Genomic DNA, 57,269 nt, shown 5'->3' on the forward strand with positions numbered 1-57,269 from the left:
GCCCGTCGCGCCGGACCACCCGCCGCCCGGCGTCATGCCGGGCCTGCCGGAGGTGCCCGCGGCCGGACAGCCGCACACCTGGTTGCTGCCGGTCCGGCCGGGTGGCGGTCGCGTCGACCTGCTCGACCCGGCCGAGCGCCTCCGGGCCGAGGCCCTGCTCGGCTCGCCGGCACGGGACGTCTTCGTGACCTCCCGCACGGCTCAGCGCCGGTTGGGTTCCCGCTATCTCGGCGTACCGCCGGCGCAGGTGCGCATCGACCGCGACTGCCAGTACTGCGCGGGGGCGCACGGCCGGCCGAGGTTCGCCGACCCCCGGGTCGACTACTCCGTCTCGCACACCCAGGACTGGGTGCTGCTGGCGGTGGCCGGAGCCGGCCTGATCGGGGTGGACGTCGAGCGGTCGAGCCCCGACCGGGACACCGACGGTCTCGCCGCGGTCGCGCTGACCGCCAACGAACGGGCGATGTTTGCCCGGGTGCCCCGCGCCGATCGGCCCGGCTGGTTCCTCACCGCCTGGACGCGCAAGGAAGCGGCGATGAAGCTGACCGGATTCGGGCTGCGCGCGCCGCCCGGCGAGCTGGACGTGAGCGGGCCGACGGTCACCGTGGGCTCGGTTCCCGGGTGGCCGCGCATCCCGATTCACCTGCACGATCTGCCCGCCCCGGCCGGTCACGCGGCGGCGCTCGCCAGCACCGTTCCGGTCCGTGAGGTGCGTTCCTTCTCCGTGCCCCGCTGACCGCTGTCGACGCCGCCTGTCCCAATTGCCCGTTCTTGTCGGCACCGACTGCTGTGTCAGGCCCGGGAGAGTCGGGCGGCCACTGATCGAGTAGGCGCGGCGCATTCCCCAGGAGGGTAGGTCGACGGTGGACGATGAGGCGGAAGCGAGCATCCGGCGCGGTGGGGGACGAGCGCGACGATAGGCGCTACCTTGTCTTCAGCACGTCGCATGACGGGAGGCGATCTTGCAGGGCGAAGTGAATGAAAACAGCGTTGATGATCTTTAGCGCCCCAGGTCAGGAAGTCTGCTCCCCGCGCACGCGGGGGTGATCCCGCCCGCACCTGCCCGGGGCCGATGTCACCCAGCTGCTCCCCGCGCACGCGGGGGTGATCCCGACGCCAACATGCAGGTCGATGCGATCGTGTCCTGCTCCCCGCGCACGCGGGGGTGATCCGATCTTCGGACGTGAGCCGGCGCTGTGGCTGGCCTGCTCCCCGCGCACGCGGGGGTGATCCGATCGTCATGGTGGCCACCCGCGCGGCGACGCTCTGCTCCCCGCGCACGCGGGGGTGATCCGGCCGCCCACCTGACCGACCGGCAGATCAGGGACTGCTCCCCGCGCACGCGGGGGTGATCCGGTGTCGTCCATGCGGATCCACCCGCAGTCCCGCTGCTCCCCGCGCACGCGGGGGTGATCCCCAGGTATCCGCCCGCCACCGGTTGCCGGTCACCTGCTCCCCGCGCACGCGGGGGTGATCCCGCGCTCGGCACCGACCGGCTTTACGTCCACACCTGCTCCCCGCGCACGCGGGGGTGATCCCGCCACGAGATCCCCTCACCTGCCATAGACGTCCTGCTCCCCGCGCACGCGGGGGTGATCCCTGGTGCGGCGTGAGGTAGACGGCCCGGTGCTCCTGCTCCCCGCGCACGCGGGGGTGATCCCGAAGGCGGACCGGCGGATCTACCGCACGACCGCTGCTCCCCGCGCACGCGGGGGTGATCCCGCACCGGTCCGCAAGCTCGTCACCAGCTCGGAACTGCTCCCCGCGCACGCGGGGGTGATCCGGCGGTCATTCGGCGGGCTCTACCCGCCCGCCCCTGCTCCCCGCGCACGCGGGGGCGATCCCATCGGGATGACGGTGAGAATCAGCTTTCTCTACTCCTCGATGTGGATGTCCTGGGTGTGCAGGGTGTCGGGGGCGTTGAGGGCGTGACCCATGGCGGGCGGCGGAGGCAGTCCAGACAGGGACAAGCCCCGCCTGCGCCCTAGCGGCGGCCGGGGGGCCTCAGGGTGAGGGTGAGGTCGCGGCGGATCCATGCCCACGGCCCGGTCATGGAACGTTGCACGGGGTGTCTCCTCCAACTGCTACGGGTCGGGGCCCCGTGGATGTTCCTCAGGGTGGCGTGAGCCAGGCGAGGGGCTGTCCGGTCAGTGCGGCGTCGGCGAGGCGGTGTGCGGAGGTAGTGGTGAGTGCTGCGCGGGAGCTATCGATCCAGCGCTGGACGTTGTCGATGCCCTGGTGCCGGTACTCGACGGCTTGGACGAGGCATTCGAGTTTGTCGGCGTCGCGGGCGACGATGGCTTCGAGGGTTTCGCCGGCTTCGTACTCCGCAACGGCGGTGGTGATGGTATCGGCGACGGCGGGTGGGCAGTCGGCGACTTGGTCTGCGGTGATGGTGGCGTTGGGGGCGACGGTGAGGTAGCGCTTGGCGATGTGGGGGATGTCGGTGATTCGGGTTTCTTGGGTGTCATGCAGGACGCAGAGCATCGTGACCCGGGCGGGGTCGGCTCCTTCCATGGCGGCGAGGATCATCCCGATCAGGGCGGTGCGGTGTGAGTGCTCGGCGATGGATTCGGGGTGCTTGACCCCGGCGAACCACCAGCCGGTGCGGGCCGCGCGTTTGAGGACACCGGCCTCGAAGATGAACCTCATCGCGGCGGCGTCGTGGTCGTCGCTCATCTGCCCGTCCCTGTGCTGGTGATTCCGTCTGTCCGCAGGCTGTAGACGATAGACGTAAGTTCCTGCCGGGACTGTGTGGAGATTTGGTCGCTGTCGAGAATGGCGGTGGCGCGGTCGGCGAGGTTCTGTCCGGTGGTGGGGTTGTCGTGGACGAGTCCGCGTCGGGCAGTGAGTAGTGCCCAGAGGTTGTGGATGTTGAGGTCTATGAACGGGTGGTCGGCGTCCAGGCGTTCGACCAGGTGATGGAGGAGTCGGCTGCCGCGCCAGTTGGTGATGGCCGTGGGCATGAAGGAGTCGTCGGGTTGGCGGTAGGGGATCTCCCCGACCCAGTAGGCCGAGTAGTTGAGGGCCGCTCGTTGGCAGGCGTCGTCGGGGTGCGCGCGGGCGATGAAGTCCCGTAGCGGTTCGGGGTCTCCCTGGTTGGCCAGGGAGGTGACGACGGAGCGGGCGTCGGGCCACAGCGGTGACCAGGTATGGAAGGTGGTCACCCGAGGTGTCTTACGGGCGTTGCTTTGGGCGAGCCAGGCAGCGGAGGCGCCGGTGGGATCCATGCCGGCGAGAAAGCACGCCTGCCGGTGGAGCAACACGTTCGGGCGGCGCTGGTCTGCGGCGCGTTCGGCGAGGACGTGCAGGTTGGTGAAGAAGGCACCTTGCTCCTCGGCACAGATGGCCGGACCGGCGGCTACGGGACCGCGTCGACGGTGGGGAGTCGGGAGACTCCTGATGAAGGTCGGTGTCTGGCCGAGGATCGCCCAGAGGATCAAGTCGGACAGTCGATGGGTGAGCACCACGCATCCGATGGGCTGCCCGGTGATGTCTACCCGTTCGGTCTTCGGGCCGAGTAGTGCGGCGAGGATGGCATCCGCCTCGGCAGCGTCTGCGACGGCATCGAGTAGTACCGGATTCGCCCCCAGGCTGCCGAGCCTCTGACGGATCCTGACGGCTTGCCCGAACGGGACAGCGAGGAACGGCCGCCGTCCTGACTCCCAGCTCTGGACGGTCGCGCGGTCGACGCCGAGTTCCACGCCGAGCTGTTCCTGGGTCAGGGGGATGGATTCCCGAATCAGCTTCAGCAGGTAGCCGGTCACGTCGCCGCGGGTCGGGAAGGACTGCTCGAACTGTGCCATCGACATCCCTACGTTGACCGGCAGTCGAGCTTTCCCGTCGCGGGACAGCGGCGTGAGGTGACCCCTGGCCAGTTCATTCGTACTGCGGGTGAGTTCAACACGTGCCGATGTGATCGTAGCGTCACGGTTACCGAGTGTCAGGCCCGGTGGCGGTTCTTCCAAGAGCTTGCCGCCGCGCCCCTACCAGCGGAGGTGGCCATGAGCGACGCTGTTCCGGCCGAGGACCGGGGTGAGCAGATTCAGGCGGTGGAGCGGGAGGCCGCGCGGCAGCGGATCCTCGCGCAGGCTGAGGCGGGTCGGGTGCCGGTGGAGGAGACGACGCGGGCGGTGCCGGATCGGCGGTGGCGGCGTGGACAGCCGTGATCTGTTGCCGGTTGGCCGGCGGGTGGCGTACTGGCGGAGGCGGCGGAGGATGTCGCAGCAGGTGTTCGCTGATCGGCTGGGTAAGTCGAAGTCCTGGGTCGACAAAATTGAGCGGGGTGTCCGGTCCCTGGACAAGGTCTCCACCCTGCGAGACATCGCCGCTGTCCTGCGAATCGATACCGCCGTGCTGCTCGGCCGGGACGCGCAACCCGCCGCAGTGGTGGAGCGGGTGCAGGGGGTGGAGCGGATTCGGGCGGCCCTGTCGACGTACGAGATCGCTTTGGGCCGGCCTGCGGCCCACCGGCTTGTGTTGCCGGCCGGCCGGTTGGTCCAGGATGTCGCGCACGCGTGGGTGATGTTTCAGCACGCCCAGTACCCGCAGGTCGCAGCCGTGGTCCCGGGCCTGCTGACCGGCGTGCAGCGGGTCGCGGCCGACGACCTCGGGTGGGGTCGTCCGCTGCTGGTGGAGGCGTATCGGCTGGCCGTGTCGTTGCTGGTGAAACTCGGCGAGGCCGATCTGGGTTGGTTGGCCGCGGATCGGGCGATGGCCGTGGCGACCGGTGATCCGGTGTTGGTGGCCGCCGCGACTGTGCAATTGGGTCAGGTGTTACGGGCTTCGGGGCGGGCGCGTGCGGCGTTGTCGGTGACGTTGGCCGCCGCGTACCGGATCGCCCCGCCCGACCCCGGCGCCGGCACCCCCGGCGGGTTGTCGTTGTGCGGGACGTTGCTTGTGCAGGCAGCGTTGGCGGCGGCCCGCCGGGGCGACGACCACGCCACCGCGCAACTCCTCGACGAGGCCACCGCCATGGCTGCCCGGGTGGGAGACGGCCACGATCATCACCACACCGCGTTCGGACCGACAGCAGTCGACCTGGCCCGGGTTGCCGCAGCCCTCGACCTGGGCGACACGACGGAGGCGGTCGCCTGGCACGAGAAGACCACCAAACGAGACGCCTGGCGGTGGCTACCCGTCGAACACCGCGCCGCACACCTCCTCGACGCCGCCCGCGCCTACCTCCAAGCCGGTGACCCGATCAGCGCGGGCAGGGTGTTGGTCGACGCCGACCGGATGGCACCGGCCGAGGTACGCCACCGGCCGGCCGCCCGGGAGGTGCTCGCCCAGGTGGCCCGCGACCCACACGCCCCGGCGTTGGTCATTCGACTCGCCGCCGCCCTCGGGGTGACCTGAACATGACCGGGCCGTTCCTGTCACTGGCCCAGATCCGCAACCGGCTGATCCTCACCGCCCGCACGATCCTCCGCGACCACCGAACCGGCCCGGACGACCGCTGCCGGGTATGCCGAATCCAGCACTGCCGGGTGGCGACCGCCGCTCGCAACGTCATCGATGCTGCTGAGCTCGCATCGAGGACTGGAGACGATGACGGTGGGCGGTCAGGATGAGAACAGCGTGGTGGGGGACGAGCGCGGCGATAGGCGTTACCTTGTCTGCAGTACGTTGCATGACGGGAGGCGATCTTGCAGAACGAAGTGAATGAAAACAGCGTTGATGATCTTTAGCGCCCCAGGTCAGGAAGTCTGCTCCCCGCGCACGCGGGGGTGATCCCTGCGTCAACGCGCTGGCGGCGGTCTCGGCGGCCTGCTCCCCGCGCACGCGGGGGTGATCCCGCGTCGACCACGTCGTCGGCGTGCTCCTCTGCCTGCTCCCCGCGCACGCGGGGGTGATCCTGCCAAGAGACCGGGTACGGCACCTCGGGGTGCCTGCTCCCCGCGCACGCGGGGGTGATCCGCCCGTCCGGCGTACCGCCGTCCGACGTGGTGGCTGCTCCCCGCGCACGCGGGGGTGATCCTGGGATCGGCGTGGCCGGCTGTGGGAAATGGCGCTGCTCCCCGCGCACGCGGGGGTGATCCGGGGTGCCCCGGCCGCACCATGATCGACCTGTCCTGCTCCCCGCGCACGCGGGGGTGATCCCGCGTCCTTACCGGAACCACCCGGGTCGTCGCCCTGCTCCCCGCGCACGCGGGGGTGATCCCCCGCCGCCGCAGGCCCCGCCGGGGGTCGTCGACTGCTCCCCGCGCACGCGGGGGTGATCCCAGGCGGTGCCGGTGGTGGCAGGCACCCACCTTCTGCTCCCCGCGCACGCGGGGGTGATCCGGCGAGTTCGTGGCGGCGGACGGCGGGTTCGTACTGCTCCCCGCGCACGCGGGGGTGATCCCCGGGCGATCGTCCTGGCCTCGCTGGCCTTCCCCTGCTCCCCGCGCACGCGGGGGTGATCCCCAGATGACGGCCACCGCCTGCAGGACGTGATTCTGCTCCCCGCGCACGCGGGGGTGATCCCGTGACGCGTTCCTCAATCCAGCCAATGGCGGTCTGCTCCCCGCGCACGCGGGGGTGATCCGGAGCGCTACTTCACCGACGACCAGCTCGCCGCCTGCTCCCCGCGCACGCGGGGGTGATCCCCTGCCCGGGCGTGATCGGGGTCCCCCAGAACGCTGCTCCCCGCGCACGCGGGGGTGATCCGCTGACCGAGGAACTGGCAACCGCGAAGGCCGACTGCTCCCCGCGCACGCGGGGGTGATCCCGTGGCTGGGGTGGCCACGGTTTGGCCGGTGAACTGCTCCCCGCGCACGCGGGGGTGATCCGGCGCGGAAGGTCTCGTGCACGGCGGAGTCGACCTGCTCCCCGCGCACGCGGGGGCCAGGACGTCGGGAAACGCATCGACCGGATGCCTGCTGCACGCGCACGCGGGGGTGATCCGGGGCTGCGCGACGGCGACCACACGGCGTACAACTGCTCCCCGCGCACGCGGGGGTGATCCCTCCAGGATCGAGAAGGAGCCCACGGTGCCGGTCTGCTCCCCGCGCACGCGGGGGTGATCCCACGGCCCCCACGCCGACCGGCCCCGTCGGCCCCTGCTCCCCGCGCACGCGGGGGTGATCCATCCGGCGGAAATTTTGCCGGTGCCGTCCGCGCACTGCTCCTTGGGGCGGGACTGGCCATGATCGTGGTGGTGGCCCGCCGGCGGAAGGGCGAAATCCGGGTGCCGCCATCGCCAGCGGCACCCGGACCCACGGGTCAGCTCCCGCAGATGCCGTACCCGTTGAGGCTCCAGGTGCCGGCGAAGCCGTCGGCGTCCTCGGTCGCCCGCACCCGCACGGTGGTGCCCGAGGTGATGTTGATTGCGTTGAGCAGGACCTGCCCGTTGCCGGCGTTGATGTCCGCCCCCGCGCTGTAGAGCGCCTTGCCGGCCGGGCAGGTCTTGAGGTGGGTGCTCTGCGAGTTGCTCGAACTCGCCCCCGTCACCACGATCCGCTCCAGCCCGGCGGGCGCGGTGGCGCAGACCGCGAACGACGTGGCGCTCCAGCCGGTCGGCGCGGTGCCCTGCACCGAGACCGCCCGGACGGTCACCGACGTCAGGTCGAACGACGGCACCACCTGGTCGATCACGACGTCACCCAGGCCGCTGTTGATCCGCCCGCCCATTCCGATGACCTTCTTCGTTCCGCAGCTCGCCGTGACGAACTCCGTACCGACTGCCCCGGTCGTCGCCACGACCTGGTAACCGGCCGGCGCGGTGACGCACTGGGCGAGGCTCTGGAGCCCCCAGTCACCGGTGAAGTTCGTCGGGCCCACCTCCCGCATCGTCGTGAAGAAGCCGGTGCCGTTCGCCAACGGCTCCAGCCGGTCCAGCCCGACCCGGCCGTCGGCCGTCGACCCGGCGGTGAGGAAGCCCCCGCCCCCGGTGACCACCTTGCCGGCCGGGCACGACGCGAGCGCCGACTTGTCCAGGCTGCTCTCGGCCGCCGACTGGGTGACCGTCTCCAGCCCGGCGGGGTCCGCCGAGGCCGGCGCGGCCAAGCCCATCGTGGCCAGCACCGTCGCTGTCGACACGATCGCCGTCAGTGCACCGCGTCCCGTGGTTACTCGCATGTTCGTTCTCCCTGTCCGCCGCACGGCCGGCGCTGGTGCCGGCCAGTCCCCCCGCCGACCAGTGACGCCGGCGAATGGGAAAAGCCTGGGCGGCCCCGCTTGCCGTCCGCTATCCGACGGCTTGCCGCCGGTGGATCTCGTACCTCCCGTCCATAGACTGGGGTGGTCCGATCAGGTCTGGTGAGGAACGTCATGCGGTGGTCCGTCCTCGGTCCCGTGCAGGTGGCCGCCCAGGGCCGGGTCCTCGCCGTCGACCGCCCCCAGCAACGCGCGGTGCTTGCGCTGCTGCTGCTCAACGCCGATCGGCTGGTCCCCGCCGGGCACCTCGTGGCGGCGCTCTGGGCGGACGACCCACCGGCCAGCGCGCGTACCCAGGTGCAGGTCTGTGTCTCTCGGATCCGTGCGGCCCTGCGCGTCGAGGGCGCGGCCGGTCTGCTGGTCACCCAGGGCGGCGGCTACCGGCTCACGGTGCGCGGGACAGAGTTGGATCTCACCGAGTTCACCGCGGCGCTCGAGCGGGCCCGCGCCGAGGAGACTGCCGGCCGGCCGGCGGAGGCGGCGCGGCTGCTCCGTGACGGCCTGGCGTTGTGGCGCGGGCCGGCCCTGGCCGGCGCGGCGGGCGCGTTCGTCCAGGCCGCCGCCGCCGGCCTGGACGAGCAGCGGTTGGTCGCCCACGAACGGCTCGCCGCCGTGGAACTCGGCCTCGGCCGGTTCGCCGCGACCGCACACACCCTGCGCCCGCTGGTCACCGCCCACCCGCTGCGGGAACCCCTGGTGGCCGGGTACCTGCTGGCGCTGGCCGGCTGCGGCCAGCAGGCCGCCGCGCTGCGGCTCTACGCCGAGACCCGGGGCCGCCTCGTTGACGAGTTGGGCGTGGAGCCGGGGGCCGAGTTGGCCGAGGCGCACCTGCGGGTGCTGCGGGGCCAGGTGGTGGCGCAAGCCGTACCGTCGGGCTCCGTACTGTCGGCCGGGCCCGAGCGGCCCGCCGCCGCGCCGACGACGCCTCCCGCCACGCAGCTCCCCGCCGAACCTGCCGCCACGCAGCCTCCCGATGGCCCGCCGCCGGCGCAGCTCCCCGGCCCTCCGGCCTGGTTCACCGGGCGGACGGCGGCGCTGCGCGAGCTGGACCGCCTGCTACCCGCCGACGAGGCCGAAGTGGACGGCACTCCCGGGGACGGCTGCACCGGTGGGGAGGTCGGTGCCGGCCGGGCAGGTAGCTCCCCCGATCGGCGTCCACCACCGGAAAGCAGGGCCGTGGTCATCTCCGCGATCGCCGGCACCGCCGGGGTGGGCAAGACCACCCTGGCGGTGCACTGGGCGCACCGGATCGCGCATCGCTACCCGGACGGGCAGCTCTACGTCAACCTGCGTGGGTTCGACCTCGACGGCCGGGCTGTTCCGCCGGCTGAGGCGCTGCGCGGCTTCCTGGCGGCGCTGCACGTGCCGCCCCAGCGGGTGCCCACCGACCTCTCCGGGCAGTCGGGGCTGTTCCGGAGCCTGCTCGCCGGCCGGCGGGTGCTGGTGCTGCTCGACAACGCCCGCGACGACGAGCAGGTGCGGCCCCTGCTGCCGGGATCATCGGGCAGCCTGGTCGTGGTGACCAGCCGCAACCGGCTCACCGGGCTGGTGGTCAGCGACGGGGCCCGCCCGGTGACCCTGGACCTGCTCGCGCCCGCGGAGTCGCGGGAACTGCTGGGCCGCCGGCTCGGCCGGGGCCGCGCCGGCACCGAGCCGGCGGCGCTCAACGAGATCGTGCGGCGCTGCGCCGGCCTGCCGCTGGCGTTGGCCATCGTGGCCGCCCGGGCCGTCGGAGAGCCTGACGTGCCGCTGGCCGCCCTCGCCACGGAACTGCGCGATACCAACGCGGACCGGCTCGCCGCGCTGGAGACCGGTGATCCCGCGACCGACGCCCGGGTGGTCTTCTCCTGGTCGTACCGGGCCCTGGACGCCGAGTCCGCCCGGCTGTTCCGGTTGCTCGGTCTGCACCCCGGCCCTGACGTCGCACAGCCGGCGGTGGCCAGCCTGGCCGGCCTGCCCCCGGCCCGGGTCGGCCCGTTGTTGGTCGGGCTGGCCCGGGCGAACCTGCTCACCGAACGCGTCCCCGGCCGGTACGCCATGCACGACCTGCTCCGTGCCTATGCCTCCGAGCTGTGTCACGAGGCCGACCCGGAGGCCGAGCGGGCAGCCGCCCGGAGCCGCCTGTTCGACCACTACCTGCACGCCACCCACGCGGCGGACCACCTGCTCGACCCGTACCGGCTGGCCCGGCCGGCGACGTTGCCCGCGCCGGAGCCGGGGGTGACGGTGGGCGACCGGCCGGACCACGCCTGGGCTACCGGCTGGTTGGCCGCCGAGCGGCACGTCCTGCTGGCCGCCGTGGAGCAGGCGGCGGGCACCGGCCTGGACCGGCACGCGTGGATGCTGGCCGCCGCCCTCACCACGTACCTTGACCGGAGCGGGCACTGGCCCGAGCTGGCTGCCGCGCACCGGACCGCCCTGGCGGCGGCGCGGCGACGGGGTGACCTGCCCGGCCAGGCCCTGGCGCACCGGGGCCTGGCCATCGCCTGCACCTGGCTGGGCGACCACGAGGCGGCGCACCGGCACTACCGTCGTGACCTGGAGCTCTACCGGGAGTTGGGCGACGACACCGGCCGGGCGCACACGCACCTCGGGGTGAGCTGGGTGCTGGCCCGGCAGGGCCGACTCCGAGCGGCCCTCGACGAGACGCGGCGGGCCCTCGACCTCTACCGGGCCGCCGGCTACCGGGTCGGGCAGGCCAAGGCGCTCAACAACCTGGGCTGGATGCACGCCCGGGTCGGGGAGGGAGGGCCGGCGCTCAGTTGCTGCCGGGAGGCCCTGCGACTGCACGAGGAAACCGGTGATCGGCACGGTGCGGCCCTGACCTGGGACAGCCTCGGCTACGTCCACCACGGGCTCGGAGACCACCGACGGGCCGCCGACTGCTACCTGCGGGCGCTGGCACTGCACCGGGAACTCGGCGACCGGTACGACGAGGCGGAGGTGCTGGACAACCTGGGCGACACCGAGCGCGCGGCGGGCGACCTCGCCGCCGCCCGGCGGGCCTGGCTGGCGGCGTCGGCCATCTTCGACGAACTTCGCCATCCCGATGCCGACCGTCCCCGGGCCAAGCTGGCCGCCACGGCCGAGCTGTCCCGGCCACGGTCGCGTAGGACCGCCCCACTCGTGGTTGGCCGGGCCGCGCCGGGCCATGTGGCGCCTGTCGAGCGGCGGGTGTGAGGGGCGGTACGACCTCAGGCCGGGCCGCTCGACCCTCAGCCCTTCAGCGACCGGGTCATGTCGCGGTCGCCCGACCAGTAGAAGCACCGGATTCCACGGTCGCCACGTTCCCATGCCTTCGGCGACGGCAGTCGGTACGTCGTGCCGGTACCCTGAGCCGACTTCGCGCTCGGCGTTCCCTTCGTGTAGGCGGTGACCACCGAGCGGCAGTGCATGTGGACCACGTCCGCGTCACGGTCGGCCGTCTTGTACGCGCCGTCCGGCGCGGTCCAGACCCCGACGTACTCGAAGCGGTGCCGCTTGGTGCAGGGGGCCGGCAACAGGTTTTCGTACTTGTCATCGGTGAAGCAGCCGTGGGCCAGTGGCGACGGCCGGCTCAACCCTCCGCGAAGCGTCCCGGCGCGTTCCACGGCATGATCCGCCGCGGTGTCGCTGTCGATCGGGGCCAGGGTGAAGAGATCGCAGCGGTACCAGCGGCTCCCGCCGGTCCAATCCTTCGGCTCGGGAACGACCACCTGGACGGACATCAGCCCGCCGCGCCAGTCGGCACCGACGAACGCGGTCGCCTGGGTGTCGCACACGTGGAAAGCGGCACGCGCCTCGCGAGTGCCGGGCGGGGGAGAGTTGAACCGGTCGGCGTCGGCGCCGGTGAAGACGCCGACGTGCACGGTCTCAGTGAAGTGGGTTTTCGCGCAGTCCACCGTCGTGTACGAGCTTCGGTAACCGACCGTCTCCACCGCCGGGTGGCAGACGCCGGCCTCCGGAACGAACGGCCCCGCCGTAGGGGCAGGGCTCTTGCCCTCGGCCGGGGCGCTGTCGGTGCTGCCCGCCGTGTCGCAGCCCGCCAGAACGGTGGCCAGCAGCAGCCCGAGCGCCGCGCTGCCGAGTCGATATCGCATCCGATTCCCATCCCCGTGTCGCTATGACCGGCACAGCCTAGGACAGTCACCCGGCCGCCCGCCGCCCGTGGATGATCACGTTTGGGGCATCGGCGTCCCGGCGGGCAGACACTTCCGTCCTTCGGGTGTCCGGCACACCGACACAGTGGAGGCCGCCCCCGAACGGGGGGCGGCCTCCACAATGTTCACTGCTCGCCCAGTCGTTGACCCGGCCAACCGCATAGGGGGGGGCGGGCCTACGGCTTCCAGGAGCCGACGGTCTCGAACTTGTGCCGGTACTCCAGCGCCCCGTTCTGGTCGGCCACATCGACGGTGACGCTGCCGGTGCGCTTGCTGCCCTCCTCGAGGTGGACCCCGGAGTTGAGCAGGTCGCCGCAGCCGGCGAACGCGCCGGCGATCCCGCTCGTGGTGGAGCCGTCGTCGGCCACCCACTGGAAGTAGAACGGGTTGATCGACATGGTGCCCTTCGTCACCGTCGCGGTGATGTCCGCGATCACGTAGAGGCCCTTCTTGGGCTCGGGCGAGTAGGACTTGCAGCCCTTGATCGAGGTGCGGAACCGCTGCACCGTGATCTCCATGGTGCCCAACGCGTCGGTGACGGTGAGGGTCTCGCCGGGCTTGAGGTTGAAGTTCTCGCCGGTCGGGCTCGACGACGAGGACGTCGGCTGCGCCGTCGGCCGGCTGCCCGGGGCGGTGGTCGCCACGGGACCGGGCAGCTGGCGTTCCGCCTCCTTCGCCACCTCGTTGCTGCCCATCACCAGCGCCACGATGCCGCCGACGCAGCAGAGCAGCGCGAGCACCACCACGACGACCGCGATGATGATGATCGGCTTCTTGTTGCTCTTCGGCGGCTGCACCGGGCCGAACGGGTAACCCGGGGCGCCCGGCGCGGCACCCGGCACGTATGGCGCACCGGGGGCACCGGGCTGGTACTGCTGCTGGTACCCCGGGTTCGGGTACTGCTGCTGGTATCCCGGGTCCGGGGCGGGCGGCGCCGAGAACGAGCCCGGCTGGTATCCCTGGTCCGGGCCGGGCGGCGGCGGGTAGGCGCCCGGCTGCTGCGGCTGGTAGGGGGAGCCCGACGTGGGCTGGTAGGGCGCGCCGGAGACCGGCGGCGGCGGGTACTGGGCGCCGGAGATCGGCGGCGGCGGCATCATCGGCGGGGGTGGCGGCGCTGTCGGGTCGGCCGGCCACGGTGGCGTCGGTGGCGTCGGCTCCTGGTAGGGCTGGTATGGGTCCTGCGGCCCGTAAGGGTCCTGGGGGTAGCTCACCGTACTCCTTGGCACCTGGTGACGAACGCGAGAGCCTGACCGTAGCGCCCCGGGGGAAATTCCGGGCCACGCAGCGTCTCAGCGTGGTAACAGGACAGCGGCGGTGCGTACCAGGTCGGCGTCGACCGCGAAGCGCCCGGTGACCGTCGCGGGTGGGTCGGGCACCGGGGCCCCGGCCAGCCGGGTGGGGTTGATCCGGGCCGTGAACAGGCCCGAGTCCGGGTCCAGCTCGACCCGGGCGTCGTGGAAGTCGAGCCAGGTGCCGACGACCGGGTGCCAGACCTTGTAGATGGTTTCCTTGGCGCTGAACAGCACTGCCGCCCAGGAGACGCCGCCCGGCAGCCGGGCGCAGTCGTCCCACTCCTCGGGCAGGCCGATCAGCCGGCGTACCCCGGCGTTGAGCTCCCGGTGCCCCTCGGCATCCATTCCGACCGAGCGGACCTGGTCGGTGCGGGCCGCTGCGGCGGCGCAGTATCCGCGGGTGTGGGTGATGGTGCCGACAACCCCGGCCGGCCAGACCGGGGACCGGTCCGGCGCGGATGGCACGGCGACGGCCGGCACGCCGAGCCGGGTGAGCGCCCGCCGGGCGCAGATCCGCCCGGCGGTGAAGTCGCGCCGGCGGCTCTCCACCGCCTTTTCGCCGAGGCAGGCCTGCTCTGCGGGCAGCAGCTCCCCGGCCCAGTCGTCGGGCCCGGCGACGGCCACCGTGACCTCGGTCGGCAGCAGGTCACGCATCCGCGCACCCCGCGTTCCCGGCCCCATCCCGGTCCGCGCCCCCGGCCAGCGGGGCCAGGCGGGCCGGCGAGTCCACGGCGGCCGGCGGCCGGCCGCCGGTGCGGCGGGCCGGCCCCTGCGCGGTGCTCAGCTCCCGGGTGCTCATCGGTGCCGAACGTACCGCAAGCGGAGGACTCTGAAGGGTCCCCCCGCGCCCCGCCGGTGGCCGCCCCCGGGAACGGGACGGCCACCGGCACGGCGGCCCCGGCACAGCGGGCCGAAAGCGGTGCTCAGGGGCGGCGCGGGCGGCGGGTCAGGGCGAAGCCGACCACGCCGGCCACCGCGGCCAGCACGCCGCCGATCGTGGTCCAGATCCAGCGCGAGGAGAGGTCGGGCAGCCACCCGGCGAGGAGACCCTCGTCGTCGTCCTCGGCCGGCGCCGCCGACGGTTCCCCGGTCAGCACCGTCCCGGCCTTCGTGTTCGGCACCAGCGGTGCCTTCAGCTCGCCGTCGTCGGCCGGGGCGTCGCCGTCGCCCAGCTCGGAGACCAACAGGTCCACGTCGATCGGTAGGCCGAGGTCCGGCTCCGGCAGATCTACCACGGAGAGCCGGACGTAGTACGTGCCGGGCAGCGGGTCGGCCGACCAGGGCTCGGCCCACGACCGGACCTGGCGCAGCGCACAGCCGAGCGCGACGCTGGTCGCCGAGGCCGTGGCGGTCGGGGTCTGCGCCCCCGCCGTGCAGGCCTGCCGGCGGCGCAGACCGTCGAAGACCTCGACGGTCCAGGTGGACGCGCCGGTGCGGCCCTTGGGGAAGGAGACCGTCGCGGTGATCTCGTGGAGCTGCCCGGCACGGGCCGGGAAGGACCAGTACAGGTGGTCGCCGGTCGACGCACCGACCCGGACCGGCTGCCCGGCGGCGATTCCGGTGGCGGTCAGGAACGAGGTGCCGGCCTTGGTGACCGTGGCGGCACCGGGGGAGGGGGTGGGCGCGGCCAGCGCGGGGGCGGCCGGGAGAGTGAGCGCGGTGGCGGCGACCAGCACCGCCCCGGACCGGATCAGCGGGGTACGCATCGTCAGTTCTCCCTCCAGGTGGCGACCCACCAGCGGGTGAGCAGCCCGGCGACCAGGCCGGTGATCAGGCCGGCGAGGGTCAGCAGCACCAGCAGCACCCAGCCCCGGCCCAGGTCCGGCCCGGCCGGTGCCGGCGACGAGGCCACCACGTCGACGGTCAGTTCGATCGGCATGCCGGGGTCGGCCCGGGTGCCGGGGCGGGGCGCGAACGCGTTGCTGACCACCAGGCAGACCGTGGTCGGCGCGGCGGTCGCGTCGCCCGGCGTCGGGGTCGGCGTCTCCCCGCCGCCGGCGCTGTCCTCGTCCTCCGAGTCGGCGACGGCCGACCAGCGCAGGCCGGCGGAGACCACGTCGGTGCGGCCGCTGCCGGCGTCCACGCCACGGACCAGCTCCCGGCCGTCCGGGGCGGTGGCCCGCAGCAGCACCCCGTGATCCGGGTTGACGGGGCGGTCCAGCGCGATGCTCACCGAGGCGCGCAGCTCCTGTCCGGCCCGCACCGGGACCCGGTACCAGCGGTGCTCGGAGAACTGCTCCCGGTCGGTGTAGACGCCGGGGGCGAGTAGCGGCGCGTCCGGGCAGCGGGCGGAGCCGCCCACCACGGCCGGGGCGGCGGTGTACGTGTCCCGGGCCCGGTCCACCAGCTGCTTGATCCGGCCGGTCAGCTCGTCGGCGCTCTGCGCTGACGCGTATGTTCCGCCGGTCGCGTTGGCGATGCAGAGCAACTGCCGACGCACCTTCTCGTCGGGGGCGAGGCCGAGGGTGTCCACCACCAGCTTCGTGCCCTGCGCGGCCAGCTCCCGGGCCACCTCGCACGGGTCCGGCGGGGCGCAGGTGTCCTCTCCGTCGGTGATCAGCACGATCCGGCGGGCGGTGGTGCCGGTGCCCAGGTCTCGGGCGGCCGAGCGCAGCGCCAGCCCGACCGGGGTGAAGCCGGTGGGCCGGAGGGTGGCCACCGCGGCCTTGGCCTGGGTGCGGTCCACCTGGCCGACCGGCACGATCTGCTGGGTGTCCTGGCAGCCGACCTTCTTGTCCTTGCCCTTGTAGGTGGCGCCGAGGACCCGGATGCCGAGCTGGGTCTCCTCGGGCAGCGCGTCCACCACCTCGTTGAACGCCTGCTGCGCCACCGCGATCCGGCTGCGCCCGTCGATGTCCCGGGCCCGCATCGAGCCGCTGACGTCGAGGACCAGCTCGACCCGGGGCGGCTCGGCGGGGGTCTCCTCGTCCGCCCGCGCGGGCGCGGGCCCACCCAGCGCGACCACGGGGCCGACTAGGACGGTCGCCGCCAGCAGCCCACGGAGGACCGTTGTCGATCGTCTTATGTTGATCACCGGGGGGAGTGTAGTGAGATCCACTCTGGAGGGCCGGTCACCCCCCGATTCGCGAGCTCCTTGCCGGATTACTGACGGTCAATTGCCGGAGGTGAACCAGGAGGTGAGAGCGATTCTGCGTCGTAAATCTGACCCGAGTCCAGCCGTTGTGCCAGTGGTGGTCGGTGGTTAAGCTCTCCATGCGCGCCCCAATCGCCCGCTTCCCCCGTGGCAGGCGATCGGGGCGCGCGCCTTTGCATCCGGAGCGCGCTCGCCGGGGTGCCCGAGCCCAGCCGTTTCGCCGCTGATGGCCCCGCTGTCTGATATCCGACGCCGCCTCCGCCGGCCCTTCACCGCGTGACACGCGGTTACTCTCCGGTAGTCGCAGGCCCGCGACGGTGTCGTCGGATGACCGCCCCGACCAGGTCGGGCCCGACCCGTCGGGCGCTGTCGCAGGGGCCGCCATCAGATCCAGCGGCCATCCAGCCACATTCGGGCCGACCACTGCGCGTACGTCATCAGCTTTCCCACGAAGATCGGATAGAAGTACGCGAAGCAGAGCGCCACCAGTAACACGTACACGCCGAGCACGACCCCGCCGACCAGCCGGCGCTCGGCGGAGTCCTCGTCCGCTCCGGCGGGCGGCCGCCCGGCCGGGGCCCCGGCCTCGGCCGGGGCCGGCGAGGCGATCGCGCCCAGCACGTAGACCACCGCCAGCACCAGGAACGGCAGGGCCGGCGCGGCGTAGAACGAGAACATCGTCCGCCCGTCCAGGGCGAACCAGAACCAGGGCAGCAGGCCGGACGCCACGCAGGCCAGGATCGCCCCGGCCCGCCAGTCCCGCCGGGCCAGGCCGATCCAGGCCGCCCCGAACAGGGCGGGCAGGAACGACCACCACAGCAGCGGCGTGCCGAGCAGCAGGATCGCCCGGGCGCAGGTCGGCGCGCCGCAGCCCCCGCCCCCGGGCCAGTAGAAGGACACCGGCCGACCGAGCAGCAGCCACTGCCACGGCCAGGACTGGTACTTGTGCGGGTCGTCGAGTTGCTTGTGAAAGCCGTACGCGGCCTTGTGGTATTCCCACAGGTTGTTCAGCGGCCCGATGATCGGGGTGTCGCTCAGGCTGGGCACATCCGGGTACCGGGCGGCGAGCCGGTAGTGGCCGTCGTCGGTCAGCAGCCAGCCCGACCAGGTGGCCACGTAGGTGACGACCATGACCACCCCGGCCAGGACCAGCCAGGGCAGTTCGTCGAGGAGGGCGTCGCGCCACGGCCGGCGCACCCCGGCGGAGCGGCGGACGCCGACCTCCCACAGCAGGGCGAGCAGCGCGAAGGCCGGCAGGAAGTAGATCGCGCTCCACTTCACCGAGCAGGCGCAGCCGAGCAGCACCCCGACGGCCAGCCGCCACCAGGGCCAGTTCCGCCAACCGCCGGCCGGCCGGCCGGCCCGCCCGGGCGCGGTGGGGTCGAGGCCGGCCTCCAGCGCCCGGCGCCACCGCCGCTGCCGGGCGTCCCGGTCACAGACCAGGGCGCCGAACGCGGCCAGCACGAACAGCAGCAGGAAGATGTCGAGCAGGGCGGTGCGGGAGAGCACCAGGTGGAAGCCGTCCAGGGCGAGCAGCAGGCCGGCGGCGCAGCCGAGCGTGGTGGAGCGGAACAGCCGGCGGCCGATGCGGACCAGCAGCAGCACCGACAGGATGCCGGCGACGGCGGCCGAGAAGCGCCAGCCGAACTCCGGGGCGGTGGTCATCAGGTGCCCCGGCGCGGAGATGTTCTGCTCGGCGTCGGAATATCCGAACGCCCACTCGCCGAGCCCGATCAGCCACTTTCCCAGCGGCGGGTGCACCACATACGACGCGCTGTTGTCCGTGTAGTTCCACTCGACGCCCTTGTCGATCAACGCCCAGCCGTCGCGGGCGTAGTAGATCTCGTCGAAGATCTTGCCCTGCGGGCTGCTGAGGCCGACCAGGCGCAGGATCGCCGCGATCGTCACCACGACGGCGGTGGCCAGCCACGAGTTGACGTCCAGCCGGGCGTCGACGGTGGCGAGCCGGCGCCGCACGATCGCGGGGACGCCCGTACCGGCGGTCGGTGGAGCCCCGGGCCCCTTGGCCGCGTCGCCGTCAGCTCCGGCGTGCTCTGCCCCGGCCCGGTTCGCGCTCGCGCTATGCGCTGTCGACGCACTTGTCACGAAGCGATCGTAGGCTGCGAAGGTGCCCGGCGGCGCCCGTCGTCTCCGATACCGGCACAACTGTCGATGAAGGAGCACGTACCGTGGGTGAAAAGTCCGAAATTGGCCGCCTGGTTCTCCTCGGCGCGCCGCTCGGCAACCCCGCCGACGCCTCCGCCCGGTTCCGCGAGGTGCTCGCCGCCGCCGACGTGGTCGCCGCCGAGGACACCCGGCGGCTCACCCGGCTGACCCGGGACCTCGGCGTCGACGTGCCCGGCCGGATCGTCTCCTACTTCGAGGGCAACGAGGAGCGCCGCACCCCCGAGCTGGTCGACGTCCTGCGCGAGGGGTACGTCGTCGCCCTGGTCACCGACGGCGGCATGCCCAGCGTCTCCGACCCCGGGTACCGGCTGGTCCGGGGTGCCCTGGACGCGGGCGTGCCGGTGACCGCCGCCCCCGGCCCCAGCGCTGTCACCACCGCCCTCGCCCTGTCCGGCCTGCCCAGCGACCGGTTCTGCTTCGAGGGCTTCCTGCCCCGCACGCCCGGCGCGCGGCGCTCCCGGCTGCGCGCCCTGGCCGCCGAGGAGCGGACCCTGGTCCTCTTCGAGGCCCCGCACCGGATCACCGGGGCGCTGGCCGACCTGGCCGCCGTGTTCGGCGCCGACCGGCCCGCCGCGCTCTGCCGGGAGCTGACCAAGACGTACGAGGAGGTGGTCCGCCGGCCGCTCGGCGAGCTGGCCGCCTGGGCCGTCGACAACGAGCCGCGCGGCGAGATCACCCTGGTGGTGGCCGGCGCGTCCCGGGAGGCCGCCGAGCGTCCCGATGACGAGACGCTGCGTGCGGCCGTCGCCGAGCGGGAGACCGCCGGGCTGTCCCGGCGCGACGCGATCACCGAGATCGCCACCGAGTACGGCCTGCGCCGCCGCGACGTCTACACCATCGTCCACGCCTGAGGTCACGCCTCAGGGCGCCGGTCGACGTTTCCTGGTTCACCAGGCGTAGGCGAGGAAGCCCGCGGTGATCACGAGCGGGCCGGCCATCGCGACCGTCACCGCCCAGCGGCGGGCCCGCCGGTCGGCGAACCGGGTCGCGCCGGTGTACCGGGCGATCGCCGCACCGCAGCTCAGCACCAGCAGCAGCCCGAGCGGCCAGCGCAACTGCCGGGCCGCGCCCGTGTCGGTGTACGCGGTGTCGCTCGACGGCCCGGTCATCCGGGCCGGCAGGGCGGATCCGGCGGCGTCCCGCCCGGCGGGCACCCCGGTGATGCGGACGCCGAAGGCGGCGAACCGTTCGCCGTCGGCGGTGAAGATCCCCCGGCAGCGCTGGCTCAGCCCGCTGCCGGTGCACGCGCCGACCACCGCCGTCCCGGTGCTGCCGTGGCCCACGGCGAGCCAGAACGGGCCGGCGCTCACCCAGGCGAAGAAGGCGGCGAGCAGGCTCAGTGCCAGCAGCGCGGAGAGGCCCCGCCACGGCTCCGGCGGGTGGGCGGCGCGACCGGCCCGCCGAGGGCGGCCCCGCCCGCCGGGGCCCGGGCCGGCGCGGCGGCGGCGTCGTCGGCGGTGCTCCTCGCGCAGTGGGGTGCCGTCCCAGTGCACCTCCTCGATCGGTGCCCAGAACAGCCCGTTGTCGTCGCCCCTGGTGCCCACGTAGGCGCCGGGGGTGGGGCTGGGCCGGCGGCCGGGCTGCCGGACCGGGACCCGGCTCGGCACGGCGTCGACCGGTGCCCCGGTGGTCGGCTCCACCGCCACCGGCCGGTCGGAGCCGCCGGTCGCCTGCCCCGGCAGGGCGGGCGGCGAATCCGGTTCGGCGGCCGGCCCGGGGCGCGGCTGTGGTGCGACGGCACCGGCCCGGGGCGGCGGGGCCGAGCGCCGTGGTACCTCGTCGTCGGTGGTGCCGGACGGGCCGTCGTCGACCGCTGACCCGGCTGGCTGTTCCTCGTGCCCCGGGGTGGCTCGTCTGCCAGTCACGGGTTCATTGGACACTGGTGGAGGAATGCCGCAGGCAGCTCAGACCGCGTGTCGGCGACAAATCGGGCCAACATCTCCGCTCTACCAGGGCGCGCTCGCGCCGGGCCGGCCAGTTGGTTGGCCCGGCACCCACCACGGTCACTAGGCTTGCTGGTCATGAGTCACGTTCTCGCGGCGGTAGCCTGGCCGTACGCCAACGGCCCACGCCACATCGGCCACGTCTCCGGTTTCGGCGTTCCCTCCGACGTCTTCGCCCGGTACATGCGGATGGCCGGCCACGACGTGCTCATGGTCTCCGGCACCGACGAGCACGGCACCCCGATCCAGGTGCAGGCCGACGCCGAGGGGGTCACCCCGCGTGAGCTGGCCGACCGGTACAACCGGGTGATCGCCGAGGACCTACGCGCGCTCGGGCTGTCGTACGACCTGTTCACGCGCACCACCACCCGTAACCACTACGCCGTGGTGCAGGAGCTCTTCTCCGGGCTGCACCGCAACGGCTACATCGTCCCCAAGATCACCATCGGCGCGATCTCCCCGTCGACCGGCCGGACCCTGCCCGACCGGTACATCGAGGGCACCTGCCCCATCTGCGGGTACGACAGCGCCCGCGGCGACCAGTGCGACAACTGCGGCAACCAGCTCGACCCGGCCGACCTGATCAACCCGAAGTCCAAGATCAACGGCGAGACGCCGGAGTTCGTCGAGACCGAGCACTTCTTCCTCGACCTGCCCGCCCTGGCCGACGCGCTGCGACAGTGGCTGGACGCCCGGGAGGGCTGGCGGCCCAACGTGCTGCGGTTCTCCCGGAACCTCCTCGACGACCTCCGGCCCCGGGCCATCACCCGGGACCTGGAATGGGGCGTGCCGATCCCCCTCGACGGCTGGCAGGACCGCACCGACAAGCGGATCTACGTCTGGTTCGACGCGGTGATCGGCTACCTCTCCGCCTCCATCGAGTGGGCCCGCCGCACCGGCGACCCCGAGGCCTGGCGGAGGTTCTGGAACCCGCAGGGCACCGAGGACGGAACCGGTGACGCGCTGAGCTACTACTTCATGGGCAAGGACAACATCGTCTTCCACTCGGTGATCTGGCCGGCGCTGCTCGGCGGATACTCCGGCGTGGGCGACCACGACGGCGAGCCCGGCGCGCTGGGCCGGCTCAACCTGCCCACCGAGGTGGTCTCCAGCGAGTACCTGACGATGGAGGGGCGTAAGTTCTCCTCCTCCCGCAAGGTGGTCATCTACGTCCGGGACTTCCTGGAGCGGTACGACGCCGACGCGCTGCGGTACTTCATCGCCGTCGCCGGCCCGGAGAGCAACGACACCGACTTCACCTGGGCCGAGTTCCTCCGCCGTAACAACGACGAACTGGTCGCCGGCTGGGGCAACCTGGTCAACCGGTCCGTCTCGATGGCGGCGAAGAACTTCGGCGCGATTCCGCCGGTCGACCCGGCCGGGCTCACCGAGGCCGACGAGGCGCTGCTCGCCGCCGCCCGGACCGGTTTCGGCACGGTCGGCGACCTGATCGGCCGACACCGGCAGAAGCAGGCCATCGGCGAGGCGATGCGGGTCGTGGCGGAGGCCAACAAGTACCTCTCCGAACAGGCCCCCTGGAAGCTCAAGGACGCCGCGGACAAGCCCCGGATGGGCACCATCCTGCACGTCGCCCTTCAGGTGATCAGCGACGCGAACACCCTGCTCACCCCATTCCTGCCCCACTCCGCGCAGAAGATCCACGAGCTGCTCGGCGGCACCGGCGTGCACGCACCGATGCCGGTGATCGAGGAGGTCGACGACCTCGACGGCGGGCCGACGTACCCGGTGCTGACCGGGGATTACACCGTCGGGGCGCGCTGGGAGTCCGTACCGCTGCAGGCGGGCCGGCCCCTGGCCACGCCGACACCGGTCTTCCGCAAGCTCGACCCGTCGATCGTCGACGAGGAGCTGGAGCGGCTCGCCGGCTGACCGGCGGCTCGGCGCCGTGGCGGCATCCCGGTGACCCCGGGTGCCGCCACGTCGTCGCCGCCGCAGCAGTAGGTCGGCTTCAGCGCCGGGCCATCGCCGGGGCGACGACGAACTCCAGGATCGCGCGGTTCACCTCGTTCGCGTGGGTCCACGGGATGCCGTGCGGCGCCCCCTTCAGCGTCACCAGCCGGCCGTCGGGCAGCAACGGCTGCAACCGCTGCCCGGTCACCCCGTACGGCAGGACCCGGTCCTGGTCGCCCTGCACGATCAGCACCGGCACGTCGATGCGGGACAGGTCGGGCCGGAAGTCGGTCAGCCAGGCGTCCACGGACTGGTACGTGCCGATCGCCGAGGCCCGCGCGCCGATGTCCCAGTGCGCCCGATACGCCTCCTCGCTGACCACCTTGCCCGCGTTGTCGGCGTAGTTGAAGAAGTTGTCGCAGAAACTGGTGAGGTACGCGAAGCGGTCGGCGAGGATGGCCTGCTGGAACCCGTCGAAGAGGCTGCGGTCCAGCCCCTCGGGGTTGTCCGGGGTCTTCAGCAGGAACGGCGCGAGCGGGGAGAGCAGCACCGCCCGGTCCACCCGGTTCGACCCGTACGTGCCGAGGTAGCGGGTGACCTCCCCGGTGCCCATCGAGTGCCCCACCAGGATGGCGTTACGCAGGTCCAGCTCCGTCATGAGCACGTCCAGGTCCGCCGTGAACGTGTCGTAGTCGTATCCGGTGGCCGGCTGGCCGGAATTGCCGAAACCGCGCCGGTCGTACGTGATCGTCCGGTACCCGGCGGCGAGCAGCGCGCTGGTCTGCTTCTCCCAGGTCGCCCCGTTGAAGGGGAACCCGTGGATCAGCACCACGGGCTGGCCGGAGCCGTGGTCCTCGTAGTACAGGTCGAGGGGCGCGGAGTTCTCCGCACCGACGGTGATGAAGGGCATGTCGTCTCCCGGGACGGGTCGGGTCGTCGGACCCGCCGCGCTTTCCCGGGCCGGTCCCCGATATTCGTGTCGCGGCAGGTGCCGGGTGGCGGACCGGGGCCGATCGGCGGTGTGTGATGCTGGCGGCGATGACCGAGTCGACTGAGTCCCGCCGGCAGCGGGCCAACCGCCGGGCAGGGGAGTTCCCGCCCGCGCCCGAGCCGCTGCCCCGCCCCGTGCCGGACAGCCACACCCACCTGGACATCACCGTCAGCGAGGCCGGCGCTCCCGCCGGTGGGGCGGGCGGGAACGCCACCGCAGCCGACCCGGTCGCCGCAGCCGTCGCGGTGGCCGCCGAGGCCGGCGTGGACCGGCTCGTCCAGGTCGGGGTGGACGTGGCCTCCTCGGTGTGGGGTGCCGACGCGGCCGACCGCTACCCGGCGGTGCTGGCCACCGTCGCGCTGCACCCCAACGAGGCGCCCCGGCTGGCCGACCTCGACGAGGCGCTGCGGCGGATCGAGGCGCTCGCCGGCCGGGACCGGGTACGCGGGATCGGCGAGACCGGGATGGACTTCTTCCGCACCGGCGACGAGGGTCGGGCCGCCCAGGAGGAGAGCTTCCGGGCGCACATCGCCATCGCCAAGCGGCACGGCAAGGCCCTGGTCGTCCACGACCGGGACGCCCACGCCGACGTGCTGCGCATCCTCGACGACGAGGGCGCCCCGGAGACCGTCGTGCTGCACTGCTTCTCCGGCGACGCCGGGTTCGCCGCCGAGTGCGTCCGCCGGGGGTACCTGCTCAGCTTCGCCGGCACCGTCACCTTCGGCAGCGCCGCCGCGCTGCGGGAGGCCGCCGCGCTCACCCCGCTGGACCAGTTGCTGGTGGAGACCGACGCCCCGTACCTCACCCCGGCCCCGCACCGGGGGCGGCCCAACGCGTCGTACCTGATCCCGCTCACCGTCCGGGCGCTGGCCGCGACCACCGGCGCGGACCTCGACGAGCTGTGCGGGGCGCTGTCGGCCAACGGCGAGCGCGCGTTCGGCCCGTGGTGACCCGGTGACCGGCCTGCTCGGCCCGGCGGAGATCCGGGACCTCGCCGCCCGCCTCGGCGTGCACCCGACGAAGAAGCTCGGCCAGAACTTCGTACACGATCCGAACACCGTCCGCCGGATCGTCACCGTTGCCGGCCTGACCCCGGACGACGTCGTCCTGGAGGTGGGCCCCGGCCTCGGCTCGCTCACCCTGGGCCTGCTGCCGGCCGCCGCGCACACCCACGCCGTCGAGATCGATCCGACGCTGGCCGCCGCGCTGCCGGAGACCGCCGCGCGCTTCGCCGGCCCGGACGCCGCCCGCCTCACCGTGCACCGCGCCGACGCGCTGCGCATCGGCGCCGCCGAGCTGGCCGATCCGCCGCCGACCGCGCTGGTGGCGAACCTGCCGTACAACGTGGCCGTGCCGGTGGTGCTGCACCTGCTGGCCGAGCTGCCCACCCTGCGACACGGCCTGGTGATGGTGCAGAAGGAGGTCGCCGACCGCCTCGTCGCCGGCCCCGGCTCGAAGGTCTACGGCATCCCGTCGGTCAAGCTCGCCTGGCACGCCCGGGCCCGCGCCGCCGGCAAGGTGCCGCCCAACGTGTTCTGGCCGGTGCCCAACGTCGACTCCGGGCTGGTCGCCTTCACCCGCCGCGAGCCGCCCCGGCCCGAGGTGCCCCGGAAACGGGTCTTCGCCGTCGTCGACGCCGCGTTCGCGCAGCGTCGCAAGACCCTGCGGGCCGCCCTGGCCGGCTGGGCCGGCGGCGCGGACAGGGCCGCCGAGGCGCTCGTCGCCGCCGGCGTCGACCCCGGCGCGCGGGGCGAGTCACTCACCGTCGAGCAGTTCGTCGCCATCGCCGCGTCGGCCCCGACCACCGCGCCGAGCGCCCAGTAGGCTGACGCGGTGCCCGCCGAGGAGCTGATCGTGCCCAAGCCGTTCGACATCCGTCCGCGCCTGCGGGAGATCACCCCGTGACCGAGGCCTGGGGACCGGACGACGATGACGAGCAGCAGCGGCGCGGGGTCATCGGCCCGGTCCGGGTGCGGGTGCCCGCCAAGGTCAACCTGCACCTCGGGGTGGGCCCGCTGCGCCGGGACGGCTACCACGAGCTGAACACCGTCTACCACGCCATCTCCATCTATGACGAGCTCACCGCCCGCCGCGGCGACACCCTGGCCCTGACCATGGAGGGGGAGGGCACCGGCGAGCTGGCCCTGGACGACACCAACCTGGCGATCCGGGCCGCCCACGCCCTCGCCGGATACGCGGGCGTCCCCGCGCACGCCCGGCTGCACCTGCGCAAGCAGATCCCGCTCGCCGGCGGGCTGGCCGGTGGCAGCGCCGACGCCGCCGCCGCGCTGGTCGCCTGCGACGCGCTCTGGGGCACCGGGCTGTCCCGCGACGAGCTCGCCGGGATCGCTGCCGATCTCGGCTCGGACGTGCCGTTCCTGGTCCACGGCGGCACCGCGCTGGGCACCGGCCGGGGCGAGGCGGTCAGTCCCGTGCTGGCCCGCCCCACCTCCTGGCACTGGGTGGTTGCCATCGCCGACGGCGGGCTCTCCACCCCCGCCGCATACGCCGAACTCGACCGGCTCCGCGCCGCCGGGTCCGCCGGCCCACCGCTGGGCAGCACCGACGGGCTGTTCGCCGCGCTGCGCCAGCGGGACCCCCGGGTGCTCGCCGCCGCCCTCGGCAACGACCTCCAGGACGCCGCGCTGGCCATGCGCCCGTCCCTGGCCGCCACCCTCAAGGCCGGCGAGGCCGCCGGGGCGCTCGCCGGCATCGTCTCCGGCTCCGGGCCCACCTGCGCGTTCCTCGCCGCGGACGCCGGCGACGCCGAGCGGATCGCCGCCGAGATGGGGGCCGCCGGGGTGTGCCGCGAGGCACGCACCGCACACGGGCCGGTAGCCGGCGCGCGGATCAGCTGAGGCGTACACCCGCCGGGACGACCCGCAGCACCCGCGTACCCTTGGAGGCCAGGCGTCCCCAGGTGCCCACCGGCACCGGGACGCCTTGATCATGAGAGGTGGCTTCGTGGCCAACATCGTCAACCTGGACCGGGTGTCCAAGGGGTACGGCGCCGCCGGGCCGCTGCTCACCGACGTCTCGCTCGGTCTCGACGACGCCGACCGGATCGGTGTGGTCGGCCTCAACGGCGCCGGCAAGTCCACCCTGCTGCGGCTGCTCACCAAGCAGGAGGACCCGGACGACGGACGGGTCACCCACCGCCGCGACCTGCGCGTGCTCTGGCTGCCGCAGTCCCTGACGCTCACTCCCGCCGCCACCGTCCGGGACGTGGTGCTCGGCACCGCCTGGCTCGGCGAGAGCATGGGCGAGGAGCACGAGTGGGCCGGTGACTCCGGGGTCCGCGCCATCCTCGACGGCCTCGGCATGCCCCACCTGGGCCTCGACCAGCCGGTCGGCCCGATGTCCGGCGGCGAGCGTCGGCGAGTGGCGCTGGCCGCCCTGCTGGTGCGCGAGTCGGACCTGCTCATCCTCGACGAGCCCACCAACCACCTCGACGTCGGCGGCGTCGACTGGCTGGCGAAGTACCTCGTCACCCGCAGGGGCGCGCTCGTGGTGGTCACCCACGACCGGTGGTTCCTCGACGCGGTCTGTACCGCCACCTGGGAGGTCGCCGACCAGACCGTCCGGGCGTACGAGGGTGGCTTCGCCGCCTGGACCCTGGCCCGCGTCGAGCGGGACCGGGTCGCCGCCGCCACCGAGGCGCGCCGGCAGAACCTCCTGCGCAAGGAGATCGCCTGGCTGCGTCGCGGCCCGCCGGCCCGGACCTCCAAGCCGCAGTTCCGCATCGACGCCGCCAACGCGCTCATCGCCGACGTCCCACCGGCGCGCGACACCATGTCGCTGCAACGGATGGCCACCGCCCGGCTCGGCAAGCAGGTGTACGACCTGGAGGGCGTCCGGCTGTACGCCGGCCCGAAGGAGATCCTGCACGACACCACCTGGCATGTCGGCCCCGGCGACCGGATCGCCATCCTCGGCCGCAACGGCGCCGGCAAGACCACCCTGCTACGGATGCTCGCCGGCATCACCCGCCCCGAGGGCGGCCGGTTCGCCACCGGCTCCACCGTCCGGCCCGCGTTCCTCTCCCAGGAGCTTGCCGAGCTCCCCGGCCACCTGCGCGTCCTCGAAGCCGTCGAGGAGGTCGCCCGTCGGGTCCAGCTCGGCGACCGGGAGGTCTCCGCCGCCCAACTCGCCGAGGTCTTCGGTTTCGACGACCGCCGGCTCTGGACCCCGGTCAGCGACCTCTCCGGTGGGGAGCGCCGCCGGCTACAGATGCTCCGGCTGCTCGCCGGCGAGCCCAACGTGCTCCTCTTCGACGAGCCGACCAACGACCTGGACACCGACACCCTCGCCGCGCTGGAGGACCTGCTCGACTCCTGGCCCGGCACCATCATCGTGGCCAGCCACGACCGGTACCTGATCGAACGGGTCACCGAGACCGCGTACGGGATGTTCGACGACGGCCGGCTCGTGCACCTGCCCGGCGGGGTCGACGAGTACCTGGCCCGGGCCACGAACTGGCAGCCGACGGCGGTGTCCGGCACCTTCACCGCCACGGCGGGCGCCACCCCGACGGCCGGCGGCATGTCCGCCGCCGATGCCCGGCAGGCGAAGAAGGATCTCAGCCGGCTTGAACGCCAGATCGGCAAGCTGGACCAGAAGGAGGCCGCGCTGCTCGACCAGCTCGCCGCCAGCGCCACCGACTACGCCAGGGTCGCCGAGCTGGACGCACAGCTCAAGGACGTCCGCGCGGAACGGGAACAGATCGAGGAGACCTGGCTGGGGCTTGCCGAGCAGGTTCCCGGGAGCTGAGCCGGCCTCGGGTGGGGGGTGTGCGGCGTCACAGCCCGCCGTGCGGGACAATCGCAGGTGACCCCTCACCCGCACGCCTTGGAGACTCAGACATGGCCCACACCCCCGTCAACCACCCCGCGCGGCCGATCTACCGGGCGATCGGCGGGCTCGTTGGTCTGTATTTCCTGGTTTTCGGAGCGCTCGGCGTCATCGCCGGCCTCGGCGACGAGTTCTTCGTCCAGGATGACACCAAGGTGCTCGGTCAGGGGACCAATCTCGGATTTTCGCTGCTCAGCGTTCTGATCGGCGTCGTGATCCTGGCCGGCACCGCGATCGGCCGCAACCTCGACGTCGCGATCAACCAGTGGCTGGCGTACGCGCTGATGGTGCTCGGCCTGGCCGAGCTGGCCTTCCTGCAGACCGACGCCAACGTCTTCAACTTCACCATCGTCACCGACATCGTGGTGCTGACCCTCTCGCTGGTGCTCCTGATGGTGGGCATGTACGGCAAGATCGGCAGCGACGGCGAGCAGGAGGCCTGGGAGAAGGCCCGGCTCGTCCTCTGAGCCCGGCGGCGAGCCGCCAGCTCGAAAGCCGACCGGTTCCGTGCCGGTCGGCTTTTCGTCGTCCGGTGCCGCCGACCTTTCCTGTGCCCCCGAGCGTCGTGCCGGCGGTTCGCCGGACATCGGCCGGCCTTCCGGGGGACAATCCCCCCGAATGGTGACACTCGGACGGGAGGTCAGGTCATGGTGCACTTTCCGGTCAACCACCCCGCACGGCCGCTCTACCGCGCCCTCGCGGGGCTCATCGGGCTCTATATCCTGGTCTTCGGTGTCTGGGGAGTGACCCAGACCTGGGGCGAAGGGCTGTTCGCGCGGAACAGCACCTGGGCCCTCGGGCTCCGCACCAACCTCGGGTTCTCCCTGGTCTCGATCGCCTTCGGGCTCGTGCTCATGATCGGCGCGTCCCGACGTAGCAACCTCGGCCACTACATGAACCTCACCGCCGGGGTGATCTTCCTGGTCACCGGCGTCCTGATGATGTCGGTCCTGCAGACCTCGGCGAACTTCCTCAACTTCTCGATGTCCACCGTCATCGTGTCGCTGCTGTTCGGGCTGGTGCTGCTCGCCACCGGTCTCTACGACAAGGTCGGCTCGTCCGAGCACGCCGAGGCCGAGGCGCGGCACCGCCGTGCCGCCGTCCCCGGCGGTCGCTGAACCCCAACGGGCCGGGGCCCGGTCACCGGCCCTTCGCCGAGGGACGCCCGCTCTTCGACGTGATGAGGGTCGGTTTCGCCTCCAGGTGCGACAACCCGTTCCAGGCCAGGTTGACCAGGTGCGCGGCCACCGTCTCCTTGCCCGGCCGACGCACCTCCAGCCACCAGCGCCCCGTCAGCGCCACCATCCCGACGAGGGCCTGCGAGTAGAGCTCGGCCAGCTTCGGGTCGTACCCCCGGGTCTTGAACTCGGCACCGAGGATGTGCTCGACCTGGTGCGCGACGTCGTTCATCACGCTGCCGAAGTTGCCCGTCGCCGACATCACCGGCGACTCCCGGACCAGCACCCGGAACCCGCTGGTCTCCTCCTCGATGTACCCGAGCAGGGCCAGCGCGGCCTGCTCCAGCAGCTCCCGCGGATGCCCGGCGGTCAGCGCCGTGGTGATCCGGTCCAGCAGGGTCCGGACCTCCCGGTCCACCACCACCGCGTAGAGCCCCTCCTTGCCGCCGAAGTGCTCGTAGACCACCGGCTTGGAGACCTTCGCCCGGGCCGCCACCTCCTCGATCGAGGTCGCGTCGAAACCACGCTCGGCGAACAACTGCCGACCGGTCGAGATCAACTGCTCGCGGCGCTGCGCCGCCGACATTCGCACCCGTGAGGGTGGCTTTCCCGCCGCTGCAACCGCGCGTCGTCGACCCCCGGTGCTGCCGTCGTTGACCGGACCATCCGCCATGTCGTCACCTCGCCGGCGCTCGGTGACGCCCTCTCGTGGAGTGCTGCTGCCCTCGCTGCTCACGCCGCCGCCCACCGGCCTCCGGGACGGCCCGCCGTCGCGTCGTCCGACCGGGCCGGGCCCGGCGTCGGGCGGTCGGGCCGCCCGGCGCCGCTCGGTCATCCGGTCATCCTGCCAGGCGATCGCCGATAACACCGATTGCTGACCGGCCCCACCCGCTCGCGGCCGGCCCGCCCGACGCGCCGCAGCCCGCCCCGACGCGCCGCAGCCCGCCCGATACGCCGCAGCCGGGCGTTCGTTGGTTCGGCGTTCGCCGGCGTCACCGGCTGGGTGCCGGCCCCCGGTGGAGCGGGCTGTCTGACGATCACCGTTCCGCGTAGCCACGAGATCTACCGGCGGATCGAAGGTATGATCGCCGAACTGTTCCGCACGGTAGGCGGTACGCCCGGCCAGATCGATGTGCCGCTACGCTAGGCCGGCGGGCGATGGGGTGTGGGGTAACGGCAACCCACAGGCCTTTGGTGCCTTGAGCTCCTGGTTCGAATCCAGGCACCCCAGCTCACGTTTACGTGCCGGCCGTATGCCGGCTTTTGTGTGGGCGGATGCGGATTACCACCATCGCGTGGTTAGCATGGCCGCGAGACTGTCGCCGTCCCGACGGGAGCACGTCGTGTCCCAGCCCCACCTCCGCACCGTTGTCGTGCTCGCCGCCGGTGAGGGCAAACGGATGAAGTCGGCCCTGCCCAAGGTGCTGCATCCGCTGCTCGGCCGGACCCTGCTCGGCCACGTGCTGACCGCCGCCACCCCGCTCGACGCCGACCGGACCGTCGTGGTGGTCGGGCACGGCGCGGAGCAGGTCCGGACGCACCTGGCCGAGGTCGCCCCGACGGCCAACCCGGTCCTCCAGGCCGAACAGCTCGGCACCGGCCACGCGGTCCGGATCGCGTTGGACGCGGTGCCGGACGGCGCCGGAACCGTGGTGGTGATCAACGGCGACGTGCCGTTGCTCCGTGCGGAGACGGTCGCCGCGCTGGTCGACGCGCACGAGGGCGCGGGGGCCGCGGCCACGGTGCTGGCCGCCGAGGTGCCCGATCCGACCGGGCTGGGCCGCATCGTCCGGGACGCCGCCGGTCGGCTGGAGCAGATCGTCGAGGAACGCGACGCCACCCCCGCCCAGCGCGCGCTGCGGGAGATCAACGCGGGCATCTACGCGTTCGACGCGGCGCGGCTGCGCGCCTCGCTGGGCAAGCTCTCCGCCGACAACGACCAGGGCGAGGAGTACCTGACCGACGTCTTCGGCCTGCTGGTCTCGGCGGGCGAGCCGGTGGCGGTGCACGTGGCCGCCGACCACGCCGAGACCCTGGGCTGCAACGACCGGGTGGAGCTGGCGACGCTGCGCCGGCTGCTACGCGACCGGGTGAACGAGCGCTGGATGCGCACCGGCGTGAGCATCCTGGACCCGGCGACGACCTGGATCGACGTGACGGTCGCGGTGGACCGGGACGCGGTGATCGACCAGAACACCCAGCTGCGCGGCGGGACCGTGGTCGGCGCGGCGGCCGTGGTCGGCCCGGACGTCACGCTGATCGACACCGTCGTCGGCCCGGGGGCGACCGTGCTGCGCAGCCACGCGATCGAGGCCGAGATCGGCCCGGGGGCCAGCGTCGGGCCCTACGCGTACCTGCGGCCGGCGGCGAAGCTGGCCGAGAAGGCAAAGGTCGGCACGTTCGTCGAGGTAAAGAACTCCGAGATCGGCGCGGGCGCGAAGGTGCCGCACCTGTCGTACGTGGGCGACGCGACGATCGGGGCGAAGGCCAACATCGGCGCGGCGACGATCTTTGTGAACTACGACGGGGTGAACAAGCACCGCACCACGATCGGCGAGGCGGCGTTCATCGGCTGCGACACCAACCTGATCGCCCCGGTGGAGGTGGGCCCGGGCGCGTACGTGGCGGCGGGCAGCGCGATCACCCAGGACGTGCCGCCAGGCGCCCTCGGGGTGACCCGGGCGCCGCAGCGCAGCATCGAGGGGTGGGTGGCCCGCAGGCGGGCCGGCACCGCCTCCGCGGCGGCAGCCGAGCGGGCTGTTCGGGCTGCGGCGGAAGCGGCTGAGGATGCGTCGGATAACCGGCGGGCCGCAAGTGAAGGTGAGGCAATCCACCGGGGCGCCGAGGCGGTTCGACCGCCGGCAGGCGGGGGAGATACTGCAACCGAATAGTCCCCGGCCACACCGCAGCCGGGAACACCAACCAACGGGAGCAGCCGGGCCCATGGGCAGCATCGTCGCCGAAAACCGCAAAAGCCTGATGCTCTTCTCCGGACGTGGTTTTCCGGAGCTGGCGAAGGAGATCGGCGAGGTGCTCGGCATTGCGCCGACGCCAGCCGACGCGTACGACTTCGCGAACGGGGAAATTTTCGTACGGTTCAAGGACTCGGTACGCGGTTCGGACGCCTTCGTGGTGCAGTCCGTGACGCACGGGGTCAACACCTGGGTCATGGAGACCCTGATCATGGTCGACGCGCTGAAGCGTGGCTCGGCCAAGCGGATCACCGTGGTCCTGCCGTTCTACCCGTACTCCCGGCAGGACAAGAAGCACCGCGGCCGGGAGCCGATCTCGGCGCGGCTGGTGGCCGACCTGCTGAAGACCGCGGGCGCGAACCGGATCCTCACGGTTGACCTGCACACCGCGCAGATCCAGGGCTTCTTCGACGGCCCGGTGGACCACCTCTTCGCGATGGACATCCTGGCGGAGTACGTGGAGCGCAAGTTCGCCGGCCGGCCGATGACGGTGGTGGCGCCGGACTCGGGGCGGGTGCGGGTGGCGGAGCGGTGGACCGACCGGCTGGGCGGTTGCCCGCTGGCGTTCATCCACAAGACCCGGGACCCGCTCAAGCCGAACCAGGTGGTGGCGAACCGGGTGGTCGGCGACGTGGAGGGTCGGGTCTGCCTGATCGTCGACGACATGATCGATACCGGCGGTACGATCACGAAGGCCGCCGAGATCCTCCGGGAGGGCGGGGCGGCGGAGATCGTCGTGGCCTCCACCCACGCGCTGCTGTCGGACCCGGCGACCGAGCGGCTGAAGAACAGCGCGATCACCGAGGTGGTGGTGACCAACACGCTGCCACTGCCCCCGGAGAAGCAGCTCGACAAGATCACCGTGCTGTCGATCGCGCCGCTGCTGGCCCGGGCGATCCGGGAGGTCTTCGACGACGGTTCGGTGACCACCCTCTTCGGTGGCCTGAGCTGACGCCCGGCCCCCGCGCGCCGGGCATCGTCCCGCAGCTGGCGCGCGGGTGCCGCCCTTTTGCGTCGGGTTTTGGCCCGCTGCGAACCAAGGACGGGGACTGCCGTCAAGGACGGGATGAGCTCGGGTAGACTAGTGCGGTTGCCACGGCGAGGGTGCCCGGCGGGCCGCTGAAAAGCACCGCACGGAGACACCGTCATCGACGCGGTGCTCCGGGCAGTCGTTCATGACGCATGAGCCCCAGCGAGCCCCTCGCCGCAGCACCGCCAGTCGACAACCCGCCGCAGCAGCGAAAGCATCAGGAGTTTCCCCGTGTCCGAGGTAAAGATCAGCGCCGAGCCCCGTACCGAGTTCGGCAAGGGTGGTGCCCGTCGTACCCGCCGGGCCGGCTTGGTGCCCGCCGTGCTGTACGGCCACGGCGAGAAGCCGACGCACATCGCGCTGCCCGCGCGTGAGTTCGCCGCCGCGATCCGCAAGGGCGGCGCCAACCAGCTCTTCGCGATCGAGGTCAGCGACGGCACGCAGGTGCTGGCGTTGCCGAAGGCGATCCAGCGGGATCCGATCAAGGACAGCTTCGAGCACATCGACCTGCTGCTGGTCCGCCGCGGCGAGAAGGTCACCGTGGACGTTGCGGTCCGCCTCACCGGCGAGGCCGCCAAGGACACGCTGATCGTGCACGACCACGACACCCTCTCGGTGACGGCCGACGCCACGAAGGTGCCGGACCACCTGGAGGCGTCGGTCGAGGGCCTGCAGGCCGGCACCCAGGTCACCGCCGCCGATGTAAAGCTGCCGTCCGGCGTCGAGCTGGTCGCCGACCCGACCCTCTCGGTCGCCTCGGTCACCGCCGCGCCGACCGCCGAGCAGCTCGAGGCCACCCTCCCCGAGGTCGAGGAGGCCGGCGAGGAGACCGCCGAGGAGGCCGAGGCCGGCGAGGAGACCGCCGAGACCCCAGCAGCCGAGGGCGAGCAGGCCGAGGCGAAGACCGAGGCCTGATCGGTCCGCATTCTGTGCGACAGGCGCTCCCGGGTCGGGGGCGCCTGTCGTCGTATCGGGGGTAGGTTCCTGCCCGGCGGCAGCAGGTGGACCGCCAGCAGGACGGCGGGGTCGGGTCGGGACGGCCGCCGGGCGTGACGGTGAGAGCGGGAGGGGCGTGGCGTGACGGACGAGGCGGGGCCATGGCTGGTGGTCGGCCTGGGCAACCCCGGTCGGGAGTACGCGGGTAACCGACACAATGTCGGCTTCCTGGTGGCCGACCTGCTGGCCGCCCGGGTGGGCGGGAAGTTCGGCCGGCACAAGCGGGCGATGGCCGAGGTCGCCGAGGGGCGGCTGGGGTTCGGCGGCCCGAGGCTGGTGCTGGCGAAGCCGCTGACGTACATGAACCTCTCCGGTGGGCCGGTGGCCGGGCTGGCGCAGTTCCACAAGGTGCCGCCGGAGCGGGTGATCGCGGTCCACGACGAGTTGGACATCGCGTACGGGCAGGTGCGGGTGAAGTGCGGCGGCGGCGAGGGCGGGCACAACGGCCTCCGCTCGATGTCGAAGTCGCTGGGCACGAAGGACTACGTCCGGGTGCGGTTCGGCATCGGCCGGCCGCCGGGTCGGCAGGACCCGGCGGACTATGTGCTGTCGGACTTCTCCGCCGCCGAGCGCAAGGAGCTGGAGTTCCTGGTCGACCGGGCGGCGGACGTGGTCGAGTCGGTGGTCACCCGGGGTGTGGAGCCGACCCAGAATCTGTACCACGGGGGCTGACCCGGGTGGAGGGTACGCGGATCACGCTCGTCGCGCCCTTCTGCGGCGGCGGGGTGCCCTTCTGCGGCGGCGGCGGTCGGGTCATCCGGTTGGCGGTGAGCCGTGGCCGTCCGCCGCTTTTCCTGACCGATCCGGCGGAGGAAGGCGGCGCTCATCTCGTTCCCATCGGCTCGGCGGGGGCTAAGATCGTCGCGGTGGTGACGGGTGAGGCCGAGGTGTGCCTTTCCGCCGACGGCCCGTACGAGTGGGACTCGGCCGCTCCGGCGGCTGTGGCGACGGACACCGCCCGGCATGCTTCCCGTGTCGACTGTTCTGCGCTGGAATACCACGAGGCCGATCCGCGCCTGTGCGACCTGCTGGTCTGCCGCGAAAATCTCGCCAGCCGGTCGCTTGCAGCGTCGCAGCGGCATTCCCGGTAACCTGAGCGTTCTTCTTCACGTGTCCGACCGGAAAGGTCTGGAATCCATGGGCGGATCCGAGCGAATCGAGGCCGTGTCATGACCACCCCCGCCGCCTATCAGGTCTCGCACCTCGAAGCCCTGGAAGCGGAGAGCGTCTTCGTGATGCGCGAAGTGGTCGCGGAGATGGAGCGGCCGGTGCTGCTGTTCTCCGGTGGCAAGGACTCGATCGTGATGTTGCGGTTGGCGCAGAAGGCCTTCGCGCCGGCGAACATTCCGTTTCCGGTGATGCACGTCGACACGGGTCACAACTTCCCGGAGGTTCTGGAGTATCGGGATCAGCGGGTGGCCGAGCTGGGCCTGCAGTTGATCGTGGCGAGTGTGCCGGAGGCGTTGGCGAAGGGTCTGGTGCGGGAGGCCGCAGACGGGACGCGGAACCGGATCCAGACGCCGGTGTTGCTGGACGCGGTGGAGAAACACCGGTTCGACGCGTTGTTCGGTGGGGCGCGGCGGGACGAGGAGAAGGCGCGGGCGAAGGAGCGGGTCTTCAGCTTCCGGGACGAGTTCGGGCAGTGGGATCCGAAGAATCAGCGTCCCGAGTTGTGGTCGTTGTACAACGGTCGGCATCATCCGGGTGAGTCGATCCGGGTGTTCCCGTTGTCGAACTGGACCGAGCTCGACGTGTGGCACTACATCGCCCGGGAGCGGATCGCGTTGCCCTCGATCTACTACGCGCATGAGCGTGAGGTGATCGAGCGGGACGGGATGTTGTACGCGGTGAATGAGTTCTTCCGCCCCCGGTCGGGGGAGGAGCGGTTCAAGGCCCAGGTGCGGTACCGCACCGTGGGCGACGCGTCGTACACGGCAGCGGTGCGGTCGGACGCGGACAGCGTGGAGAAGGTGATCGAGGAGGTGGCCGCGACGCGGATCACCGAGCGCGGTGCGACCCGGGGTGACGACCGGGTCAGTGAGGCCGCCATGGAGGACCGTAAGCGGGAGGGCTACTTCTGATGAGCACCGACACCCTGACCCCCGAGGTCGATCCCGCCGCGCGGCCGATGGACCTGTTGCGGTTCGCCACCGCCGGTAGCGTCGACGACGGCAAGTCGACCTTGATCGGCCGGTTGCTGTACGACACGAAGTCGTTGTTCACCGACCAGCTGGCCGCCGTGGAGGCGGTCAGCGCGGCGCGTGGGGACGAGTACACGAACCTGGCCCTGCTCACCGACGGCCTGCGGGCGGAGCGGGAGCAGGGCATCACGATCGACGTGGCGTACCGGTACTTCGCCACGCCGCGGCGCAAGTTCATCATCGCCGACACCCCGGGGCACATCCAGTACACCCGCAACATGGTGACCGGGGCGTCCACCGCCGACCTCGCGCTGATCCTGGTGGACGCGCGCAAGGGCCTGGTCGAGCAGTCCCGCCGGCACGCGTTCCTCTGCTCGCTGCTGCGGGTGCCGCACCTGGTCCTCTGCGTCAACAAGATGGACCTGGTGGACTGGTCACAGGAGGTCTACGAGCGGATCGCCGACGAGTTCACCGCGTTCGCGGCGAAGCTCGACGTGCCGGACCTGACGGTGGTGCCGGTGTCGGCGCTGCGGGGCGACAACATCGTGTCCCGGTCGGAGAACATGCCGTGGTACGACGGGCCGTCGCTGCTGCACCACCTGGAGCGGGTGCACATCGCCTCGGACCGCAACCTTCAGGATGTGCGGTTCCCGGTGCAGTACGTGATCCGCCCCCAGTCGACCGTCGTGACCGACTACCGGGGGTACGCCGGCCAGGTCGCCTCGGGGGTGCTCAAGCCCGGTGACGAGGTGATGGTGCTGCCGTCGGGGTTCACCTCCCGTATCGCCACTGTGGAGACCGCCGACGGGCCGGTCGACGAGGCGTTCCCACCCATGTCGGTCACCGTCCGCCTCACCGATGAGATCGACATCTCCCGGGGCGACATGATCTGCCGCCCGAACAACGCCCCCGCCGTCGCCCAGGACATCGAGGCGATGATCTGCTGGATGGACGAGACCCGTCCCCTTCAGGTCGGCGGGAAGTACGCGATCAAGCACACCACCCGCTCGGCCCGGGCCATCGTGCGCAGCCTGCACTACCGCCTCGACATCAACTCCCTGCACCGCGACGAGTCGGCCACCGAGCTGAGGCTCAACGAGATCGGCCGCGTCCGACTGCGCACCACCGTCCCGCTCCTGGCGGACGAGTATCGCCGCAACCGCACCACCGGCGGCTTCGTCATCATCGACGAGACCACCAACCGCACGGTCGGCGCCGCCATGATCGTCGAAACCACCTAACCCCCACCTCCGCCCGCACCCCCACCCCCCACCCCGAACGGGCCGCTAATTCACGGAAAGAGTGGCTATCCGGGCTCGGATAGCCACTCTTTCCCTGAAAGTGCGCGGGGTGCGGGTGCGGGGCGGGGTCAGGTGGTCTGGTGGAAGTTGGGTGGGGGGTAGGTGTGTTTCGGGTAGGCGGCCGTTACCGCCGCCGCGACCGCGTCGGCGCGGTCGGCGTCGATGAGGGCGAGGACGCAGCCGCCGAAGCCGCCGCCGGTCATCCGGGCCCCGTACGCCCCGGCGGCGAGGGCCGCCTCGACCGCGATGTCGATCTCCGGGACGGTGATCTCGAAGTCGTCCCGCATGGAGGCGTGCGAGGCGGTCAGCAGCGGGCCGATGTCGCGGATCCTGCCGGCGCGCAGCAGTTCCACGGTGTCGAGCACCCGCTGGTTCTCGGTGACGACGTGCCGGACCCGGCGGCGGGTCTCGTCGTCGGGCCGGCCGAGGGCCTGGTCCAGCCGGCCGAGGGCCTCGTCGAGGCCGGCCACGGGCACGTCGCGCAGGGCGGGCACCCCCAGTAGCTCCGCCGCCTGCTCGCAGGAGGCGCGGCGGGCGGCGTACTCGCCGTCGGAGTGTCGGTGCGTGGCCCGGCTGTCGATCACCAGCACGGCCAGGCCAGCGGCGGCCAGGTCGAACGGGATGTGCTCGACGGCCTCGGTGCGGCAGTCGAGGAACAACGCCTGCCCCGGGCGGCAGCGGATCACCGCGGACTGGTCCATGATGCCGGTGGGCGAGCCGACGTAGGCGTTCTCGGCGCGCTGGGCGAGCCGGGGCCGCCGCTCGGCCGGCAGGTCCAGCCCGCCGAGGTCGACCAGGGCGGCCAGCACGGCCGCCTCCAGGGCGGCGGAGGAGGAGAGCCCGGAGCCGATCGGCACGTCGGAGGCGATGGCCAGTCGCGCCCCGGGCACGTCGTGGCCGGCGTCGCGCAGCGCCCAGATGACCCCGGCGACGTACGCGCCCCAGCCGGTGACCCGGCCGGGTCCGGCAACCTCGTCGACGCCGAACTCGACCGGGGAGTCGGCGAGCTCCGACCAGACCGTCCAGCGCGGGCCGTCCTGCGGTGCGGCGGCGACGACGGTACGCAGCGGCAGCACGAACGGCAGCACGAAGCCGTCGTTGTAGTCGGTGTGCTCGCCGATCAGGTTGACCCGACCCGGAGCAGCCCAGCGGCCGGCGGGCTGTTCGCCGTACCGGTGCAGGAAGCCGGTGGTGGCGCGGTCGGTGACGTCGCCGGTGGGGCCGGAGGGCGCGGCGTCGGTCACGGGCGCTCCAGGATGTGCGTGCGGTAGAAGGCCCAGGCGTCGCCGACCATGTCGTGCAGGGTGGGCTTCTCCGGGACCCAGCCCAGCTCCTCGCGGGCCAGCGCGGCGGAGGCGACCAGCTCGGCCGGGTCGCCCTCGCGGCGCGGGGCTACCTCGACCGGCAGCGGCTGGCCGGTGACCGCACGGACCACGTCGACGACCTGCCGGTTGGTGAATCCGGCGCCGTTGCCCAGGTTGTAGATCCGGTGCCGGCCGGGCACGGCGGCGGTGAGCGCCAGCAGGTGGGCGCGGGCCAGGTCCTCGACGTGGATGTAGTCGCGCACGCAGGTGCCGTCGACGGTGGGGTAGTCGTCGCCGAAGATTTGGAGCTTCTCCCGGCGGCCGGCGGCCACGTCCAGGGCGATGGGGATGAGGTGGGTCTCCGGGTCGTGCCGCTCGCCGAGGGCGACGCCGCCGCGCAGGTACGCCCCGACGACGTTGAAGTAGCGCAGCGACACGGCGGCCAGGTCGTGCCCGATCGCCTCGGAGGTGAGCGCCATGTCGACGGCGAGTTTGGTGGCCCCGTACGTGTTGGTGGGGGCCTTCACGGCGGTCTCCGGGATGGGCAGCTCGACCGGGTTGCCGTAGACGGCGGCGGTGGAGGAGAAGACCATCCGGGGCACACCGGCGGCGCGGACCGCGTCGATCAGGGTGAGCGAGCCGACGGTGTTGTTCTGCCAGTACAGCTCCGGCCGGACCATCGACTCACCGGCGGCGATCAGGGCGGCGAAGTGCAGCACCCCGTCGAAGCCCGCCTCGCGGGTGAGCACCCGGGCGGCGTCGGAGATCGGCGCGTCGATCCAGGTGGCCTCCGGGGCGAGGGCCTCCCGGTGCCCGGTGCGCAGGTCGTCGAGAACGACCACCTCGTGACCGGCATCGAGCAGCAGCCGGGTCACCACGCTACCGATGTAGCCGGCGCCGCCGGTGACGAGCAGTTTCACGTCGGAGTCCTTCCGCCTGGCCGCGTTCCGCCGCAGCCGCCCTTTGATCACCCTACGGCCGCCCGGCGTAGCCGCGCTCCGCGCTACCGCGCCACTGCGCCACCGTGCGCGTTCCGGACGCTACGGTCCGCCTCGGCCCGGTGCGGGCTCTACCATCTACAGTCATGCGGGAAGCGGGCGGGCCCGGGTTCCGACGACGACAGTCGGGGCGGACCCGACGCGAGCCGGGGCCGCTGGCCCGGGCGGTCGCCCGGCTGGTGGTGCGGGCCGCGGACGGCGCCACCCGGCTGGTCACCGACCTGCTCGGGGCCAGCCCGGCGGCGGGCCGGGAGCGGATCAGCGAGGCGGAGCTGCGCGACCTGGTCGCCGCCAACACCGTCCTCGACCCGGACGAGCGCCGGATCATCGACGAGGTGCTGGTGGCCGGCGCGAGCCTGGTCCGCGAGGTGATGATGCCCCGCACCGAGGTGGTGTTCCTCTCCGCCGGGCTGAGCCTCGCCGAGGCGTCTCTGCTGGTCCGGGCCGAGCCGCACAGCCGGTACCCGGTGGTCGACGGCACCCACGACGACGTGGTCGGCTTCGTACACCTGCGTGACGTGCTGCTCCGCCCCACCCTCGACCCCTGCACCACCGTCGGCGAGCTGACCCGGGAGGTCAAGCAGTTGCCCGGCAGCAAGCGGGTGCTGGCTGCGCTGACCGAGATGCGCCGCGAGGGGCATCACCTCGCGGTGGTGGTCGACGAGTACGGCGGCACCGCCGGCATCGTCACCCTGGAGGACCTGATCGAGGAGCTGGTCGGCGAGGTCCACGACGAGGGCGACGACGCTCCCGAGTCGGGGGTGGCCAGGTTGCCCGCCGTGGTGGACGGCCGCCTCAACCTCGCCGACTTCGCCGAGCGCACCGGGGTGCGGCTGCCCGCCGGCCCGTACGAGACGGCCGGCGGGTACGTGATGGCGGTGCTCGGCCGGCTGCCGGTGGCCGGCGACGAGGTGCCGGTGGGCCCGGGCCCCGACGACGACGCCCCGGACGATCCGCCCGGCGGGTGGTCGCTGCGGGTGCTCGCGTTGGAGGGGCGCCGGGTGGCCCGGCTCGCGGTCTCCGCGGTCCGCCTGCCCGAGCCGCGGCGCGAGGCTCCCGCCCCGGTGGCGGCGGCGGAGAGCCGACCCGCCGGCCCGTCATGACGTACGCCCCGGGTAGCTGACAGAATGCCGGGATGTCCGACGTACCCGCCCGGCCCCGCGTCTTCTCCGGCATCCAGCCGACGGCCGACTCGTTCCACCTCGGCAACTACCTGGGCGCGGTGCGGCACTGGGTGGCGTTGCAGGACACCCACGACTCGTTCTACTGCGTGGTCGACCTACACGCCATCACGGCGGGGCACGACCCGGTGGTGCTGCGCCAGCGGTCCCGGGTGGCCGCCGCGCAGCTCCTCGCCGTCGGGCTGGACCCGCAGCGCAGCACCCTGTTCGTCCAGTCGCAGGTGCCCGAGCACCCGATGCTGACCTGGGTCCTGGGCTGCATCACCGGCTTCGGCGAGGCCAGCCGGATGACCCAGTTCAAGGACAAGTCGCAGAAGCAGGGCAACGAGCGGGCCAGCGTCGGCCTCTTCACGTACCCGGTCCTCCAGGCCGCCGACATCCTGCTCTATCAGGCGAACGCCGTCCCGGTCGGTGAGGACCAGCGTCAGCACCTGGAGCTCTCCCGCGACCTGGCCCAGCGGTTCAACTCGCTGTTCGGGCAGACGTTCACCGTCCCCGTGCCGCACATCGTGAAGGACACCGCGAAGATCACCGACCTGCAGGACCCGACGGCGAAGATGTCGAAGTCGTCGTCCTCGCCGGCCGGCATCGTCGACCTGCTGGAGGACCCGGCCCGCTCGGCGAAGAAGATCCGCTCGGCGGTAACCGACACCGGCCGCGAGATCGTTTTCGACACCGGGACCAAGCCGGGCATCTCCAACCTGCTCACCATCTACTCGGCTCTGGCCGGGCGGAGCATCGACGACCTGGTGGCCGCGTACGCCGGAAAGGGCTACGGCGACCTGAAGAAGGATCTCGCCGAGGTGGTCCGGGAGTTCGTCGTGCCGATCCAGGAACGCACCCGGGCGTACCTCGACGACCCGGCCCAGCTCGACAAGCTGCTCGCGGTCGGCGCGGAGAAGGCGCGCGCGGTGGCCTCGGTGACGCTGCGCGAGGCGTACGAGCGGGTCGGGTTCCTCCCGCCGGTTCGTTTCGCCTAGCCGACGCGACGGGACGGGACGGGTCGGTGGCCGGAGGGGTGGCGCGGAGCGTGGAGCGCGGGGACGGGGTGCCGGCGTCCGGCGACACCATCCAGATCGGGATCGCGGTGGACATCCCGGAGCCGTGGGGCGGAATGCTCACCCGGCGGCGGGTCGCCACCGGCGACCCCCAGGTGGTCCCGGCGCACGTGACGCTGCTCGGGCCCACCGAGATCCCGGTGGCCGCGCTGCCGGCGGTCGATCGGCACCTCGCCTCGGTGGCCGCCGCCCACCTGCCGTTCACCCTGCACCTGCGCGGCACCGGCACGTTCCGCCCGGTGACCCCGGTGGTCTTCGTGGCGGTGGCCGCCGGGATCAGCGAGTGCGAGCTGCTGGCCGCCGCGATCAGCGCGGCCCCGGAGCTGCACCGCGAGGCCCGATTCCCGTACCACCCGCACGTGACGGTGGCGCAGGAGGTCCCGCCGGAGGCACTGGACAAGGCGTACGAGGACCTGGCGGACTTCTCGGCCATGTTCGAGGTCGTCTCGTTCACCCTGTTCTCGCACAGCGGCCAGGCCCGGTGGCAGCCGCGCCGGGACTTCCTCCTCGGCGCCTGAGTCGACGAGGCCGTCTCCGTGTCAACGGATGATCGGCGAGGATGAGAGCGTGGACCTAATGGGTCGGATCGAGGCCGGCGTCGACCGGTGGGTGGCTGCCTGGCGTCACCGGTCACGGGCCTTCGACCACCTGTGGCGGGCCGGGACGCTCTACACCGAGTCCTTCGGCGGGCGGCTGGCGGCGGCCATCGCCTACTACGGGTTCTTCGCGGTCTTCGCGCTCGCCCTGGTCGCGTACTCGGTCTTCGGGGCGATCCTGGAGGACAACCCCGGGGTCAGCGAGACGGCGGATGACTTCCTCGGGGAGAACCTGCCCTTCCTCGACCCGCAGCAGATCGCCCAGAGCAGCGGTGCCGTCGGGGTGGTCGGGTTGATCATCCTGGTGTTCACCGGGATCGGCTGGGTGGAGGCGATCCGCTCCTCGCAGCGGTTGATCTACGGCCTCAACCAGCAGCCCGGCAACCTGGTGGTGCGCCGGCTGGTCGACCTGGGCGTGCTGCTGTTGGTGTTCGTGATGCTCGGCCTCTCGGTGGCCGCCGTGGACGCGTTGGAATCGTTGTTGCGGTTCCTGCTGCGCAGCACCGGCTCGGTGGGGCTGACGGTGGTGAGCGCGGTGCTCAGCGTGCTGGTCAACGCGGTGCTGGCGATCGCGTTTCTGGTGGTGGTGCCCCGGCTGCGGATGAGTCGCCGCCGCCTGCGCCCGGTGGTGGTCACCGTCGCGGTCGGCATCACCCTGCTGAACACCGTCGGGCGGTACTACGTGGTGCGCACCGAGCGCAATCCGGCCTACACGGTGGTGGCGGGGGCGGTGGGCGTGCTGCTCTACCTGTACCTGCTCAACCAGCTCATCCTGTTCGGCGCGGCGCTCGCCGCGACCAGCCCGTACGGCCGGGTGGTGGACATGTCCGAGGGGCCGCCGCCGGCCGACCTCGACCTCGAAGCCGACGTAGATGCCGACGCCGACGCTGCGGCCGACACCGATCCCGGGACGCCCGGGGGAGCGGGGTGAACATGCTGATCACCGTGGACCCGGCGTCGCCGGTGCCGCCGTACGAGCAGGTGCGCGGGGGGCTTGCCGAGCGGATCGGGGACGGGCGGCTGCCGGTGGGCACCCGGCTGCCGACGGTCCGGCAGTTTGCCGCCGAGCTCGGGCTCGCGGTGAACACCGTGGCCCGCGCTTACCGGGAGCTGGAGTCCGCCGGGCTGCTGGAGACGCGGGGGCGGCACGGCACCTTCGTGGCACCGGGCCGCGACGACGCGGTGGACCGGCTACAGCGGGCGGCGGCCGGTTACGCGGCCGAGGCGCTCCGGCTCGGGGTCGCGCCGGATGCCGCCCTGGACCTGGTCCGGGCCGCACTGGACGCCGCACACCCGGCCATCTTCGGAGCGAACACGGCCACTGCGTAACGGCCGGAGCCGGTCACGCAGGTTTCACCCATCCGCGGCCTCATGTCCCGCGACGAGGCGGACAGGGCGGCCAGCGTCGACCAGGCGAAGGCGTTCCGTTCCCGGGCCAGTGAAGGTGGAAGCCGTTGCTGTCACCCACTCCGGTGACCAGTCCTTACCGAGTGCTATCGCCACACATGTTTTTTGGCTGGGTCTTTTCACGTTGCAAGCCGTGCAGGTTTCATTGCCGTCGGGATTGCTCATGGGAGTCGACGCGCACAATGCAGTGAATATTCCCAGCTGAACATCGTGGTGACGTAATTGCCGACGTCATTTACCGCCACGGCATGGATGTGCAATATTGACCGGCAATCCGTCTGTGGGTATTCTCCGAGGCGGCCAGAGGTGTGTAGTGGCGCCGCTGCTGTTTTGAATTGACACGGGGAGCGCGACTGTGAACGAGACCGAACGGGAGCCCGGATCGGTTCCGAGAGGCGGCGGGACGACCTCGAAGAGGTGGCTCCTGTTGGCAGTGCCTGCCGTGGTGCTGGTTTCGCTCCTGGCCGTCGTGGTGGTGCACTACAGAGATGCGGCCCCACAGCGCCCCCCCGGTTCGCAAGGTGCCAGAGGTGAACCGGGGGAATACCTGCCCAGGTCCCCCACCGCCACCCCCTCCGGACCGGTGCCGGCGTTCGCCGGCATGACACCGAGCAAGGTCACGGACGCCTGGGGCGAGCGGTGGCCCGGTCCGGTGACGGTTGACGGCGCGCTGCATACCATCCGTGTGACGCTGCCGGGCACGCAGGGCCAACTGTCGGCCGCAGTCGGTCAGCCGGATAAGGACCGCCGGGACGAGGTGGCCCACGTCTTCTGCATGGTCAAGCTTCGTGGTGCCGTGCAGCGGCCGTTGCTGAAGAGCCTGGTCGAGGGTTGTCTCGGCCCGGTCCTCAAGGCCAAGGAGCGCACGGTGGTGCTCGACTGGCTGATCAGCGCGGATTTCTCCGTTCCGCATCCGCATGATCAGATCCAGCGGTCCTCCCGGTTCGAACTGCTCGCGAACCATAATTCCGACAAGAACTTTGCCCTCATCCTCAACGCGCGCTGATTCGGGGCGGCACATCGTCGGGGCCGGCCGGCCACCTCCGCCACTGTCGAGCTACTTCGGTGCAAGTTGAGGCGAACGACGCCCACGTTCCCGGCCGGAGCGACCATGATGAGCGCGTGGGCGCACTCGTGACGTTGGACCTGCCGGACGGCTCGCCGATGCACGGCCTGCCGTGGATCATCACCTTCGCCCCGCTCGGCGAGACCGACGCCGACGAGTGGGAGCCGGTGGTCTGTGGCCCGTACGAGCGACCGCACGCGCTGGCCCTCGCCGAGGCGGTGGTGGCCGAGGAGCAGTTGATGGCGGTGGTCGAGCCCTTGCTGCCGGCGCTCTCACCCGGCGAGATCCGCGGCGAGATCGCCGCCGCCCAGACCGCCGCACAGGACGACGCCGCCCGGATCGAGGCGGCCGACCTCTACGGCGACTTCGAGGACGTCATCGACGACGAGCTGGAGGCGGCCGGCGAGGTGGACGAGCGGACCGGGTCGCTCCCGGCACCCGACGAGACCGAACTGCGCGCCGGCTTCGCGCGGATCGCCAGGCTGCTCACCGAGAAGGGCGGGTGAGTCGGGCCGTCGCCGCCACGTCGCTCATGCCTAGCCGCCCGTCGGCGCGGGGCACAACGGACGGCCAGGTCAAGTGCGGGTTACCCCGCTAGGCGCCGGTCGAACCAGGCGGCTGCGTCGACCGCGAGGACGTGCCCGGCGCCCTGCTCGGTGAGCTCGGCGCTGGCGACGACCGGCCGGCCGTACCCGTCGATCAGGACTGCGGCGTCGCTGATGTTGACCACGCAGGTCAGCTCGGCGTCGCCGCCGGTGCGACGGAACGCCAGCACCCCGGGGCCGGTCGTCTCCAGCCAGCTCACGCCGTCGGCGTCGCGGGCGAGCGCGGGGTGCTCGCGCCGGACCCGCAGCGCCGTGCGGTAGAGCTCCAGGGTCGAGCCGGGCACCCCGTCCTGGGCGGCGACCGAGAGGGCGGCCCAGGTGGCGGGGGCCGGCAGCCAGCCCGGCTGGCCACCCTCGGGCCCGAAGCCGTACGGGGGAAGCTGGCCGCCCCACGGGATCGGCACCCGACAGCCGTCCCGGCTCTCGCCGGTGCGCAGGAACGACGGGTCCTGGCGCAGCTCGTCCGGCAGGTCGAGCACCTCGGGCAGGCCCAGTTCCTCACCCTGGTAGACGTACGCGCAGCCGGGCAGGGCGAGCATCAGCAGGCTGGCCGCGCGGGCCCGGCGCAGCCCGACCTCGCCGTCGCCGTACCGGGTGACGTGCCGCTGCTTGTCATGGTTGGAGAGCACCCAGGTGGTGGGCGCGCCGACGATGGCCGCCTCGGCCAGCGCCGTGCCGATCACCTTGCGGAACGAGTCGGCCGACCAGGTGGCGTCGAGGAAGTCGAAGCTGAACGCCTGGTGCAGTTCGTCCGGGCCGATGTAGCGGGCCAGCCGCTGCGGCGTCTCGGCCCACGCCTCGGCGACCGCCATCCGGCCGCCGGGGTAGCTGTCCAGGATCGGCCGCCAGGCCCGGTAGATCTCGTGCACCTCGTCCTGGTCGAAGTACGGCAGCCGGCCCTTGCCGAGCAACTCCGACTGGCGCTGGCCGGTGGTCATCGTGCTGAAGCCGACGTCCGGCAGCCCTTCGGCCTTGATCATGCCGTGGGCGACATCGACGCGGAACCCGTCGACGCCCCGGTCGAGCCAGAAGCGCAGGACGTCCTCGAACTCGGCGCGGACCTCGGCGTGGCGCCAGTTGAGGTCGGGCTGGGCCGGGTCGAACAGGTGCAGGTACCACTGGCCGTCGGGCACCCGGGTCCAGGCCGGGCCGCCGAAGATGCTCTCCCAGTCGTTCGGCGGCAGTTCGCCGTGGGCGCCCCCGCCGTCGGCGAACAGGTAGCGGGCCCGCTCGGGGGAGCCGGGGGCGGCGGCGAGCGCGGCGGCAAACCACGGGTGCGCGCTGGAGGTGTGGTTGGGCACCAGGTCGACGATGATCCGCAGGCCCACGGCGTGCGCGTCGGTGATCATCGCGTCGAAGTCGGCGAGCGTGCCGAAGCTCGGGTCGACGTCCCGGTGGTCGGTGACGTCGTAGCCGCCGTCGATCATCGGCGAGGTGTAGAAGGGGGTGAGCCAGAGCGCGTCGGCCCCGAGGTCGCGCAGGTACGGCAGGCGCTCCCGGATGCCCCGGAGGTCACCGACCCCGTCGCCGTCGGAGTCGGCGAAGCTGCGGACGTAGACCTGGTAGACGACCGCGGAGCGCCACCAGTCGTCGTCGGAGGTCAGCGGCGTGGGCTTGCTGGCGGTCATCGGTGGCGATCCCCGTTCTCTGGCGCGCAGGACGGCAATGGGTGGCATGGCACGGCGGTGTGTCATCCGGGTGTCAGAGCAGGATGAAGCCCGGTGGCTGCAAGAGTCAAGCAGGGCTTGCGCAAGAAATGACGTCGGCGCTGCGGGCTGGGCGGCGCGGGCGGGGCCGATGGGGGCCGACGGGGCTGGGGTGCGGGGGCCTCAGGCGGACACGGCGAGCGCCGGCGGCGCCGGGCGTTGGCGGGCGGAGCCGCCCGCCGTCGGGTCGGCGGTGGCCTGCCGGACGACGGCGGTGGAGCCGCGCACCACCAACTCGGGCCGGAACAGGTACTCCGAGTGCGGGGCACCGTGGCCGTTGATCTCGTCGACCAGGGCCCGGACCGCGGCCACCGCCATGGCGGCCACCGGCTGCCGCATCGTGGTCAGGGGCGGGTCGGTGAAGGCCATCAGGGGCGAGTCGTCGTACCCGACCACCGACAGGTCACCCGGGACGGAGAGGCCCCGCTGCCGGGCCGCCCGGATCGCGCCGAGCGCCATCAGGTCGGAGCCGCAGGCCAGCCCCGTCACCCCGCGCTCCAGCAGCCGTCCGGCGGCCGCCTCGCCGCCCTCCACGCCGAAGAGGGTCAGCTCGGCCAATTCGTCGAGCTCGGCGCCCGACAGGCCGGTCAGCCGCTCCATGGCGGCCCGCCAGCCGGCCACCCGACGCTGCACCGGGACGAACCGGTTCGGCCCGGTGATCAGCCCGATCCGGCGGTGCCCGAGGGCGACCAGGTGGGCAACGGCCAGCTCGGTGGCCTCCCGGTCGTCGCAGGAGACGAAGGGTGCGGCGATGCCCGGCGCGTAGCCGTTGATCATGACGACCGGCAGGGGCCGGGCGATCAGCGCGCGGTACCGGTCGTGGTTGGCCGCGGTGTCGGCGTGCAGGCCGGAGACGAAGACGATGCCGGAGACCTGGCGGTCGAGCAGCATCTCGACGTACTCGTCCTCGGTGACCCCGCCCGGGGTCTGGGTGCACAGCACCGGGGTGAACCCGCTCTGCGCCAGGGTCGACTCGATCACCTGGGCGAAGGCGGGGAAGATCGGATTGTCCAGCTCCGGCACGACCAGGCCGACGAGGCCGGCGCTGCGCTTGCGGAGCCGGGCCGGGCGCTCGTAGCCGAGGACGTCGAGGGCGGTCAGGACGGCCTGCCGGGTCTCGGCGGCCACGCCGGGGCGGTCGTTGAGCACCCGCGACACCGTGGCCTCACTGACTTCGGCCTGCTGGGCGATGTCGGACAGTCGAGCGCGCATGGCCGCACTTTAGCTCACCGGCAAGTTCTTGCGTACACGTCTGCAAGCCCTTCCATTACTTGCAACCTCTTGCTAACGTCCCGGCAACATGCGAGAGCAGCGGCGCCGCAACCGGACGCCGGTAGCAAAAACGACCGAAGGTTCCCACTGGCGGGCGGCCCTTCCCCCGGCGCCACCGCCATGACGACAGGAGTACCGATGCGCATCCGTACCGCGGGTGTGGTCGCCGTCCTCGGCCTGGCGCTGGCCGCCTCCGGCTGCGGCGGTGGCGACGACGACAGCAAAGCGCCGGCCGCGAAGGAGTCCGCCGGCGCCGCCGGCGGCAAGCTGGTGATCTGGGCCGACGACAAGCGGGCCGCTGCCCTGAAGCCGTTCGCCGAGAAGTTCGGCCAGGAGAACGGTGTGACCGTCGAGGTCCAGGCCGTCTCCAAGGACCTGCAGACCAACTTCGTCACCGCCTCCCAGCAGGGCAGCGGCCCGGACGTCGTGGTCGGCGCGCACGACTGGATCGGCAACCTGGTGCAGAACGGCGCCATCGACCCGGTGCAGCTCGCCGCCGAGCAGAAGAGCGGCTTCAACGAGACCGCCGTCAAGGCCGTGACGTTCAACGGTCAGGTCTACGGCGTGCCGTACGCCATGGAGAACCTGGCGCTGCTGCGCAACACCGACCTGGCCCCCGAGGCGCCGAAGACGATCGAGGATCTGGTCGCCTCCGGCAAGAAGCTCAAGGCTGAGAAGAAGGCCAGCGAGATCCTCTGCCTGCAGTCCGGCCAGAACGGCGACGCGTACCACATCTACCCGCTGTACTCCTCGGCCGGCGGCTACCTCTTCGGCACCGACGCCAACGGCGACTACGACCCGAAGGACCTGGGCGTGGGCAAGCCGGAGTCGATCGCGGCGTTCCAGAAGATCGCGAAGCTCGGCGAGAAGGGCGACGGTGCGCTGAAGCGTTCCATCACCCCGGAGAACTCGATCGCCACCTTCACCAGCAAGAAGTGCGCCTACCTGGTCTCCGGCCCGTGGGCCGTCGCCGACGCGAAGAAGGCCGGCATCTCCTACGACATCTCCCCGGTCCCCGGCTTCGCCGGCGGCAAGGAGGCCCAGCCGTTCGTGGGCGTCCAGGCCTTCTACGTCGCTTCCAAGGGCAAGAACAAGGCCCTGGCCCAGGAGTTCGTGACCAACTACACCACCAAGCCCGAGTTGGCCGTGGCGCTGTACAACGCCGAGCCCCGCCCGCCGGCGCTGACCGCCGCGCTGGAGCAGGTCAAGGGCAACGACCCGGACCTGGCCAAGTTCACCGAGGCCGGGAAGAACGGCCAGGTGCTCCCGGCGATCCCGGCCATGGCCGCGATCTGGGACCCGTTCGGCAAGGCCGAGGCCGCCATCATCGGCGGCGCCGACCCGGCCAAGACGATCACCGCTGCCGGCAAGACGATCTCCGGCCAGATCAAGTAATGAGCACCGAGCTGTCCGGCCCGGGTTCCGCCAAGCGGAACCCGGGCTGGGAGCCCGCCGGCCCCGGGCTCCCGCGCACCGCACGCGTGCGTAACGACGCGCCGATCAGCGCGATGGGCCTCATCGTCAAGGTGGTCCTGCTCGGCATGGTGGCCGGGATCGCGATCTGGGCGGCCTTTCCACTCGCCGAGGCCGAGAAGTGGTTCGGGCTGGCCGTGCTGGCGGTCACCACCGCCGCCCTGTTCTACCTCTACCTCACCCCGCGGCACATCCCCGCCAAGTACCTGCTCCCCGGCACGATCTTCCTGATCGCCTTCCAGGTCTTCCCGGTGCTCTACACCGCCAGCACCGCCTTCACGAACTTCGGTGACGGCCACCGTGGCAGCAAGGACGACGCGATCGTCGCGATCCAGAGCTCCTCGGTGAAGCAGGTCCCCGGCTCCACCGAGTACGCCCTGTCGATCGCCACCGAGGGCGACCCGGCCACCGGCTCGATGGTCTTCCTGGTCACCGATCCGAAGACCGGCGCCGTCTCCGCCGGTGACGCCGAGGGGCTGCGCCAGCTCGACGCCGCCGAGGTCACCGTCGCGCCGGGCGGCAGGGTCACCGCCGCCGACGGCTACACGGTGCTCAACTTCGGCCAGGCCAGTGCCCGGAGCAAGGAGATCACCGACCTGGTCGTGCCGACCTCCGGCGGTGCGCTGCGCTCCGCCGGGCTGTCCCGCGCGTACGAGGGCACGGCGATCCGGGCGTACGACGTGGGCTGCGACTGCGTCACCGACAGCGAGAGCGGCCGGACCTGGACCGCCGACGAGGCGACCGGCTCCTTCGTCGCCGCCGACGGCGAGCGGCTCTCCCAGGGCTGGAAGGTCAACGTCGGGCTGAAGAACTTCACCCAGATGCTCACCGACCCGAACATCTCCGGGCCGTTCTTCGGCACTCTGCTGTGGAACTTCGCCTTCGGGATCGGCTCGACCGGGCTCACCTTCCTGCTCGGCATGGCCATCGCCCTGGCGCTGCACTCGCCCCGGATGCGGGGCACCAACCTCTACCGGGTGCTGCTGATCCTCCCGTACGCCATGCCGTCATTCGCGATGCTGCTGATCTGGCGGGACATGTTCAACACCGACTTCGGTTTGATCAACAACCTGTTCGGGCTCGGGGTCGACTGGTTCGGGGAGGCGTGGTCTGCCCGTGCCGCGGTGCTGCTGGTGCAGCTCTGGCTGGGCTACCCGTACATGTTCCTGGTCGCCACCGGCGCGTTGCAGGCCATCCCCAAGGAGCTGACCGAGGCCAGCTCGGTCGACGGCGCCTCGCCCTGGCAGTCGTTCCGCGCGGTCACCCTGCCGCTGCTGCTGGTCGCGCTCTCCCCGCTGCTGATCGCGTCGTTCGCGTTCAACTTCAACAACATCAACGCGATCTGGCTGACCACCGAGGGCGGCCCGTTCGCGGCGGACAACCCGCGCAACGGGGCGACCGACCTGCTGATTACGTACACGTACCGGCTGGCGTTCGGCGCCCAGGGCGCGGAGTTCGGCATGGCCGCCGCGGTGTCGATCTTCATCTTCGCGATCGTGGCGACGGTGTCGGCGATCAGCTTCCGCAACACCCGTAAGCAGGAGGAGGTCTACTCGTGAGCGCCGGTGCTGTGAGCGCGAGGAGTCAGCTTGCGAGCCCCGCAGTCGCGAACGGAGGGCCGGTGCCGGTAAGCGCTGGGGGTGGGCGGCGGAGCCGCTGGTTCAGCCAGGTCGGGTGGCGGCACGTGGTCGGGGTGCTGGCGGTGGCGTTCAGCCTCTTCCCGATCCTGTTCGTGCTCTCGGCGGCGCTCAACCCGCTCGGCACCCTGTCGTCGAGCACCCTGCTGCCGACCCAGGGGGTGTCGCTGGAGAACTTCTCCAACCTCTTCGAGAACACGGCCTTCGGCCGCTGGTTCCTCAACTCGCTGATGATCGCCGGCCTGGCGAGCTTCGTGTCGATCTTCCTGTCCTCGCTGGCGGCGTACGCGTTCTCCCGGATGCGCTTCGCCGGCCGCCGGATCGGGCTGCTCAGCCTGCTGCTGATCCAGATGTTCCCACAGTTCCTGGCGATCGTGGCGATCTTCCTGATCTTCACCACGGTCACCGACCTGTGGCCGGGGATCGGGTTCAACACCCCGTGGGGCCTGTTCCTGCTCTACATGGGCGGCGCTCTGGGCGTGAACACCTGGCTGATGAAGGGCTTCTTCGACACCCTCCCTCGGGAGCTGGACGAGTCCGCCACGATGGACGGCGCCTCGCATGCCCAGGTCTTCTTCCGGATCATGCTGCCGCTGGTGGCGCCGATCCTGGCGGTGACCGCGCTGCTGTCGTTCATCGGCACGATCAACGAGTTCATGATCGCCAATGTGTTCCTCACCGACACCGAGTCCAAGACCCTCGCGGTCGGCATGTGGGGCCTGGTGGCCGGCGAACGCAACAACAACTTCGGAATGTTCGCGGCGGGCACCCTGCTCACCGCGATCCCTACGGTGCTGGTCTTCCAGCTCCTCCAGCGCTACATCGTCTCTGGCCTCACCTCCGGCGCGGTGAAGGGGTGAGCCTCCCGGCCGGCCGGTCCCTCCCGTGCCGACCCGGCTCCGGAAGGACACCGGCATGATTTCGCTGCACCCGCACCACGACGGCTCCGCCACCTACGTCCCCGAACAGGAGCCCGCCCTTGGGCAGAGCGTCCCGGTCTTCATCCGGGTCCCCGCCGGGGCCGACGTGCAGACCGTGTACGTGCGCACCACGCCGGACGGCGAGCCCCGCTTCGCCGAGGCCGTCGTCGACCGCCGCACCGGCTCCGACGTCTGGTGGCGCGCCGACGTCGAGGTGCGCAACCCGGTCAGCAACTACCGGTTCATGCTCGCCGGTGCCCGCAGCCACCGCTGGCTCAACGCCGCCGGTCGGTTCGACCACGACGTGCCGGACAACGGCGACTTCAAGCTGGTCAGCCACGCCCCGCCGCCGGCCTGGACCCGGGACGCGGTGATCTACCAGATCTTCCCCGACCGGTTCGCCCGCTCGGCCGCCGCCGCCGGCCGGACCGCCCCGGACTGGGCGATCCCCTGCGACTGGGACACCCCGGTGATCGGGCGCGGCCCGGAGACGCCGCGCCAGTTCTACGGCGGCGACCTCGACGGCATCGCCGAGCGGCTCGACCACCTGGACCGGCTCGGCGTCAACACCATCTACCTGACGCCGATCTTCCCGGCCCGCTCCAACCACCGGTACGACGCGGCCGGCTTCGACACCGTCGACCCGCTGCTCGGCGGGAACGCCGCGCTGGCCCGGCTCGCCGCCACCGTCCGGGCCCGGGGGTGGCGGCTGCTCGGCGACATCACCAGCAACCACACCGGCGACGCGCACGAGTGGTTCACCGCCGCCCTGGCCGACCCACACGCCCCCGAGCGGGAGCTGTACTACTTCGACGAGGTGACCGGCGGCGACAACTCCAGCTCGGCTGACGGCCATGATTCGGCCTCCGCGTTGCTTGGCGGCGCTCCGGGCCGAATGCAGGCAGGTCTGACGTCGCGCCGCGACCTGGAGCCGTCGTACGAGTCGTGGAACGGGGTGCGGTCGCTGCCGAAGCTGAACTGGGGCAGCGCCGAGCTGCGCCGCCGGTTCGCCACCGCCGAGGACTCCCCGCTGCGCCGGTGGCTGCGGCCCCCGTACTCCCTCGACGGGTGGCGGGTGGACGTGGCGAACATGACCGGCCGGCGGGGCGCGGACGCGTACACCCACGAGGTGGCGCGGCTGCTGCGCGAGGTGGTCGCGCAGACCCGGGCCGACGGGCTGGTGCTCGGCGAGCACGGCCACGACCACACCGGCGACCTGGACCGCGACGGCTGGCACGGCACGATGAACTACGTCGGCTTCACCGACCCGGTCTGGTCGTGGCTGCGCCACGGCGACGACCCGGTGCCGAACTTCCTCGGCACCCCGGGCGGGGTCCGGCGGCGGGACGCCCACGCGGCGTTGGCGACCATGGACACCTATCGGTCGCTGATCTCCTGGCGGTCGTACGTGCACTCGTGGCAGCTCCTCGGCTCGCACGACTCGGCCCGAATCCGCACCGTGGTGGGCGACGCGGCCCGGCAGGAGGTGGCCGCCGGCCTGCTTGCCACGATGCCGGGCACTCCGGTGATCTTTGCCGGGGACGAGCTGGGGCTGACCGGCGCGAACGGGGAGGGGGCGCGCACCCCGATGCCGTGGCACCGGCCGGAGAGCTGGGACGCCTCGACGTTCGCCGCGTACCGCGCGCTGGTCGCGTTGCGCCGCGCCGAGCCCGCGCTGCGCCACGGCGGCCTGCGCCGGTTGCACGCCGACGCGGAGACGATGATCTTCCTGCGCGAGGCCCCGACCGGCGCGGTGCTGGTGCTGGCCCGGCGGGCCGCTGGCACCCCGGCCCGGATCGCCGGCCTGCCGGCGGGGGAGAACGTTTACGGCGGCGCTCCCGCGCTGCGCCCGGACGCCGACGGCACGGTCGTATTGCCCGGCGACGGCCCGACCTTCCAGGTCTGGCGACTCGGCTGACCGGCCCGGCGGTGACCCGGCCTGGCGACGGGGGCCGGCGGGGTCGCCCCGGTGGTGAGCCGCCCCCTATCCCGGGCGGGCCCCTACTACGAAGCGTCGTTGATAGGGGAGGATGGGTGCGTGGAAGCTCTGAGACTGATACTGCGCTACGTCCATCTGATCGGTTTCGCCCTGCTGCTCGGCGGCGCGATCGTTCAGTACATCAGCGGAAAGTTGCGGATCAACCCGGCCATGCTCTGGGGAGCCGTGATCATGTTGGCGACCGGGATCGGCCTCTCCGCGCCGCTGCGCGACGGCAACGAGCCGGACCCCGCGAAGCTTGTTACCAAGTTGGTGCTCGCGCTACTGATCTTTGTCATGGTCTTCTTCTCCCGTAAGCGGGAGTCGGTCAACCGGGGCCACTTCCTCACCATCGTCGGGTTGACCCTGGTCAACGCGGCGGTGGCGGTTTTCTGGCGGTAACCCCCTGACCGGGGCAGAGGTGGCGGGACCGGACGTTTGTGACACCCGTTCGGTCACTGTCAGCACGAGAAGTGATCTGCCCCACGACAAGGGTTACGTAGGGGTAACAGGCACTCATCAGTCGTGCACGATTGGCGGCCGGTGGGTGGGCGCGGGCGTACGCTCCCGTCCGTAACGTGGGACGCCGGGGTGCGAACGCAGACCGGCTCAAGGGCTGCCACCGCGCAGAGCGGTGTGCAATGGGAAGGAGACGTCTTGCGCTCTGTGCGTGGGATGCGGATCGCCTCCGCCTTCGTGGCGGGTGGGCTGGTGCTGGGCGCCGCCGCGTGTGGTGAGGCCCCCGAGGACGACAACAACAACGCTACTGGTGGCAACGCCGCCAAGAAGTACAGCGCCTGCATGGTGACCGACGTCGGCGGTATCGACGACAAGTCGTTCAACACCTCCGCCTGGAAGGGTCTGGAGGAGGCCAAGAAGGCCAACGCCAACATCGAGACCAAGTTCGTCGCGTCGAAGGCCGAGGCGGACTACGAGGTCAACCTGACCGGGTACGTCAACCAGAAGTGCGACTTCATCCTGGCCGTCGGCGGCCTGATGTCCGACGCCACCAAGAAGATCGCCGCGGCGAACCCGAACCAGCAGTTCGGCATCGTGGACGCCGACCCGGCTGTCGGCAACGTCTACCCGATGCAGTTCGACACCGCCCAGGCGGCCTTCCAGGCCGGCTACCTGGCCGCCGGGATGTCCAAGACCGGCAAGGTCGGCACCTACGGCGGCCTGCCGATCCCGCCGGTGACCATCTTCATGGACGGCTTCGCCGACGGTGTGGCGCACTACAACAAGGCCAAGGGCAAGAACGTCCAGGTGCTCGGCTGGAACAAGGCGACCCAGAAGGGTTCCTTCACCAACGACTTCAGCAAGCAGGACGAGGGCAAGAAGGTCTCCGACACCCTGGTCGCCCAGGGCGCGGACGTCGTCATGCCGGTTGCCGGTGGCGCCGGACTCGGCACCACCGCGGCGGCCCAGGCCTCCGGCGGCAAGTACTCGGTCGTCTGGGTCGACATCGACGGCTGCGAGAGCACCCCGAACTGCTCGGCGCTGCTGACCACCGTGGTCAAGAACATCTCTGACGCCGTCAAGGAGGCCGTGGTCAAGGCCGCCGGTGGCGAGAAGCTCCAGGCCGCCCCGGGCTTCGTGGGCAACCTGGCCAACAACGGCGTCTCGATTGCCCCGTACCACGACTTCGACAGCAAGGTCCCGGCGGACCTCAAGGCCGAGGTCGAGAAGATCAAGGCGGACATCGCCGCCGGCACCATCACGATCACTTCGAAGGCCCAGCCGACCAAGTGACCGATCCGCCGGCCACTGCGGTGCGACCATCGACCGCAGGGGCCGGCGGGCCTCAGGCATGACGACCGGCCGCCTCGACGTACGCGGGGACATCACCCGCGCCGCCGGGGCGGCCGGTTCGCACCACCCGACGTCCGGTCCGGCCCGGTGA

General features: G+C 72.1%; 49 protein-coding genes, 1 tRNA gene, 1 pseudogene and 2 CRISPR repeat arrays (1 of these 53 only partly in view). Of the genes and pseudogenes, 34 read left to right on the forward strand and 17 right to left on the reverse strand.

All coding sequences use genetic code 11. The features are described from left to right. Positions 1-736, forward strand: the 3' portion of a protein-coding gene (locus tag SNR22_RS07460; protein ID WP_320065742.1) for a 4'-phosphopantetheinyl transferase family protein. Its footprint begins 44 nt before the window's first position; only the last 736 of its 780 coding nucleotides appear in the window; its start codon lies off the left edge, out of view; it ends in the stop codon at positions 734-736. A 286-nt stretch (positions 737-1,022) separates the two neighbouring features. Continuing rightward, a CRISPR array of direct repeats spans positions 1,023-1,844; the repeat unit is 28 nt; unit sequence CTGCTCCCCGCGCACGCGGGGGTGATCC. 268 nt (positions 1,845-2,112) lie between these two features. Here SNR22_RS07460 and SNR22_RS07465 read toward each other — a convergent pair. Beyond that, positions 2,113-2,679, reverse strand: a complete 567-nt coding sequence (locus tag SNR22_RS07465) for an HD domain-containing protein (RefSeq protein ID WP_320065743.1) — start codon at positions 2,677-2,679, stop codon at positions 2,113-2,115. After that, positions 2,676-3,806: a helix-turn-helix transcriptional regulator gene (locus SNR22_RS07470; protein WP_320065744.1), complete on the reverse strand. Its 1,131-nt coding sequence runs from the start codon at positions 3,804-3,806 to the stop codon at positions 2,676-2,678. Before SNR22_RS07470 ends, SNR22_RS07465 begins: the two co-directional genes overlap by 4 nt. Positions 3,807-4,004: 198 nt before the next feature. Here SNR22_RS07470 and SNR22_RS07475 point away from each other — a divergent pair, with 198 nt between their 5' ends. The 3 genes from SNR22_RS07475 to SNR22_RS07485 are packed head-to-tail and all read left to right on the forward strand — an operon-like array spanning position 4,005 to position 5,573. After that, positions 4,005-4,169, forward strand: coding sequence for a hypothetical protein (locus SNR22_RS07475; RefSeq protein WP_320065745.1), 165 nt, complete (start codon positions 4,005-4,007; stop codon positions 4,167-4,169). A gap of 49 nt (positions 4,170-4,218) precedes the next feature. Continuing rightward, a complete protein-coding gene (locus SNR22_RS07480; protein WP_320065746.1) occupies positions 4,219-5,358 on the forward strand; it encodes a helix-turn-helix domain-containing protein in 1,140 nt (379 codons plus the stop codon). Positions 5,359-5,360: 2 nt separating this feature from the next. Beyond that, a complete protein-coding gene (locus SNR22_RS07485; RefSeq protein WP_320065747.1) occupies positions 5,361-5,573 on the forward strand; it encodes a hypothetical protein in 213 nt (70 codons plus the stop codon). Positions 5,574-5,708: 135 nt separating this feature from the next. After that, positions 5,709-7,071: direct repeats of the CRISPR family, unit length 28 nt; unit sequence CTGCTCCCCGCGCACGCGGGGGTGATCC. Positions 7,072-7,206: 135 nt separating this feature from the next. On the opposite strand, the gene SNR22_RS07490 is transcribed toward SNR22_RS07485, so the two are convergent. Next, on the reverse strand, positions 7,207-8,061 hold the full coding sequence (locus tag SNR22_RS07490; RefSeq protein WP_320065748.1) for a hypothetical protein: 855 nt from the start codon (positions 8,059-8,061) through the stop codon (positions 7,207-7,209). 192 nt (positions 8,062-8,253) lie between these two features. Here SNR22_RS07490 and SNR22_RS07495 point away from each other — a divergent pair, with 192 nt between their 5' ends. Next, positions 8,254-11,319: an AfsR/SARP family transcriptional regulator gene (locus tag SNR22_RS07495; RefSeq protein ID WP_320065749.1), complete on the forward strand. Its 3,066-nt coding sequence runs from the start codon at positions 8,254-8,256 to the stop codon at positions 11,317-11,319. Between the two features lie 35 nt (positions 11,320-11,354). Here SNR22_RS07495 and SNR22_RS07500 read toward each other — a convergent pair whose 3' ends face one another. The 7 genes from SNR22_RS07500 to SNR22_RS07530 all read right to left on the reverse strand — a co-directional run bounded on the left by SNR22_RS07500 (position 11,355) and on the right by SNR22_RS07530 (position 18,770). Beyond that, entirely contained in the window at positions 11,355-12,218 is an 864-nt protein-coding gene (locus SNR22_RS07500; RefSeq protein ID WP_320065750.1) for a septum formation family protein, read from the reverse strand. Positions 12,219-12,454: 236 nt separating this feature from the next. Continuing rightward, positions 12,455-13,489, reverse strand: coding sequence for a hypothetical protein (locus tag SNR22_RS07505; RefSeq protein ID WP_320065751.1), 1,035 nt, complete (start codon positions 13,487-13,489; stop codon positions 12,455-12,457). A 78-nt stretch (positions 13,490-13,567) separates the two neighbouring features. After that, entirely contained in the window at positions 13,568-14,224 is a 657-nt protein-coding gene (locus tag SNR22_RS07510) for a 4'-phosphopantetheinyl transferase family protein (RefSeq protein ID WP_320065752.1), read from the reverse strand. Further along, positions 14,217-14,369 carry a hypothetical protein gene (locus SNR22_RS07515; protein ID WP_320065753.1) on the reverse strand — a complete coding sequence of 51 codons (153 nt, stop codon included), beginning with the start codon at positions 14,367-14,369 and terminating at the stop codon, positions 14,217-14,219. The genes SNR22_RS07510 and SNR22_RS07515 overlap by 8 nt, the downstream gene beginning before the upstream one ends. A 124-nt stretch (positions 14,370-14,493) precedes the next feature. Beyond that, complete coding sequence (locus tag SNR22_RS07520) at positions 14,494-15,276, reverse strand: peptidase (protein WP_320065754.1); 783 nt, start codon at positions 15,274-15,276, stop codon at positions 14,494-14,496. 2 nt (positions 15,277-15,278) lie between these two features. Beyond that, positions 15,279-16,604: a VWA domain-containing protein gene (locus SNR22_RS07525; protein WP_320065755.1), complete on the reverse strand. Its 1,326-nt coding sequence runs from the start codon at positions 16,602-16,604 to the stop codon at positions 15,279-15,281. Between the two features lie 444 nt (positions 16,605-17,048). Further along, positions 17,049-18,770, reverse strand: a complete 1,722-nt coding sequence (locus tag SNR22_RS07530; protein ID WP_320065756.1) for a dolichyl-phosphate-mannose--protein mannosyltransferase — start codon at positions 18,768-18,770, stop codon at positions 17,049-17,051. Positions 18,771-18,853: 83 nt separating this feature from the next. Between SNR22_RS07530 and rsmI the strand changes: the two genes are divergently transcribed. Next, positions 18,854-19,702, forward strand: a complete 849-nt coding sequence (gene rsmI, locus SNR22_RS07535; RefSeq protein ID WP_320065757.1) for a 16S rRNA (cytidine(1402)-2'-O)-methyltransferase — start codon at positions 18,854-18,856, stop codon at positions 19,700-19,702. Positions 19,703-19,738: 36 nt separating this feature from the next. Here rsmI and SNR22_RS07540 read toward each other — a convergent pair whose 3' ends face one another. Next, positions 19,739-20,716: a hypothetical protein gene (locus SNR22_RS07540; protein ID WP_320065758.1), complete on the reverse strand. Its 978-nt coding sequence runs from the start codon at positions 20,714-20,716 to the stop codon at positions 19,739-19,741. Positions 20,717-20,872: 156 nt separating this feature from the next. Here SNR22_RS07540 and metG point away from each other — a divergent pair, with 156 nt between their 5' ends. After that, positions 20,873-22,684 (forward strand): methionine--tRNA ligase, encoded by a 1,812-nt coding sequence (gene metG / locus SNR22_RS07545; protein ID WP_320065759.1) that lies wholly within the window; start codon positions 20,873-20,875, stop codon positions 22,682-22,684. A gap of 79 nt (positions 22,685-22,763) precedes the next feature. On the opposite strand, the gene SNR22_RS07550 is transcribed toward metG, so the two are convergent. After that, a complete protein-coding gene (locus SNR22_RS07550; protein ID WP_320065760.1) occupies positions 22,764-23,615 on the reverse strand; it encodes an alpha/beta hydrolase in 852 nt (283 codons plus the stop codon). A gap of 116 nt (positions 23,616-23,731) precedes the next feature. Here SNR22_RS07550 and SNR22_RS07555 point away from each other — a divergent pair, with 116 nt between their 5' ends. The 6 genes from SNR22_RS07555 to SNR22_RS07580 all read left to right on the forward strand — a co-directional run bounded on the left by SNR22_RS07555 (position 23,732) and on the right by SNR22_RS07580 (position 29,665). Further along, on the forward strand, positions 23,732-24,646 hold the full coding sequence (locus SNR22_RS07555) for a TatD family hydrolase (protein WP_320065761.1): 915 nt from the start codon (positions 23,732-23,734) through the stop codon (positions 24,644-24,646). A gap of 4 nt (positions 24,647-24,650) precedes the next feature. Then, a complete protein-coding gene (gene rsmA, locus SNR22_RS07560; RefSeq protein ID WP_320065762.1) occupies positions 24,651-25,520 on the forward strand; it encodes a 16S rRNA (adenine(1518)-N(6)/adenine(1519)-N(6))-dimethyltransferase RsmA in 870 nt (289 codons plus the stop codon). Between the two features lie 77 nt (positions 25,521-25,597). Continuing rightward, entirely contained in the window at positions 25,598-26,554 is a 957-nt protein-coding gene (locus tag SNR22_RS07565) for a 4-(cytidine 5'-diphospho)-2-C-methyl-D-erythritol kinase (protein WP_320065763.1), read from the forward strand. Positions 26,555-26,660: 106 nt separating this feature from the next. Then, positions 26,661-28,466 (forward strand): ABC-F family ATP-binding cassette domain-containing protein, encoded by a 1,806-nt coding sequence (locus tag SNR22_RS07570; protein ID WP_320065764.1) that lies wholly within the window; start codon positions 26,661-26,663, stop codon positions 28,464-28,466. Between the two features lie 92 nt (positions 28,467-28,558). Further along, complete coding sequence (locus SNR22_RS07575; RefSeq protein ID WP_320065765.1) at positions 28,559-29,014, forward strand: DUF4383 domain-containing protein; 456 nt, start codon at positions 28,559-28,561, stop codon at positions 29,012-29,014. A 180-nt stretch (positions 29,015-29,194) separates the two neighbouring features. After that, positions 29,195-29,665: a DUF4383 domain-containing protein gene (locus SNR22_RS07580; RefSeq protein WP_320065766.1), complete on the forward strand. Its 471-nt coding sequence runs from the start codon at positions 29,195-29,197 to the stop codon at positions 29,663-29,665. Positions 29,666-29,687: 22 nt separating this feature from the next. On the opposite strand, the gene SNR22_RS07585 is transcribed toward SNR22_RS07580, so the two are convergent. Beyond that, positions 29,688-30,398 carry a TetR/AcrR family transcriptional regulator gene (locus SNR22_RS07585; RefSeq protein ID WP_320066006.1) on the reverse strand — a complete coding sequence of 237 codons (711 nt, stop codon included), beginning with the start codon at positions 30,396-30,398 and terminating at the stop codon, positions 29,688-29,690. 486 nt (positions 30,399-30,884) lie between these two features. Here SNR22_RS07585 and SNR22_RS07590 point away from each other — a divergent pair. The 8 genes and pseudogenes from SNR22_RS07590 to SNR22_RS07625 all read left to right on the forward strand — a co-directional run bounded on the left by SNR22_RS07590 (position 30,885) and on the right by SNR22_RS07625 (position 38,105). Beyond that, positions 30,885-30,956 (forward strand) — tRNA-Gln (locus SNR22_RS07590). Positions 30,957-31,029: 73 nt separating this feature from the next. Next, positions 31,030-32,616, forward strand: coding sequence for a bifunctional UDP-N-acetylglucosamine diphosphorylase/glucosamine-1-phosphate N-acetyltransferase GlmU (glmU, locus tag SNR22_RS07595; protein WP_320065767.1), 1,587 nt, complete (start codon positions 31,030-31,032; stop codon positions 32,614-32,616). A gap of 52 nt (positions 32,617-32,668) precedes the next feature. Continuing rightward, positions 32,669-33,649 (forward strand): ribose-phosphate diphosphokinase, encoded by a 981-nt coding sequence (locus SNR22_RS07600; protein ID WP_320065768.1) that lies wholly within the window; start codon positions 32,669-32,671, stop codon positions 33,647-33,649. A 309-nt stretch (positions 33,650-33,958) separates the two neighbouring features. Continuing rightward, the gene (locus SNR22_RS07605; RefSeq protein WP_320065769.1) at positions 33,959-34,642 is read left to right on the forward strand and encodes a 50S ribosomal protein L25/general stress protein Ctc; all 684 of its coding nucleotides are present in this window, start codon (positions 33,959-33,961) and stop codon (positions 34,640-34,642) included. A gap of 162 nt (positions 34,643-34,804) precedes the next feature. Beyond that, entirely contained in the window at positions 34,805-35,395 is a 591-nt protein-coding gene (gene pth / locus SNR22_RS07610) for an aminoacyl-tRNA hydrolase (protein WP_320065770.1), read from the forward strand. A 71-nt stretch (positions 35,396-35,466) separates the two neighbouring features. After that, a pseudogene (locus tag SNR22_RS07615) lies at positions 35,467-35,814 on the forward strand (3'(2'),5'-bisphosphate nucleotidase CysQ); the annotation flags it as partial. A gap of 78 nt (positions 35,815-35,892) precedes the next feature. Further along, on the forward strand, positions 35,893-36,804 hold the full coding sequence (cysD, locus tag SNR22_RS07620; RefSeq protein ID WP_320065771.1) for a sulfate adenylyltransferase subunit CysD: 912 nt from the start codon (positions 35,893-35,895) through the stop codon (positions 36,802-36,804). After that, the gene (locus tag SNR22_RS07625; RefSeq protein ID WP_320065772.1) at positions 36,804-38,105 is read left to right on the forward strand and encodes a sulfate adenylyltransferase subunit 1; all 1,302 of its coding nucleotides are present in this window, start codon (positions 36,804-36,806) and stop codon (positions 38,103-38,105) included. Before cysD ends, SNR22_RS07625 begins: the two co-directional genes overlap by 1 nt. Before the next feature lie 128 nt (positions 38,106-38,233). Here SNR22_RS07625 and galK read toward each other — a convergent pair whose 3' ends face one another. Continuing rightward, positions 38,234-39,409 (reverse strand): galactokinase, encoded by a 1,176-nt coding sequence (gene galK, locus SNR22_RS07630; RefSeq protein ID WP_413775607.1) that lies wholly within the window; start codon positions 39,407-39,409, stop codon positions 38,234-38,236. Continuing rightward, complete coding sequence (gene galE / locus SNR22_RS07635) at positions 39,406-40,389, reverse strand: UDP-glucose 4-epimerase GalE (protein ID WP_320065773.1); 984 nt, start codon at positions 40,387-40,389, stop codon at positions 39,406-39,408. Before galE ends, galK begins: the two co-directional genes overlap by 4 nt. Positions 40,390-40,553: 164 nt before the next feature. Here galE and SNR22_RS07640 point away from each other — a divergent pair, with 164 nt between their 5' ends. From SNR22_RS07640 to SNR22_RS07670, 7 genes are all read left to right on the forward strand, one after another. Then, on the forward strand, positions 40,554-41,570 hold the full coding sequence (locus tag SNR22_RS07640; protein WP_320065774.1) for a hemolysin family protein: 1,017 nt from the start codon (positions 40,554-40,556) through the stop codon (positions 41,568-41,570). Between the two features lie 32 nt (positions 41,571-41,602). Continuing rightward, entirely contained in the window at positions 41,603-42,628 is a 1,026-nt protein-coding gene (gene trpS, locus SNR22_RS07645) for a tryptophan--tRNA ligase (protein ID WP_320065775.1), read from the forward strand. A 26-nt stretch (positions 42,629-42,654) separates the two neighbouring features. Continuing rightward, positions 42,655-43,224 carry a 2'-5' RNA ligase family protein gene (locus tag SNR22_RS07650; RefSeq protein WP_320065776.1) on the forward strand — a complete coding sequence of 190 codons (570 nt, stop codon included), beginning with the start codon at positions 42,655-42,657 and terminating at the stop codon, positions 43,222-43,224. Between the two features lie 49 nt (positions 43,225-43,273). Continuing rightward, entirely contained in the window at positions 43,274-44,233 is a 960-nt protein-coding gene (locus tag SNR22_RS07655) for a YhjD/YihY/BrkB family envelope integrity protein (RefSeq protein ID WP_320065777.1), read from the forward strand. Between the two features lie 2 nt (positions 44,234-44,235). Continuing rightward, positions 44,236-44,631 carry a GntR family transcriptional regulator gene (locus SNR22_RS07660; RefSeq protein WP_320065778.1) on the forward strand — a complete coding sequence of 132 codons (396 nt, stop codon included), beginning with the start codon at positions 44,236-44,238 and terminating at the stop codon, positions 44,629-44,631. A gap of 661 nt (positions 44,632-45,292) precedes the next feature. Continuing rightward, positions 45,293-45,715, forward strand: a complete 423-nt coding sequence (locus tag SNR22_RS07665; RefSeq protein ID WP_320065779.1) for a hypothetical protein — start codon at positions 45,293-45,295, stop codon at positions 45,713-45,715. A gap of 116 nt (positions 45,716-45,831) precedes the next feature. Continuing rightward, the gene (locus SNR22_RS07670; RefSeq protein WP_320065780.1) at positions 45,832-46,281 is read left to right on the forward strand and encodes a hypothetical protein; all 450 of its coding nucleotides are present in this window, start codon (positions 45,832-45,834) and stop codon (positions 46,279-46,281) included. An 80-nt stretch (positions 46,282-46,361) separates the two neighbouring features. Here the strand turns inward: SNR22_RS07670 and SNR22_RS07675 are convergent, their stop codons facing one another. Further along, positions 46,362-48,008 carry a glycoside hydrolase family 13 protein gene (locus SNR22_RS07675; RefSeq protein ID WP_320065781.1) on the reverse strand — a complete coding sequence of 549 codons (1,647 nt, stop codon included), beginning with the start codon at positions 48,006-48,008 and terminating at the stop codon, positions 46,362-46,364. A 201-nt stretch (positions 48,009-48,209) separates the two neighbouring features. Continuing rightward, positions 48,210-49,298 carry a LacI family DNA-binding transcriptional regulator gene (locus SNR22_RS07680; RefSeq protein ID WP_320065782.1) on the reverse strand — a complete coding sequence of 363 codons (1,089 nt, stop codon included), beginning with the start codon at positions 49,296-49,298 and terminating at the stop codon, positions 48,210-48,212. A gap of 198 nt (positions 49,299-49,496) precedes the next feature. Between SNR22_RS07680 and SNR22_RS07685 the strand changes: the two genes are divergently transcribed. The 6 genes from SNR22_RS07685 (at position 49,497) to SNR22_RS07710 (ending at position 57,118) form a co-directional block, all read left to right on the forward strand. After that, positions 49,497-50,753 carry a maltose ABC transporter substrate-binding protein gene (locus SNR22_RS07685; protein ID WP_320065783.1) on the forward strand — a complete coding sequence of 419 codons (1,257 nt, stop codon included), beginning with the start codon at positions 49,497-49,499 and terminating at the stop codon, positions 50,751-50,753. Further along, positions 50,753-52,390, forward strand: coding sequence for an ABC transporter permease subunit (locus tag SNR22_RS07690; protein ID WP_320065784.1), 1,638 nt, complete (start codon positions 50,753-50,755; stop codon positions 52,388-52,390). Before SNR22_RS07685 ends, SNR22_RS07690 begins: the two co-directional genes overlap by 1 nt. A 62-nt stretch (positions 52,391-52,452) precedes the next feature. Beyond that, positions 52,453-53,328 carry a sugar ABC transporter permease gene (locus tag SNR22_RS07695; protein ID WP_320065785.1) on the forward strand — a complete coding sequence of 292 codons (876 nt, stop codon included), beginning with the start codon at positions 52,453-52,455 and terminating at the stop codon, positions 53,326-53,328. Between the two features lie 58 nt (positions 53,329-53,386). Beyond that, positions 53,387-55,306, forward strand: coding sequence for a glycoside hydrolase family 13 protein (locus SNR22_RS07700; protein ID WP_320066008.1), 1,920 nt, complete (start codon positions 53,387-53,389; stop codon positions 55,304-55,306). Positions 55,307-55,426: 120 nt separating this feature from the next. Then, positions 55,427-55,768, forward strand: coding sequence for a hypothetical protein (locus SNR22_RS07705; RefSeq protein ID WP_320065786.1), 342 nt, complete (start codon positions 55,427-55,429; stop codon positions 55,766-55,768). Between the two features lie 273 nt (positions 55,769-56,041). Then, positions 56,042-57,118, forward strand: a complete 1,077-nt coding sequence (locus tag SNR22_RS07710; RefSeq protein WP_320066009.1) for a BMP family ABC transporter substrate-binding protein — start codon at positions 56,042-56,044, stop codon at positions 57,116-57,118. The last annotated feature ends 151 nt before the right edge of the window (positions 57,119-57,269 follow it).

Origin of the sequence: Micromonospora sp. RTGN7 (genome assembly GCF_033804645.1) — a bacterium.
In the GTDB taxonomy this organism is placed as follows: domain Bacteria; phylum Actinomycetota; class Actinomycetes; order Mycobacteriales; family Micromonosporaceae; genus Micromonospora.

Bases quoted from the DNA above. Each gene is read 5' to 3' on its own strand.
- SNR22_RS07465 (WP_320065743.1), bottom strand. From the start codon at position 2,679: ATGAGCGACGACCACGACGCCGCCGCGATGAGGTTCATCTTCGAGGCC.
- SNR22_RS07470 (WP_320065744.1), bottom strand. From the start codon at position 3,806: ATGGCACAGTTCGAGCAGTCCTTCCCGACCCGCGGCGACGTGACCGGC.
- SNR22_RS07475 (WP_320065745.1), top strand. From the start codon at position 4,005: ATGAGCGACGCTGTTCCGGCCGAGGACCGGGGTGAGCAGATTCAGGCG.
- SNR22_RS07480 (WP_320065746.1), top strand. From the start codon at position 4,219: ATGTCGCAGCAGGTGTTCGCTGATCGGCTGGGTAAGTCGAAGTCCTGG.
- SNR22_RS07485 (WP_320065747.1), top strand. From the start codon at position 5,361: ATGACCGGGCCGTTCCTGTCACTGGCCCAGATCCGCAACCGGCTGATC.
- SNR22_RS07490 (WP_320065748.1), bottom strand. From the start codon at position 8,061: ATGCGAGTAACCACGGGACGCGGTGCACTGACGGCGATCGTGTCGACA.
- SNR22_RS07495 (WP_320065749.1), top strand. From the start codon at position 8,254: ATGCGGTGGTCCGTCCTCGGTCCCGTGCAGGTGGCCGCCCAGGGCCGG.
- SNR22_RS07500 (WP_320065750.1), bottom strand. From the start codon at position 12,218: ATGCGATATCGACTCGGCAGCGCGGCGCTCGGGCTGCTGCTGGCCACC.
- SNR22_RS07510 (WP_320065752.1), bottom strand. From the start codon at position 14,224: ATGCGTGACCTGCTGCCGACCGAGGTCACGGTGGCCGTCGCCGGGCCC.
- SNR22_RS07515 (WP_320065753.1), bottom strand. From the start codon at position 14,369: ATGAGCACCCGGGAGCTGAGCACCGCGCAGGGGCCGGCCCGCCGCACC.
- SNR22_RS07520 (WP_320065754.1), bottom strand. From the start codon at position 15,276: ATGCGTACCCCGCTGATCCGGTCCGGGGCGGTGCTGGTCGCCGCCACC.
- metG (WP_320065759.1), top strand. From the start codon at position 20,873: ATGAGTCACGTTCTCGCGGCGGTAGCCTGGCCGTACGCCAACGGCCCA.
- SNR22_RS07550 (WP_320065760.1), bottom strand. From the start codon at position 23,615: ATGCCCTTCATCACCGTCGGTGCGGAGAACTCCGCGCCCCTCGACCTG.
- SNR22_RS07555 (WP_320065761.1), top strand. From the start codon at position 23,732: ATGCTGGCGGCGATGACCGAGTCGACTGAGTCCCGCCGGCAGCGGGCC.
- SNR22_RS07575 (WP_320065765.1), top strand. From the start codon at position 28,559: ATGGCCCACACCCCCGTCAACCACCCCGCGCGGCCGATCTACCGGGCG.
- SNR22_RS07580 (WP_320065766.1), top strand. From the start codon at position 29,195: ATGGTGCACTTTCCGGTCAACCACCCCGCACGGCCGCTCTACCGCGCC.
- SNR22_RS07585 (WP_320066006.1), bottom strand. From the start codon at position 30,398: ATGGCGGATGGTCCGGTCAACGACGGCAGCACCGGGGGTCGACGACGC.
- glmU (WP_320065767.1), top strand. From the start codon at position 31,030: ATGGCCGCGAGACTGTCGCCGTCCCGACGGGAGCACGTCGTGTCCCAG.
- SNR22_RS07600 (WP_320065768.1), top strand. From the start codon at position 32,669: ATGGGCAGCATCGTCGCCGAAAACCGCAAAAGCCTGATGCTCTTCTCC.
- cysD (WP_320065771.1), top strand. From the start codon at position 35,893: ATGACCACCCCCGCCGCCTATCAGGTCTCGCACCTCGAAGCCCTGGAA.
- SNR22_RS07625 (WP_320065772.1), top strand. From the start codon at position 36,804: ATGAGCACCGACACCCTGACCCCCGAGGTCGATCCCGCCGCGCGGCCG.
- SNR22_RS07640 (WP_320065774.1), top strand. From the start codon at position 40,554: ATGCGGGAAGCGGGCGGGCCCGGGTTCCGACGACGACAGTCGGGGCGG.
- trpS (WP_320065775.1), top strand. From the start codon at position 41,603: ATGTCCGACGTACCCGCCCGGCCCCGCGTCTTCTCCGGCATCCAGCCG.
- SNR22_RS07660 (WP_320065778.1), top strand. From the start codon at position 44,236: ATGCTGATCACCGTGGACCCGGCGTCGCCGGTGCCGCCGTACGAGCAG.
- SNR22_RS07675 (WP_320065781.1), bottom strand. From the start codon at position 48,008: ATGACCGCCAGCAAGCCCACGCCGCTGACCTCCGACGACGACTGGTGG.
- SNR22_RS07680 (WP_320065782.1), bottom strand. From the start codon at position 49,298: ATGCGCGCTCGACTGTCCGACATCGCCCAGCAGGCCGAAGTCAGTGAG.
- SNR22_RS07685 (WP_320065783.1), top strand. From the start codon at position 49,497: ATGCGCATCCGTACCGCGGGTGTGGTCGCCGTCCTCGGCCTGGCGCTG.
- SNR22_RS07690 (WP_320065784.1), top strand. From the start codon at position 50,753: ATGAGCACCGAGCTGTCCGGCCCGGGTTCCGCCAAGCGGAACCCGGGC.
- SNR22_RS07710 (WP_320066009.1), top strand. From the start codon at position 56,042: ATGCGGATCGCCTCCGCCTTCGTGGCGGGTGGGCTGGTGCTGGGCGCC.